We start from the raw sequence: 57176 nt of genomic DNA on the forward strand, positions 1-57176 counted from the left end.
GCCTCCGCCTTAAACGCCTCGTCGTACTTGCGCCGTTTATCGGGCGACGCCCCGCTGGTTTTTGCTGCCATGACAGAAGAAATATACGTCCTTCTTCTGTCCGTCATGCCTAGACCACCTCAAACTGCTCCCGGGTGGTTGGGTATCAGACCTATAAAAAAGCCGCCGTAGAGGTAATGAAACGTGAAATAAAAAACCCGCTACCGTATGGTTTTTGAGCGGATGTTTACCACCCGGGAAGGGAATTACCGGGTCAACCATATTGTATACGTGGGCCCTTCGTACCGGGCCCAGATTATTGAGAAGACGGACAAAACAGACAAAAGCTGGCGCGGCAGTTCTTACAAGGTCTATGTGGGCCACCAACGCTGAGCCGAACGCCTAAAAACACGAAACCCCGACCAGCCAGTTGGTCGGGGCTTCGTGTAAGTGTAGGTGAGCGGTTACGCCAACGCTTTCTTCAGGTCTTGCAGCAGCTGAGCCACGCCGGCTTCTTCGCCTACTGTGCCGAGGTGTACGCGCAGAGTGCGGCGGTTGTAATTGTGCAGGGCCTCTAGGTCGCCGGCAGCTTGGGCGTTCTGGAAGGTGCCAAAGGTGTAGGGTCGGCCGGGCAGGGCCAGGTCCTGGGCATGGTCGGTGGTGAGCTGCAGGAACAGGCCAGTGTTAGGGCCGCCCTTGTGGTACTGGCCGGTAGAGTGCAGGAAGCGGGGGCCGTAGCCGGAGGCCGTGGCAATGTGCAGACGCTGCTGCACCAGCTGGCGCAGCTCATCCAGGTCCGTGTTCAGGGCCGGGGTTTCCATCAGGTAGGCCTGAATGCAGAGGAAATTGTCGGGGCCGGCCTGCTCGAAAAAGGCTTTCAGAACTTCCACGCCGCTGTGGCCAGTTACGCTGGTGTAGTAGCTGAGGCCATTTTCTTCCAGCACCGGGGCGCTGGTCTGGGGCAAGGAGCCCCGCTCTACCACCACCTTCATCAGCTGGTCGGTGGCGGTTTTGGCGGCCTGCACGTTGGGCTGATCGAAGGGGTTGATTTCGAGCACCGCACTGGCTACGGCCGTAGCTACTTCCCAGCGGAAAAACTCGGCGCCCAGGTCCAGCGCATCACGCATCAGGATGGATACCACGGGGTGGCCGGCGGCCTGCAGGGCAGCTACTTTACGGCGGTTTTCCTCATCCGGCTGGTTTTCGTAGCCCACGTACACAAACACGCGGTCCTGGCCGTACACCTCGGGGGTGCCCAGCGGGTCGCCGGCTACGGGCAGAATGCCCTTGTCTTCTTTGCCCGTGCTTTCGGCAATAAGCTGCTCCAGCCACAGGCCCAGGTCGGTGAGGTTTGCGGGGACTACCAGCGTGAGCTTGTCGCGGCCCTGCTGGGCCAGCACGCCCAGGGCCACGCCCAGCTCCAGGCCGGGGTTCTGGGCCACGTCGCCCTCCGAGCCGGTGGCGCGCATCATCTCAATAGCGCGCTCCAGCAGGGTTTTGATGTTGATGCCGTACAGCGCGGCCGGTACCAGCCCGAAGTAGGAGAGGGCCGAAAAACGGCCGCCCACCTCGGCAAAATTCAGGAAAATGCGGCGGTAACCCTCGTTGGTAGCCTGGGTCACGAACTTGGAGCCCGGGTCGGTAATGGCCACGAAGTTCTCACCGGCTTTATCGCCTTTCAACTCTTTCAGGCGGGCGTAAAAGTAGTCGCCGAAAGCCAGGGGCTCAGCCGTAGTGCCCGATTTGCTGGCCACCACAAACAGGGTTTCGGGCAAGGACACGGCTTCTTCAATCTCGCGCACCGAGCCGGGGTTGGTAGTATCCAGCACGAGCAGGGGCAGGCCGTTGGCGCTTTTTTCAAAAGCCTGCTTAAACACAATGGGCGTCATGGTGCTGCCGCCCATGCCCATTACAACTACGTGCTTGAAGCTGGCGGCCCGCACTTCCTGGGCAAATTCCTCAATTTCACCAACTCGGGGCAGCATCGTTTCGGCCACCCGCAGCCAGCCCATAAAGCTGCGCAGACTCTGCTGAGCTTCGGCGTCCTGCACCCACAGGTCGGCCTGTTTCTGCCAGAAGCCGGCGGTGAAGTTACGAGCGTTGAAATCGGCAAGTTTGGCCGAAACGGCTGCCTGGTACTGGCCCAGCTGCACGGTCATGGCGGGGATGGAGAAGGAAGAAGTATCCATACTATTGAGGTTCACGAAATGGCGGTTGAAAAGGCGGCTTGCAGCGGAACGTCCCACAGGATGATGCCACTAGAAGCCGCGCTGCGCCGGAGCCGGCAACGGCCAGGCAGCCGGGCAAAGGTAGAGAAGTCGGTACATTTGGGCCCTATGCCGTGAGTAGTTCAGTATGTAGGGCGGGGGCGGGTGGTGGGGGCCAGGTAAAACAAGCTTATTCCGGCACGGCTATGGGCCCCAGTTGCCACTCCTGCTCCAGGGCCACCTGGGCGGCCGGGTTCTGCTCCCCCACCAGCCAGTCGAGGGCTTCGGCCGCGTTGCTGAAAAACTGGATTTCGTAGCGCATGAAGTGGCGGCCGGCCCGGATAAGGCTTTCTACTACCATCTGGTTATACACCGTATCGGGCGGAATAACCAGGGCTACTTGCTCAATAGCCCGCACCGAAACCCGGCTCAGCCAGTTGGCGGCCAGCCACAGCTGCTCATCCAGCCCCAGGCTGGGCAGGCCGTGCAGATCCAGAAGTACAACCGAAATATCCCCTTGCTCCAGCAGTTGGGCCACGCTGCTCATGCTGCGCTGGAAGCGGCGGCGGCCTGCCGAAGCAGCCCACTGAAAACGAAGCAAGCCAGCTTCCGGGTCAAACTGAGCCCGGATATCGGAAAGGGTAAGCAGCATAAGACACTGCCGGCCTGATTGGGCGGCGGGCCCGAACCTACGTAAGCTTGGCTCCGCCGGATTGTCCAGCTGCCAGAAACGGGCTATTTCGGGTGGGTTGCCAGTTTCTGGGGCCAGACGCGGATATTTGCGGCATGCCTACTATTTCCCCTCCCCCGGTTACCACTTTGCCCCCGGGTGTCAAGCTGCTGCAACTCAAGTTCCGGCTGCTGGCGGCCGTTTCCACGGAATTAGCATTTGGAGCAGCCTGGAAGCTATTTACCACACCCCGGCGGCTCCCCGAAAAGCACTGGGAAGCGGCGGCGCTGGCCACGGCCCGCTCATTCACGGTAGCTACCAAAACGGGCTCGGTAACCGCCTACGAGTGGAACCCGGTGGGCCGGCGCACGGTGCTGCTGGTACACGGCTGGGAGCACCGGGCCAGCTTTTGGGGCGTACTGGCCCGGGAACTGGTAACGGCCGGTTTCCGGGTAGTAGCTCTGGATGGGCCCGCGCATGGGGCCTCTGAGGGCCGGCGCACCACGTTGCCCAACTTTGCCCGTGCCGTGCAGGCCGTGGCCGATGTGGTGGGCGAGGTGTACGCGGTGGTGGCGCATTCGCTGGGTGGGGCAGCTACGGTGGGCGTGCCGGTGCAGTTCAACCAGGCGCACACCGGCCGGCTGCCGCGCCTGGTGCTGCTGGCGGTGCCGGGTAGCACAGCGGCGGTGGCCCGGCGTTTCGCCGAGCTGCTGCGGCTGCCGCCGGCCGTGGTAGCGCGCCTGAACCGGTACGTGCAGGAGCAGCACGGCCGCGACGCCGAGAGCTTCAGCCTGATTCAGGTGGGCTACCGGTTTCCAGCCGATTGCGCCCTGTTGCTGCATGACCACGACGATGCCAGTATTCCCTTCGCGGAAGCAGCGGAAATTGCCGCCAACTGGCCCGGCCTCGATTTTCGGGCCACTGCTGGTTTGGGCCACAACCAGATCATGCGCGACCCGGCCGTGCTGCGGCAGGTGGTGGATTTTTTGGGGTAACCGGTGCTGGGTGCGGAAGAGTAACGGGCTGGGGATAGGAACAAGTTCGGAGGGAATCGTACATTCACCGGCTCACTCCACTTCCAGCCTTTCCTGCTTATGTCCGCTTCTACCCGCAACATCATTGCCTGGATTCTGCAAGGCCTGCTGGCTTTGGCTTTCCTGGCATCCGGCGGTAAAAAACTCCTGGATTTACCCGGCACCGTGAATATGTTCGGGCAACTGGGCTTACCCGGAGTGCTTGCCTACGTAGTGGCCATTGGCGAAGTGCTGGGGGGCATTGGACTGCTGGTGCCGCGCCTGGTGCGGCCGGCCGCGTTGGGTCTCATCATTATCATGATTGGAGCCGTAGTGATGCACGCCACCAAAATACCGGGTGGTATAGCGGGCGGAATGCCGGCCCTGGTGTTACTGCTGCTGCTGGGCGTGGTACTGTGGCTGCGCCGCCCGGCCCCGGCTTCCCAGCAGCTGTAAGCGCCGGCCAGTTAGTAGGCTATCCAAGTTGCGGCCTGTTTGGGAGCGTGCGTGCCCGTAAGCGGGCCGCAGCTGCTGTAATAGGGGAACGGCTATAGGGTAGTGTGCCCCTCGGCGGCCAACTGGCGCAATATCTCCCGCAAACCAGCTGGCTCCTGCATCAGGGTGAAAACGTGCTGGAGGTACTCGGCTTCGGCCCGAAGGTGGCGCTTAAGCTGGCGGATTTCCTGCTCCCGCTTTTTGCCAGTGCTGCCGCTGAAGCCATTTTCGCCGTACTTGAGCTCATTCAGCTGCTGCTTAAGCTCCGTTTGCTGCTGATGCAAAGCTTGGGTGTACCGGGCGAGTACGTTTTCGTCGGTGGCAGAAGTTGGGGTGGTATCCGACAGGAGCTGGAGCAGGGTGTATAGGTCGTTGGTTTCGTAGGCCTCCGTGATGCGCTGCATCAGCTGGGTGCGGTGCTGCTGGGTGGCTTCGTCGCGGGCCAGGTCGGGGTGGTGGGCGCGGGCCAGTTGGCGGTACAGGTCTTTGGTGTTGCTGAGTAGCTGCTGCTCGGCGGCGCGGGTAGCCTGGGCAACGGCTTCCTCCGCTTTCTGCTGCTTGGTTTTGCGGCGGGCCCGGGCCGCAGCGGCGGCTTGCTCGTGGGGCGGCAGGGAAGAGTCCACGGGTTCGGCCGGCGCGGCCGAAGAAGGGGTTTCATCTACTTCATCCACGCGGCGGCGCGGGGCATACTTGCGCAGCACCGCCGAGGCATCTTCCCCGAACCGATCCTGCAGGGCCCGGGCGTTACCCACAATAAAGCCGGTAATCTGCTGCTCTTCCAGGCGGCTGAAATACCCCAGCAGCAAGGCTTCTTCCAGCGGAGCAAACAGTGCTTCCCGGGCTTGTACCACCACTTGGGCGGCCGGCCCTACCTGCTGCCAGTAGCGGCGGCGCGCCTCTGCCTGCTCCTGCCGTAGCTCCTGCAGCCGCTGGCGCAGCCCTTCCACCTGGGCTACGGCCTCCCGGAACGCCCGCTGAGCCGGTGTGCCCGGTGCCTCGGCGGGGGCTGGGGTGGGAAGCTGGTTGGCAGCGGGCAGGTCGGTGAGGGGGTTGTGCAGGTTCATACCGGCAAAGGTAGGGTTGCTGGATGGGTGGATGGGTAGATACGTCTGTCATCTTGAGCGGAGCGAAGAACCTTATCAGGTCTGAGTTTCTACCGAACGACTTGTTCTAACGTGGTAAGGTCCTTCGCTCCGCTCAAGATGACCGTTTCTCCATCCACCTATTCGCCCATCCATTCACCCAAATAGCTCATATGCCACCCGAAACGTGTTGCAGTGCGCGTCCACAATGTCGCGGAGCTGCTCGGAGTAGCCCCCACCCATGCTTACTGCCACGGGCAGTTGGTGCTGGCGGCAGAGGTCCAGCACGTACTCGTCGCGCTGGCGGCAGCCGGCTTGGCTAAGGGCCAGCTTGCCCAGCTTATCGGTAGCCAGCACATCTACCCCGGCCTGGTAAAAGATGAAATCGGGCTGCACTTCGGCCAGCAGCTGCGGTAGTGTATCCTGTAAAATACGCAGATACGTTGCATCATCGGTACCCAGGTCCAGGGCCACATCCAGATCCGACTGCTCTTTGCGCAAGGGGTAGTTGGCCCCGGCGTGCATACTGAAAGTGAACACGCGGGGCTCATCGTGGAAAATGCTGGCCGTACCGTCGCCCTGGTGCACATCCAGATCCACCACCAGCACTTGCCGGGCTAGGCCGTGGTGCAGCAAATGGGCAGCGGCCACGGCAATGTCATTGAGCACGCAAAACCCCTCGCCCCGGTCCCGGAAAGCGTGGTGAGTGCCGCCAGCTAAGCTCAGCCCAATACCATCCCGCAAAGCCCGCTTCGCCGATTCTACGGTGCCGGCCACGCTGCTCAGGGAGCGGCGCACCAGCTCGGGGCTCTGCGGCAAGCCTAGACGGCGCACTTCGGCGGCCGAAAGCTGCAGGTCGCGCACCCGGTGCCAGTAGTCGGGGGAGTGTACGCGCAGCACATCCTCTTCGGCGGCAAAGCCAGGGTCGTAGAAGTCGGCGGGGGCAGCAATGCCCTGCCAGAGGAGCTGCTCCTGAATGAGGGCGTACTTGGCAATGGGGAAGCGGTGGCCGTTGGGCAGGCTGATGCTATAGCGGGCGGAGGAGGCGAGGCAGGGCATAGGGTTTCGGCTCAACGCAGCGGCTCCCCGGCAGGTTGGGAAACCCGCGGCGCACTGCAGCTTCCATTCGTGTGCTGGCCGCGCCCCGCGCCCTAGTGCATATTCCGCTCCTCAATCAGCTTGAAGAAGGCATCGGCGTAGGATTCGCCGATGGGAATGATGGCCTCGCCCATGTAGATGCGGTTTTTGCGGATGGAGTCGATGTGGGCCAGGGATACAATGTAGGAGCGGTGTACGCGCACAAAATCGGGGCTGGGCAGGCGGTCCTCGAAGGCCTTGAGGGAGTTGAGGGTGAGGATGGGGCGGGCGCCGGCGTAAATCTTGATGTAGTCCTTGAGGCCCTCCAGGTAGCGGATGTCGCGCAGGTTCAGGCGCTGGGTGTGGTAATCGGCCTTCACGAAGATGTAGTCGTCGGCCGTGGAGTGGGCGGGGGCCGGCGCGGGGGCAGCAGCCGGCTCGGGCTGACGCGGGGCCAGGCGGTCCTGGGCTTTCTGGGCCGCCTGCAGAAACCGCTCAAAGGCAATGGGCTTTACCAAGTAATCCAGGGCGTTGAGGTTGAAGCCCTCCAGGGCGTAGTTCTCGTAAGCCGTAGTGAAGATAACCAGGGCCTGGGGCTGCATGCTGCGCACGAATTCCACGCCCGTGAGGTCGGGCATCTGAATATCCAGAAACAGCACGTCCACCGCTTCGCGTTGCAGTACCGTGAGGGCATCTAGGGCACTGCGGCAGGTGCCCACCAGCTCCAGAAAGGGCACGCGCTCCACGTAGGAGCTGAGCAGGCGCAGGGCCAGGGGTTCATCATCCACGAGCAGGCACCGGAGCATAGGCAAGAGTCAGGGTTAGGTCAATGATAAATTCGTCGGCGTTTTCTTCCACCTGCAACTGGTGGCGGCCATCGGGGTAAAGCAGGTGCAGGCGCTGGCGCACGTTGGGCAGGCCAATGCCCGAGTTGGGGTCGTGGGCGCCGGTAGGGGCAAAGCGGGAGTTCTGCACCCGAAACAGCAACTGGCCTTCCCGCACCAGAATATCAACGGCAATGCGCGAGAAATGGCGGCCACTTACCCCGTGTTTGAAGGCATTTTCCACGAAGGGAATCAGGAGCATGGGCTCAATCAGGGCCCCATCCAGCTGCCCATCTACCTCAAACTGAATGTGTACCTGCTCAGTATCCAGGCGCAGGCGCTGCAGGTCTATGTAGTTGCGCAGGTACTCCACCTCCCGCAGCAACGGTACCCGCGCCGCCTCCGACTCATACAGCATGTAGCGCATCAGTTGGGAGAGTTTGAGGATGGCCTCCGGCGTGTCGTCGGACTTGAGGTGGGCCAGGGAATAGATGTTGTTGAGCGTGTTGAACAGGAAGTGCGGGCTCACTTGCGACTTGAGAAACGCCAGCTCGGCCGTGAGCTGCTTGTTGGCCAGGTCCTGGCGGGCCCGTTCCGTATCAAACCACTCCTCCGTAATGCGCAAGCCCGTGCTGATAATCCAGGCCAGCACTCCAATCAGCCACAGGCCCTGCGGGGGCCGGGAGTAATGCATGCCGCCCGGCGGCGGAAAAGGCGGGTGGTGCATGGGCGCGTGGTGGCCCAGCAAACCCGCCATGCGCAGCAGCATGGGCAGGTATACCAGGGCCAGCAGCCCGGCGGCCGCCAGAAAGTACCATCCAAACCTGCGGCGGGCGAAAAGCCGGGGCACCAGCACGTAGTAGTTCAGGTAAAAATACCCAGCTACGGTAAGCGGCAGCATCACGTCGCGCAGGCGTAGCGGGGGCGGGTTTTCGGAGAGCAGGCGCGGCACGGCCCCCACGGCCACCCACGCGGCCACGTGCACAATCACGCGCAACACCTGCTGGCGGCTTACTCGGGAAACGGAAAAGGCCATGCGAAAGAAAATGGAGGATGCAAGTACGGAAATGGCCGGTTACGGCCCCAGGCCCGCGCCGCCATGCGCCGGGTGGCAAGAGGGCGGTGCGTACTCGAAGGGGGGCGACGGTTGGGTTTAGCGGTTGCCGCCGGCGGGCGGGCCCGTGCGCTGGGGCCGCTGCTGCTGCCGGGTCTGGTATTGCTGGTACTGCTCGGCGGTAAGCACCTCCTTCAGCTTGGCATCGGTGGCGGCGCGCTGGGCCTGCAGTTGCTGCTGCCTGGCGGCCCGGTCCTCGCCCTGGTTGCTGGCGCGTTGGGCCTGCAGTTGCTGCTGCTGCGCCTGCTGAAGGGCGGCTACTTTGGTTTGCTGCTCGGGCGTGAGGTTCAGCTCTTTCGTCATTTCGGCCAGGTGGTTGCCGGGGCCCCGGCCGCCGCGGCTTGTGCCATGGGGTTTGCCGGCTTCGGCGGTTTTTGCCGGGGCTTTATCCTTCTTAGCTTTTACCTTTTGTACGGGTTCGGTTTGGGCCCGCGCCTGGGGCGCGGCGGCCAGAGCGCCCAGCAGGAAGGAGGCAATCAGCAGCTTTTTCATAAGAGCGAGGAGAAAATGAGTGCCGCATACTTAGGCGGCGTGGTGAGGCAACACGACAAACGTATTACTCCGTTTTCGGGCCGGCGAAAAATATCTGCCAACCCCGTTGTTTCCTCGACGCGCCAACCCGCCTGAATCAACGGAGCACCTCAACCACGTCGTGCCCGCCGCCAGCAGGGACGGAGCGCGCGCCGCTTTTGGCAATCCTTCACGTCTGAGGCTGCGTACCTTGTACCCTATTTCATGTAGTGCCATGCCTGATTCCGCTTGCTCCTCACTTCCTGCCGCCGCTGTTACCGCCGACTGGCTTCTGGATACGCTGCCCAGTGGCCTGGTGGTGCTGGATGAGGAGGGCCGCATCCGGCGCCTGAACCAGCAGGCGGCTACGTGGTGGGGGCTGCCGGCCGGGCAATTGGTGGGTCAGCGTATTGTTGATGCTCCCGCTGCCACCCTGCCGCCGGAGCTGCACGCGGCCCTTCGGCAACTACCCCAGCAGGCTCCAACGGCTTCAGCTACCTACTTTCTGCCCCGGCACCACCAATGGGTCACGTTGGTCAGCCAGCGCCAGCCAGCACACTGCGTAATACACTGGCAGCCCGTGGCACCTCCTGCCCGGGAGCTGGCCGCCCAGCCAGCAGAGGCCACGTTCAGCGCGAATTTGGCGGCTCACCAAGCTTTTTTTCATGCCATTGACGAGGGGTTCTGCGTGATTGAGATGCTGTTCGACCACCAAAACCGCCCCTTCGACTATCGTTTTCTGAGCACCAACCCGGTTTTTGAGCGTCAGACAGGGCTGCAGAATGTGGTGGGCCGCTGCGTGAGTGAGCTGGCTCCCGCCCTGGAGCAGCACTGGTTTGATACGTACGGCCATGTGGCCCTCACCGGAGAGCCTCTGCGGTTTGAGCAGCGGGCCGCTGAGCTGCACCGCTGGTTTAATGTGCTGGCCTTCCGGGTTGGAGAGCCTGCCCAGCGCTACGTGGCCGTTCTGTTCCGCGACGATACGGCCCGCAAACGGGCAGAGGATGCCTTGCGCCAGTCGGAGGAGCATTTCCGGGTGGTAGCCAACCTCGTGCCCGACCTGCTCTGGACCAATGCCCCCCAGGGGGCCACCGATTGGTGCAACCAGCGCTGGCTGGAGTACACGGGCCAAACCCTGGAAGAGGTACTGGGCTACGGCTGGACCAACGTCATTCACCCCGACGACCGGGAACAGTCGCACCGGCAATTTCAGGCGGCCGTTGATGCTGGCCGGCCCCTGCACCTGGAGCACCGCATCCGGAGCGCCTCCGGCGAGTATCGGTGGTTTCAGGTGCGGGTAATGCCCTTCACGCAGCAACAGGGCCAGATTTTGCAGTGGGTAGGGGCTGCCACCGATGTTCATGAGCGCCGGCTGGTGGCCGAGGCCATAGCCGAACACAAGCTGCAGCTGGAGCGGCAGGTGGCCGAGCGCACCCAGGATCTGAAAGAAAGCCAGGAGCTGCTGCGCTCAGTGTTCGAGGCCAGCGTCAACTCCGTAACGGTGCTGAAAGCCGTGCGTGACGCTCAGCATGAGATTATTGACTTTGAGTACGTGCTGTCCAACCAGATTTCCCGGCTCTATAACAACGGCGCCAACGACCCGGGCACCAGCTACACCAGCGTGCATCCGGGTATTCGGCAGACAGTCCTGTTTCAGCGTTTTCAGGAGGTGGTAGAGTCCGGTCAGCGGGTTGATGTAGAGCTGTTCTACGGCCATGAGGATATCAACCAGTGGTTCCGGATAATAGCCGTTAAGCTGCAGGATGGCCTGGTGGTAATGGCCGAAAATATTACGGACCGCAGAACCTATGAGCAGGAGCAGGCCTACAGCCTGCAGCTGCTACAGCAGGCCGAGGAAGTATCCCTGATGGGTAGCTGGGAATACCATTTGGCCGATCAGCGCATGCAATGGTCGGCGGGCATGCACCGGCTCTACCATCGGGCTCCGGGTAACGACCCCGTCACGCCCCTCATCTACCTCAAGTACGCCGTGCCCGAATCATACGCCGCCGCCGAGAAGCTGGTGGAGCAACTGCTGGCTGGTAGCACCGGGCTGGATGAAACCCTGCGGCTCCGGCTGCATGGGGGAGAGAAAACCGTTCGGGTAAAAGCCATACTGGTAGCGGATGCCGAGGGCCGGCCGGCCCGCCTCGTGGGCATGGACGTGGATATCAGTGAGCGGCAACAGCTGGAGCAGGAAAACCTGCGCTTGCGCCTAACGCAGCAGCAAGGGTTGTTTGCGGCCGTGCAGCAGGCCCGGGAGGTGGAGCGCCGCCGTGTGGCCGAAGGGCTGCACAACGGGGTAGGGCAGATATTATATGCCACAAAACTCCGCCTGGAGCAGCTTTCCCCCCACATCAGCCACCTCACCCCAGACGCCGCAGTGGCGTACCGGGAGTCAAGCCAGCTGTTGGGAGAAGCCATCCGTCAAATCCGGGACCTGTCGCACGAGTTGGTGCCGCACATTTTGGAATCGTTTGGGCTCAGCACTGCTTTCCTGGATATCTGCCATAAGCTCAGCAGCCCCCGGCTGCGGCTGGATTGCCGGAGCATGCTGGCCGATGCGCAGCACAAACTCTCAGGAGCGTTGCAACTGGCCTTGTACCGCATGGCCCAGGAGCTGGCCCAGAACATCGTAAAACATGCGCAGGGTGCTACCCAGGCCCTGGTATGGCTGGAAGCTACTGCCGAGGAGGTTCTGCTGCGGGCTGAGGACAACGGCGGCGGCTTTATTACTGACCCAACCCAGAGTACTGGCCTGGGCTTGCGCAGCATCCGAAACCAGGTGGCCTTGCTAGGCGGCACCATGACAGTTGGTGTAAGTGAGCAGGGCGGTGCCCGGGTGCAGTTGCACATTCCGCTTACCGGCTTGCCCATTCTTTAGCGTTAGCCGGCACCTCCTTCAGGTTATACGCCGCTTGGGCTCGTGGCGCGCTACTCGTGCCCGGCTGGGTTGGCCGTGTTAATTGCGCGGCAGTGGCATTGTGCTGGATACGTATAGATAGAGCAATTTCCGGAACGGTGTAGAGACGCATACTTGCGTCTCGTCCGGGCCGCGTGCCCGATTATCGTCCAAAGGGGAGATGCAAGTATGCGCCTCTACACCGTCGTTGCATCGTTCGTGAAGCTACTATAATATGTATTTGTAGCCCGCATATGCTGTACTACCTGTTGGTTGTGTTAGTGATTACCCACGAAATACAACGGTGCATAATAAAATGTTAGGGGGTGCGAGTAGGCGTGTACATAAAGATGTAGTACAAGCAAATGACTGGGTGTTTTGATTTGTAAAAAATATTTAAAAAATATTTACGTGAGTATTGACTTTAATAAAATAACCTTTCTACCTTTGTCACGTTCACAAGCACCAAAGCAACCTTCGAACGCCCAACCTCTCTCTGTCATGCGCCTCCATTTCAATCAATATCAGCCAATGCTCAGTGGCCTGGATCGGAAGATTCAGCCGGGGTTCGGCGCGCATGCTCACAGATGAGGGTAACTACCTGATATCATCTTACGCAAACGCCCGAATCCCTCCAGATTCGGGCGTTTTGTTTTATTTTTCTCCGCTTTTATCCTTTTACTGCCATGTTCCTCTTCCTTACCCCTTCGTCCAACCTCCGGCGGCTGCTTGCTGCCCAGGGTCGCACGGTTCCTTTCGCCACAAGCCGATACGCTTATTCATGCAAGTAATTCTGCCGGTGCAGGAGCGTTGAAAGCGTAATTGCTACCTATTATTTCTGCGTGTCTGCAGCGTAAATTATTTGCGCTGGCAGAAAAATATTGCTCAATTATTTCGGTTTAATTAGCGCTGATTATTGCAAAATAATCAGGCCGGATACGTGCGCCTTTACACCCAAGAAATATGACCTGGAAATTAATTAGCTGCCCCCGCGGCACATCCTTTTCATCGGCTGCTTTCACGCAAGGCGGCACCTCCCGATGTCCAACCGAAACAAGCCTCTCTCAGTCGAGGTGCAAACCACCCGGCGCGTGGCTGCCGTGCTGGCCAATCGTCCTGCCGGCCACAAATGGCCCCTAGCTCGCCAGATAGAATTCATCTGTACCCGCGCCAGCGTGGCCGAAGTGCATGCTGGCCTGGAGCCCGATGCCGTAGCGGCCTTACTGTACTGCCACTGCCTACATGGCCGCAGCAGTGCCGAGCAGGAGCAGGCCCGCTGTGCCCTGCGGGCCTTGGTAAAATGCCGAACCAACATCCTTACCCGCGTTGAGCTGGTGCCGGCCGTGGCGGCCCTCACCCGCCTGTATCAGCACCGCCGCCGCAACCTAGCCGACTGGCGCCCCCACCGGCGCAACGCGTTCCGCCAACTCTACAGCCTGGTGGGGCATCTGTTCGATGGGTTCGGGGATGTGCCGGGGTGGGTACTGGAAGCCTGGGCCACCGGGCAGCTCACCCAGCACGGGGTGGATATGGCCCTGCTCACGGTGCATGTGGGCAGCGGTAAGTCGTTGCGCAGCTTTCCTGGGCTGCCGGTGCCGTTGAGCCGCCGCCTGGAGCACGAAATGCGCCAAGCCCCCTACGCGTACACGCTGGTACCGGCCCTGCGCTATGCCCAACTGGCCGCCACCAATGCCCTGGCCTTGCTGCCACCACTGTTAGTTACGCCGTTGGGCCGTGAAATTACCCCGCAGGATGCGTTTTGGCTGAATGTAGTGGAGTTTTTCCGTGAGGCGTCCATGGTCGATTATTGGCAGCTGGGGCCGGTGTGCGAGTGGATTGAAGTGGTGCGCACTGTGGGTACCAATGGACAACCTCCGCACCCCGGCTTCTCGCTGAAAGGCCGCTGTATGCAGGCAGTGCTGGCCCAGGCCGGGCAGTGGCACCGCCGCACCCACCGGGCCCGGAAATATTGGGGCTACAATGTAGCTCTCACCTCCACCTGGGCCGGTTTGCCGGTGGCCAACTATGCTTCCTTGGAAGCAGGCCGCGTGCAGATTACCCAGCTGCTCAGCTATGCGGCTTTAGTAGAGGAAGGCAGCTCCCAGAAGCACTGCGTGTCCTCTTACGTGTACTCTTGCCTGCGAGGCCGCTGCGGTATTTTCTCGCTGCGGGTCAATGGCGCCCGGGCTCTTACCCTGGAAGTGCGGGCCAACCGCCAACTGGTGCAGATCAGGGGCCGGGAAAACCGCCGGGCTACCGAGCAGGAGTTGCACTGGCTTCGGCAATGGGCCGAGGCGGCCGGCCTCAGCATCGGCGCTACGGCCTGCTAACAGAACCTGTATGCCTGCCAACTCCAACACTACCCGCCCTGCGGCTACGACCACCGACATCCGCTCCTTCGTCAATTACTTACTGTTTCTGTCCTCCCTGGCCCCGCCGCGCCCGCCCCGGTAACTCCGTTCTGCCTGCTGCTTGGCGCCTTACTTCCCCATCCTATGCGTTTCAATCAATTACTTCCTACTACGCCGGTACTCAACCACGCCGGTGCTCCGGCCTACGCCCTCACGCCGGCCCTGGAGCTGTACGCGGCCGTAGCCACGGCCGGCCTCAGCAACCAGTTCTACGAAAAAGCCGACACTCGCCTGGCCCGTTTGCGTGTTTTGGTTGCGCAGAATGAACCCTTGTTTGTGGCCCAGTTGGCCGTGTATGCCCGCGAAAAACTGTATCTGCGTTCCGTGCCGCTGGTGCTGGCTGTGGAGCTGGCCCGCCGACACCAGGGTACTGCCTTGGTGAGCCGCCTGGTAGCCCGGGTGGTGCAGCGCCCCGACGAAATTACGGAGCTGTTGGCCTACTACGCTGCTGCCAACGGCCGCTCAGGGCCCAAAACCTTGGGCCGCCTTTCCAAGCAGGTGCAGAAAGGGCTGGCCTTGGCCTTTAACAAGTTTGATGGCTACCAACTGGCCAAGTACGACCGGGCCGGCGCAGTGCGGCTGCGTGACGCCTTATTTCTGGTGCACCCCCGTGCCCAGGACGACGCCCGCCAAGCCCTATTCGACCAGCTGGTAGCGGGTAGCTTGCCCACACCCTACACCTGGGAAACCGAGCTGTCGGCGCTGGGGCAGGCGGCCTTTGCCACGGCCGATGAGCGGGCCGCTGCATTTCGCCGCAAATGGACGGAGCTGATTGGCAGCGGCAAGCTAGGCTACATGGCCCTGTTGCGTAACCTGCGCAACATCCTGGAAGCCGGCGTGCCTCCCGAAGCCCTGGCCCAGGTGTGCGCCACGCTGGCCGATGCCCGGCAGGTAGCCCGCAGCAAGCAGTTGCCCTTTCGGTTCCTGGCTGCGTACCGCGAGGTCAAGGTCCTGGAAGCTGGATTGGTAAACGCCACGCTGGCCGCCCTGGGGCTGCGGCAGAACCCTACTGCGCCGGTACTGGAAGCCTTGGAAGCAGCCATCGGCCACAGTACCGCCAACCTGCCCGGCTTCGGCCCCGAATCCCGGGTAGTGGTAGCCTGCGACGTGTCGGGCTCCATGCAACAGCCGGTATCGGCCCGCAGCAGAGTGCTGCTCTACGACGTGGGTCTGGTGCTGGGTATGTTGCTGCAAAGCCGCTGCCAAAACGTGGTAACCGGCATTTTCGGCGACACCTGGAAGCGCATTGGCCTGCCCCGCGGGCAAGTGCTGCGCAACGTGCAGGAGTTGTACAAGCACGAGGGTGAAGTGGGCTACAGCACCAATGGCTATCTGGTAATCGAAGACTTGCGCCGCCGCCGTGAGGTGGTGGAGAAGGTAATGATTTTCACTGACTGCCAACTCTGGAACAGCCATTTCAACGGCAGCAGCCTAGCCAAGGAGTGGGCCGAGTACCGCCGCACGGTGGCACCGCAGGCCCGCCTCTACTTCTTCGACCTGGCCGGGCACGGTACCACCCCGGTGCAGACCCACCCCGAACACGGTGCTTACCTCATTGCCGGGTGGTCGGACAAGATTTTTGACGTGCTGACGGCGCTGGAAAACGGTGGCTCGGCCCTTACGGAAATCGAGCAGATAGAACTATAAATGCTGTATTGCTACTCATCAATTGCTAGGTAAGCCCTATCCGATACACAAATTAGCGCGGCCCCGGGAGTGGCCTTGACACTCAATTAAAGCGGTGCCACTCCTGGGTTGCGTCCCACCTTCTTAACCTTGCCATCCCCATGTTCCACTTCAACTAATATCCGTTTTGGGAAGGCGGCTGCTACACAACAGCATCCGCCGGCCGGAATGGCTCCGGTGCCGCACCCGGTGGCCCGCCCATTCCAACCCGACTGACGCTTTCCGGCCTTTGGAGGCAGGTGTCGTAGGCAGGCGTTCCTTCGTCTGGTAGAAGCCCACGCTGTGGGTTGGGGTTCGAGTCCCCGCCGCGGCCCTGCCGTGGTGCACACGCCCGCCGTTTGTTGCCCTGCTTCCTGTCGGAGGCGCAGTCGTTGTTTGTTTTTCTGGTATTGCGGGTGCCGTAGCTGTGGCTTACTTCGCATTCTTAACGCCCAGGTCGCGGGTTCGATTCCCGCCGGTTACTGCCTTCTGGCAGTGCCGTAGCTCAGATAGGTAGAGCAGGACTGGCCCGGCGCTAGTTGCCCCGTAGCACCAGAAATTCGGAGAGAAGTATCGTTGAGTTGGCCTCCTTCGCCGGTTGGCCTCCATTACGCAAGCCCCTGCCCGCACACCCGGCCAGCGGCTACCTTCTCTCATGCTGCCAAAAACTAGCAGTACTATAGCCGGATGCCGTAGGGTGGTCATACTTCGCACTATGGTTGCCCGGGTCGCAGGTTCAAGTCCTGCCACAGTAGCCAAGTGGTTACTGTGTAGCTCAGCTGGTTAGAGCAGGATAGAGGCCGCCCGCCTGTTGCTCCGGCTTGGTACTGCTGGTTTTGGTTGGGAGTGTCTGCAAGGTGCCGTAGAGCTGGCTTACTTCGGTGATGCAAAGTGCCGGTTCACATAGTTGCCCTTGCAGTGCTTCCTGATTTTGGTGGGTTCCGGCTGCCGTAAAGCCGCATTCCTTCGACCTGTCTCGTCGCCAGGGTGCTCCGGCACCGGCCTTGCGCGGTTTGTCGGTTGCGCCGGTACCTGCCAATATCTATTTTTCTTCTTCTGAATCTACCGTTATGGCCTCACAATTACGCGGCAACGACCTTCGCCAACTGGGTTTCCCGGAGGGTCGAGCCATTGGGCTGGCGCTGGCCCAACTACAGCGCAAACACCTCAAAAAACTTTCTCAAACCGACCAGCTGACCTTGCTCAAGGAGCTGCTGGCTAACCCGCAAACCTACCTAACTCACCTCGACTGGAGCCACACGGCCGCCGCGCTACTACCCCCGCCCAGCCGCCACATTGCCCTAGCCGAGCGTAAAGACTACACCGTATTTGGGGCTGAGCATATCGAGCAGGGTGCTATTCATCAGATGGAAACTGCCATGAAACTGCCCGTTACCGTGGCCGGCGCGCTCATGCCCGATGCTCACCACGGCTATGGCCTGCCCATTGGCGGGGTATTGGCCACCGATAACGCCGTAATTCCCTACGCGGTAGGCGTGGACATTGGCTGCCGCATGGCCCTATCGGTGTTTCCGCTGCCACCCAAACACCTGGAGCAACGGGTGCAAGAGCTGCGGAAGCTGCTGCTGGAATACACCAAATTCGGGGGGCGGGACGTATTTCGCCACGGCCAGCGACTGGACCACGCGGTGCTAAGCCGCCCGGAGTTTCAGGATATTCCGTTTCTGCGCAACAAGCTGGATACGGCAGCTACCCAGATTGGCTCCTCCGGCGGCGGCAACCACTTCGTGGAGTGGGGCGTGGTAGACATTACTGACCCCACCAACGAGCTGGGCGTGCCAGTGGGGCAATACCTGGGCTTACTCTCGCACTCCGGCTCCCGGGGCTTGGGGGCCAGCATTGCCAACCACTACACCAAGCTCGCCCAGGACACCTGCCAGCTCCCCGCCGAAGCCCGCCACCTGGCCTGGCTGAACCTCGACACGGAAGCCGGTCAGGAATACTGGGCCGCCATGAACCTGGCCGGTGACTACGCCTCCGCCTGCCACCACCAAATCCATCAGCGCCTGGCTAAAGCCCTGGGTGAGAAGCCGCTGGGTAAAGTAGAGAATCACCACAATTTTGCCTGGAAAGAAACGCTGGCCTCGGGACAGGAAGTGGTGGTGCACCGCAAGGGCGCTACCCCGGCCGGAGCGGGGGTACTCGGTATCATTCCCGGCTCCATGACGGCCCCCGGCTTTATTGTACGGGGTAGGGGTGAGGCAAGCTCCCTGAGCTCTGCCTCCCACGGAGCCGGCCGGCTTATGTCGCGCACCCGGGCCAAGCAGGAATTAGGCGAGGCCGAAGTGCGCCGCTACCTGCAACTGCACGGCGTAGAGCTCATGGGTGGGGGCCTCGACGAAGCTCCGCAGGCCTACAAAGACATCCGCCAGGTAATGCAAAGCCAGACCGAGCTGGTGGATGTGTTAGGCTCCTTCACGCCCCGTATTGTGCGCATGGAGGGCGGAGTGTAGCACGCAGTAGTTTTGACTTTCGTTCTTAAAGCCAGCACACGCAAAGAGCCAGCTCCTGTTAAAGGAGCTGGCTCTTACAGTTGAAGACCAAACTAGGAACGCCGCCGTCGGTGTCGGTAAACATCAGTTGCGCTGGCTGCCTGTGGGGTACCCGAGGCAGCAGCGGGCAGCAAATCAGTGAGGAGCAACAGCGCCAGCGCAGTAGTTGCCAGGTTGGGAGCAGAAACGGGCGTTTCCATACGAGGAGAAGTGTAGCATAGAAGATTTTTGACAACCTGCAGCCGATGTGAGGGCCTAGGGCAATAGGGATAAAAGAGGGCAGTACGCTGCGGCAGCTCTGTGGAGTTATGCAGCGTGTGAGGTACTTACGGGGGTAAAGCTACAATTGGATTCAAAAGCCCCCGACTTTTTTTCGGAGAACTAGCCCTTTTTGCTCGATAAACACCGACTCGTACACGATGAAACACTCATTGGACTAACCTTCTTGATTAAGCGAATGGGTTGTGGCTTCTTGGATAAATTCAAAACTATGGTTGTGGTTCTTCCACCCATACTGCATCACCAATGCGGAGGCGGCCGCCCTGTACAATGCGGGCCGTAAGCCCTCCGTGGCCTCGCATGGCATTGTAACCCCCAGGACCAAGCTCCTCTTCCATGCGGGAGCAGGGGTGACATTCGCCGGTAATTTCCAGCACTACTTCCATACCCACACGTACCCGCCGGTTTTTCAGGGCCAGCAGGTTTAGGCCGCTTACTACCAGATTACGCCGCAGCCGCGCGGGGTCTACGGGCTCGGTCAAGCCCAGAAAGCTGCTCACCGCCGCCAAATGCTCATGCTGGATCAAGGTTATCTGGCGCTTACCGCCCGGTTTGGGGCGGGCGTGGTCACCGGCCAGGTGCCGGTCGGTTTCCGCTTCCGTTTCCAGCACTGCCTGCAGCGGTTCCCGTCGGGCAGGGCGAAGGCCAATCCACTCCAGGCGGCCTTGTTGGGGTAGGGTACTCAGGAGGCGGGCAATAGTCGACTTATCGTCGCCGACGAATGGGAAAGGCATACAATGCGTAATTAGGTAAGTGGAAAGGTAAAGACAACGGAAGTCAGAACTAGCGGCTTTCAGACTGCCGGGCCGCTAGAAAAGCTGCGTCGGCTGTCTTAGCACTGGTGCCCCGTGGCGGCTAGCTCGCATGCGCCCCGCTTAACCCAGCTGCCAGAGCAAACGGTACCGTCAGCCTATCCAATAAATCAATGACGATATCCTGCAGCGTACCAAATGGCTTAGGTGAATTTCGGGGGCAGATGTTGGTATTGCATGGAAGGCAAAATGGAGGCGTATTATCAACCTGACGGGTTTTTACGCGTATGTAGGCCAGATGGTAGCCGTTGCGGTTGCTTTCCTCCTAACCGATATCTTTTTCTTCCCTCGTATCATGGCCAAAACCACCGCCAAACCAGCTGCTGCTTCCAAAGCGGCTTCAAAAGCTTCGGCTGTTAAATCTGCATCCAATGGCCAGGCCGCGCCCAGCGTGCAGCCCATCCTCAATCAGCAGTTCAATGCCCCCACGCCCTTGCAGAAGTACGGGACTGTATCCCAGCGCCTGCCCATTGGCCTCGACGAGAAAACCCGTCAGCAGAGCGTAACCAACCTCAACCAGTTGCTGGCAGATACCATCACGCTCCGCGACCTGTACAAAAAACACCATTGGCAGGTAGTGGGCCCCACTTTCTACCAATTACACCTGCTCTACGATAAGCACTACGAAGAGCAGAGCGCGCTAGTAGACACGATTGCCGAGCGTATTCAGATTTTGGGAGGCGTAGCCGTAGCCATGGCCCATGATGTAGCGGAACTGACCAGCATTCCGCGCCCGCCCAAAGACCGGGAAGAGGCCCCCGTGCAGGTAGGTCGCCTGCTGGAAGCCCACCAAATCATCCTGAAAAATTGCCACGATTTCGCCAAGCAGGCCGATGAGTCCGGCGACGACGGTACTAACGACCTGGCCGTAAGCGACGTGATGCGCCTTAATGAGCTGCAGGTGTGGTTTGTATCGGAGCATGTGGTTGACACCCCGTTGGCCCGGGCCGAGTAAGCCGTTCTGCTTCTCACAACTACTGACGGCTTCTTTCCAGGATTGGAAGGAAGCCGTTTTGGTAGCTGGCACCCACCCATGACTGGCAATTAACCACCGGACAGCGGCCGTAGCCTGCCTTTGGCTACACCAGAAGTCGGCTGCTTACGAAAACTTTCAAGCTGACAGTGAGGCTGAAACCGTGATACTGGGCAAAATATACCTTAAAAAACAGGCTTCGTCTTGCACCCTTGCTGGTAACCCTCTACTTTTGTCCTCGATTCACCGCCTCAGTGAATCCGGAAGCAACGGCTTCTGCCTAAATAAACGGAGTGCCAACCAACCTCTGCGCACGTGGTGAAACTGGTAGACACGCCATCTTGAGGGGGTGGTGCCTTCGGGTGTGGGAGTTCGAATCTCCCCGCGCGCACTCTGATAATACGCCGCTTTGGTTCTTCCGAAGCGGCGTTTTTGTTTTTTCGGGCCGCGCCGAAGTATGTAGCCCGGAGCTACTCAGATAGGTTAGGCAGGTCGGGTACTTTTCGTTTCTTGGCGGCCTATTCCTGTGCTTTCATGAAACTACCCTCCCTGCAGCAGCTAGCTGCCGAAGCGGCCCGCGTGGTGCGGCGCTTTCCGCTCACATTGTTGTGCGCCGTCGTGTTGTGCAGCGTGGGTATCTATACGAATCACCTCAATTACCAGGAAAAGCAGCACCTGGATTGGTTGTTTCCAGTGCTGTCGGCGGCAGGGCTGGGCTTGTCGGGTACCTTGGCCGTGGCCCTCACCGCCGAACGGTACCACTGGCGGCTGGCGTTGCGGTGGGGCGCGTTGGCGGTGGTGCTGGGGCTGCTGGCGGTCTGGTACGCCCTAGCGCCGGCTCAACCGAACACGGAGTGGGGCGCCCGGCTAGCCTTGTTACTACTGGGCACGCACCTGGCCGTGGCAGCTGGCCCCTACCTCCCGGAGCTGCGCCGCCAGGCTGATACGCCGGGTTTCTGGCGCTACAACGAGACGCTGTTTCTGCGCATCCTCACGGCCGGGCTGTACTCCGGGGTGTTGTTTGCGGGCTGTGCGCTGGCCCTAGTAGCCGTTGAAAATCTGTTTTTCGTGGATATCAAGCCGCGGGTGTACGCCGATTTGTTTGTGGTGCTGGGCTCCATCTTCAACACCTGGTTTTTCCTGGCTGGGGTACCGCGTGATTTTGCGGCGCTGGAGCAGGAAGTCAGCTACCCCAAGGGCCTGAAGGTGTTTACCCAGTTTGTGCTGCTGCCTCTGGTGGTGCTGTACCTGGGTATTCTGTACGCCTACCTGGGCCGGATTCTGCTGGTTCAGGCGCTGCCGCAGGGGTGGGTATCTATGCTGGTGCTGGCCCTGGCCGTGGCGGGCATCTTCGCGCTGCTGCTGATTCATCCCATCCGCCACGCCGCCGAAAATACCTGGATTCGTACGTTCGGGCGGTGGTTTTATTTGGCTTTGTTTCCGCTGCTGGGGTTGCTGGCCGTAGCTATTGGCACCCGCATCCGGACCTATGGCATCACCGAGGAGCGGTACTTTGTGCTGGTGCTGGCCGCCTGGCTGTTCGGTATTGCCATCTACTTTCTGAGGCGGCGCGGGCAGGGCATTATCTGGATTCCCGCTTCCCTGGCAGTAGTGGCGTTTCTGGCGGCTGGCGGGCCCTGGGGTGCCTTTGCCGTGGCCCGGCGCAGTCAGCTCAATCAGCTCCGCGAAATCAGCACGCAATACGGGCTGCTAAAGGATGGGAAGCTGGATGGAGCGGGGAAGCGGGTATCCGAGCTGCCGAAAGAGGCTCGTAAGCGCATCAGCTCCATCTTCGATTTCTTTGCAGATCGGGAAGCGGTTGAAAAACTACAGCCGTTTTTTGCCACAAAGCTTGTCCTGCCGGATTCGCTCCAGAACAGGTTCAGATGGGCCCGTACGTATCAGCAAACGAGGCAACTCTACACTATCAGCGGGTTACCTGAATGGAACGAGTATGACCAGTATTCAGATGAAGGGGGTGTGCATTCAGGAAGAAGGATAAGCTTCAAGCCTGATAACGGCTCGTTGTGGCGGCTCGGGGATGGCCGCTATTTGTGGACAGAAGTAGATACCAGGCATTATCAACAGCCTGAAAGAGAAGTTGTTGCTGAGCAATTTTTACCGGAAGGTCGTTTTCGTTTTGTGTCAACAGGTTTTGGCCGTCAGTTGCACTTGGAAGAATGTATGCCCAGCGGTGATTGGCACACACAACTTGTGTGGCACCCTGGAAAACTCGCTGATTCTTTGTCTGAAAAGCATAGCATCTCAAACTCGGATGATATTGCGCTTTCAAATACGGCCCTCAACCTGCAAAGTCAGAGAGGTGCGCTATCGGCACAGCTGCTTTTCAGTATGCTTGACCGTGAGCAACATCAGGATACAGTAACATATCAGTATCGGGCACAAGTCATCATGCAGTTGAAACGAAAGCTAATCCGATAAGCGAAAAGAGCCGCTGGCACCAGGCCAACGGCTCTTTTTGTAAATAACAGGCTGCTTTATTCCCACTCAATGGTTGCGGGTGGCTTGGAGCTGATATCATACACCACGCGGTTGATGCCGCGCACCTGATTGATGATTTTGTTGCTTACGTCGGCTAGAAACTCGTAGGGCAGGTGGGCCCAGTCGGCTGTCATGCCGTCCACGCTGGTTACGGCGCGCAGGGCTACCACCCGTTCGTAGGTCCGCTCGTCGCCCATTACGCCCACGCTCTGCACCGGCAGCAGCATTACGCCGGCCTGCCACACTTTCTCGTAGAGGCCGTGCTCTTTCAGGCCGTTAATGAAGATGGCGTCGGCGCGCTGGAGCAGGTCCACTTTCTCGGGCGTGATGTCGCCGAGGATGCGGATGCCCAGGCCGGGGCCGGGGAAGGGGTGGCGGTGCAGGATGTGCGCGGGCAGTTCCAGGGCGTGGCCCACTTCGCGCACCTCGTCCTTGAACAAGGCCCGCAGCGGCTCCACAATCCGTAGGTTCATCTTCTCGGGCAGGCCGCCCACGTTGTGGTGGCTCTTGATGGTCACGGAAGAGCCGTGCACCGACACCGACTCAATCACATCGGGGTAGATGGTGCCCTGGGCCAGCCAGCGCGCACCTTCCACTTTCTGCGCTTCCCGGTCGAACACCTCAATAAAGGTGCGCCCGATGGCTTTGCGCTTCTGCTCGGGGTCCGTCAGGCCGGCCAGCGCATCATAGAATTCCTGGGAGGCGTCCACGCCCTGCACGTTCAGGCCCAGGCCCTGGTAGGAGTGGAGCACCTGCTCGTACTCATCCTTGCGCAGCAGCCCGTTGTTCACGAAAATACCGTGCAGACGCGTGCCTATGGCCTTGTGCAGCAAAAGGGCCGCCACCGAGGAATCCACCCCGCCCGAAAGGCCCAGAATCACCTGGTCCTGCTCCCCGATAGTGCGTTGCAGGGTGTCCACCATGCTGTCCACGAAGTGCTCCGGCGTCCAGCTTTGGTCCAGCCCGCAGATGTTCACCACGAAGTTCTGGAGCAGGGTTTTGCCATCCGTGGAGTGCGTTACCTCGGGGTGAAACTGGATGCCATAGGTTTCCTGGCCCTGAATTTTAAACGCAGCCACGGCCACTTCCGGCGTGCTGGCCACAATATCAAAGCCGGCCGGCAGCTCTTTAATCGTGTCGCCGTGCGACATCCACACCTGCGACTCGGTGGGTACGCCGTGCAGCAAAGGTGAGTCGTGGTGGACGCGGCTGAGGCGGGCGCGGCCGTATTCGCGGATGGTGGCGGGCAATACCTCGCCGCCCTGCTGGTGGGCCAGCAGCTGCGCCCCGTAGCACACGCCCAGCACCGGCACCTGGCCCAGGTAGGCGCTCAAATCAGGGTTGGGCGAATCGGCGTCGCGCACGGAGCAGGGGGAGCCCGAAAGCACAACGCCCCGGGTATCCTCAGTGAGGGCCGGGGCGCGGTTATACGGGTGAATTTCGCAGTAAACGTTCAGTTCCCGGATGCGCCGGGCAATGAGCTGGGTGTACTGCGACCCAAAGTCGAGAATCAAAATTTGTTGCGGCATGGGCAAAAGTAGTGCACAGATTTCAGACCAGTCATACCCCAACAGGTTTTGGCGGAGAAATTTTTCGGCAGAATTGAAGTAACAGCCCTCCGCGCAACCTGTAAGTTATCAGCCAAGCATAGTCACAAAACGGAGGCAGTAAGCTCAACCTTAAAGACGATATGCACAGCGCATGACGGTTTCTGGGAGCTATAATGCCACGGTTATCTGGTATTAGTGCAAGTCACAAAGCTGCGGAGCCTTGCCTTTACTTCTGCTCCGGTAGGAAGCATTTTTGTTTCTCTACTAGCCTGCTTACCCGCCGTACCTATGCATTCTGCCCTGCCGCTACTTGCCCTGTCCCTGTTGGGCGTGCTGGTGCTGCCGCCACCCGCTGCGGCCCAGCAAGCCCCGGAGCCAGCCCCCGCTCCCAAACCCGATATGCTGGCCGAAGCCCGGCCCGCTGCGCCGCCCGCCAGCCCCGCCCGGCCCGAGAAAAAGATACTGGCCGGCAACGTGGTGGATGAGTGGGGCAACGCCCTGAAAGGGGCCACGGTGATGGTGGTGGGCGACCAGCTGCATTCCGTGAGCACCAACTCGGCCGGGGATTACCTGCTGCCGGTTACGGCCGTGGCACCCCTGCTGCGGGTCAGCTTTGCGGGCTACCAGGATGCCGAGCGAGTGGCCCGGGGACCAGCCGATCTGCTGTTTAAAATGGAGCCGGTGCCCGGCTACCGGAAGGCGCTTAAAAAGCGCACGAAGGCCGCCACGAAAGCCTGGAAGCACTAAGAAACTACTACATAAAAGGCGCAGCAGTAAAAAAACGCGTTGAGTATCTTGGTGATAGCGCCGATGCAGGAAAAAGATGCGGCCCCATAGCGCGGAACCGCCGGAAAGCTGCCTATCTTTGCATCGGCGAGTCAGAACGACCAGCTCCTGCTGAACTCCCCCAGGACCGGAAGGTAGCAAGGGTAGGTGGTTGTAGCGGTGCGATTTTGGCTCGCTTTTTATCACGGATTGCGCCGGCTTACCCCGGACTTCACAAGCATGTGACCAATTCGCAAGTAAACAAAGAGCGGCTCTGAAAAGGGCCGCTCTTTGTGTTTTACGCCGTTTCGGAGCGGAAAGCCGCCGGCAGCAGGGGTACAAAATCCGCGCAATCCGAAAAATCCGCTGAATCCGTGCTTAGCTTTGGGCCATTGTTGTTTTTCACCCTACCCGCATGAAATTTTTCGTTGATACTGCCAACCTGAAGGAAATTCAGGAAGCCGTGGAACTCGGTGTGCTCGATGGCGTAACCACCAACCCTTCGCTGATGGCCAAAGAGGGCATCAAAGGCACGGATGCCGTACTGGCCCACTACCGCCGGATTTGCGAAATGGTGGACGGAGACGTATCGGCGGAGGTTATTGCCACCGACTTCGACGGGATGGTGCGCGAAGGCGAGGCCCTGGCCGACCTGCACCCCAACATCGTGGTGAAAGTGCCCATGATCCGGGAAGGCGTGAAAGCCATCCGCTACTTCTCCGACAAAGGCATTAAAACCAACTGCACGCTGATTTTTACGGCCGGGCAGGCGCTGCTGGCCGCCAAAGCCGGGGCTACCTACGTGTCGCCGTTTGTGGGCCGCCTCGATGATATCGGGCACGACGGGTTGCAGCTGATTCAGCAGATTGTGGATATTTTCAGCAACTACGGCTACCCCACGCAGGTGCTGGCCGCCTCGGTGCGCCACGTTCCCCACCTGATTCAGTGCGCCGAGTTGGGTGCCGATGTGGTGACCTGCCCGCTCAGCGTCATCACGGGCCTGCTCAATCACCCCCTCACCGACAAAGGGCTGGCCACTTTCCTTGCCGACCACAAGCGCGTGAACGGGTAATGTTTCATAATGTGTGAAATGTGAAAAATGTGTTGAATGTGCCTTTGGTAGCATTTGCACATTTTTCACATTTTCACATTTCCCACATTATAGTCATGTACATCATCAAAGTAAAAGGCAAGGCCAAGATTCCGGACTACATTCAGCTGCGGGATGAAGCCTTTGTGCTGATTGCCTATTTCCGGGCCGACCGGCCACTGAAGGATTTGCACCGCTACGGGCTGGAAGGCAAGGAGGAAAGCCTGGCCGCTGTTATTGCCAATCTGGAGTTTGGTAAGCTGCAAAAGCTGGAGGTATGAAGTGAGTGAGGCGCTGAGCCGGCAGGTGTATTCATCCGAAAAGCGGCTGGCTGCCGTACATGTGCCACGCACCCGTTTTTAAGCTTTTATGACTGTTTTAGAGCTACACGACGCGTTCATTATGCAGGACGTGAATACGATTCTGCAGAAGGTGAGCTTTTCGCTGGATAAAGGAGAGTTTGCCTATTTGGTGGGCCGCACGGGCTCGGGCAAAAGCTCCCTGCTCAAAACCCTGTACGCCGATTTGCCCCTACCGGCCGGTACGGGTACCGTAGCCGGTTTCCCGCTGCCGCGCACTGGCTCCACCGAGAAAGTGCCGTTTCTGCGGCGCAAGCTGGGTATCATTTTCCAGGATTTTCAACTGCTGTTCGACCGCACGGTGGCCGAAAACCTGCTGTTTGTGCTGAATGCCACCGGCTGGAAAGGCAAGGCCCGCAAGCAGCAGCGCATTTCGCAGGTGCTTATGCGGGTAGGGCTGGCCAACGTGGCTGCCAAAATGCCCCACCAGCTTTCCGGCGGGGAGCAGCAGCGCGTGGTAATTGCCCGGGCCCTATTGAACGAGCCGCTGCTGCTGCTGGCCGACGAGCCCACCGGTAACCTTGACCCGGATGTGGCCGACAGCATCATGCGGCTGTTTACCGAAATCAACAACGCTGGTACGGCCGTGCTCATGGCCACCCACAATTACCAGCTCATTCAGCAATATCCGCACCGGGTGCTAAAGTGTGAGCAGGGCCAACTGATTGATTCCGCCAGAACGCCTTTCGAGCTGAGTTAGGAGAGTAGTGCAAGTGGGTCGCTGAAAACCAAGGGCCTACAAAATGCGCTAAGAAAATACCACGGCAGCTGACAACTAAACTGCTGCGGCCCGGCTCCTGAAACAGGGCAAATAAGCGCCCTCATTTTTTGATTCTGCTTTCTTTGCTGGGCATGAAAGGGCTTTCGGTACTGATTCCGGTGTTCAACTACGATGTGCGGCCCCTGGTGCGCGCCTTGTTGGCGCAGGTGCAGCAGTGGCCCGGCCCCGTTGAGATTCGCTGTCTGGATGATGGCTCGTGCGAGGAGATACGGCAACTGCACCAGGAACTGGCCCTGTGGCCGGGCGTGGTGTACCAGGAGCTGGGCCGCAACGTAGGCCGGGCCGCCATCCGTAACCACCTGGCCGCTGCTGCCCGCTATAGCTGGCTGTTGCTACTGGATAACGACAGCCGCCTGCCCGACGACCAGTTTCTGACGCGCTACGCGGCTGACCGACACCTGGCTCCGGTGCTGTCGGGTGGTACGGCCTACGAGGCGGCCCCGCCCCCCGAAACGGCTTTGCAGCTCCGGTGGCTGTATGGCCGGCAACGGGAGGCCCGTTCCGCTGCGGTGCGACAGCGCGCCCCGCATGGGCAGCTCACGCTCAATAACCTGTTGATTGAGAAGGAAATATTTTGCCAGCTGGGGCTGGATGAGCGCCTGACCCGCTACGGCCACGAGGATACAAAATTCGGGTGGCTGCTCCGGCACCGTAACGTAGCCGTGCACCACCTCGACAACCCCGTCCTGCACGACGGCCTGGAACCAGCCCCCGTTTTCCTGCAAAAAACCCACGATGCCGTGCGCAACCTGGTGCAGCTCTATCAGGCTGAGGGGCTAGGAGCCGATACCAAGCTGCTGCAGGCGGCACTTCGCCTCAAACGCTGGGGCCTGAGCGAAGCCGTGCGCACTGCCTTTGGCCTGCGCCGCGAGCAGGTGCACCGCAACCTGCTTTCCGACCGGCCCAGCCTGCGCCAACTGGATGCTCTGAAGCTGTATTGGCTACTAAATGAGTTGCGGTAGAAGCATTGTATAACGCAAAAAAGCGGGTGCCCATAGGCACCCGCTTTTTTACAGAGTGGCAGCAGGATTAGTCGTTGTCGGTGTTTTTTACTTCCGACTTTACTTCCTTGAACGCGCCTTTTACGGCTCCACCTACTTTCTTGCCCGCGTCCTTCACGTCGGAGGCAGTGTTGCTGGCGGCGCGGCCCACGGCGGAGCGCTCATCCTGCGTTTCGGCAGCTACGTTATCAGCCCCACGCTCCGTTGCATCGGCCCCCTGGGCGGCGCGGGCTTCGGCTTTATCAAAGGACTTAAAAGCAGCGTACTTCAGTTTCTCCTTCTGAATTTCGGCCAGGTCGCCGGCCGGAATGTCCTTCTTCACTTTGTCATAGGCCTCATCCAACGCGCGCCACTCGGCGTTGATGTTGCGCCAGTCGTTGATGTCATACTTATCTTCATTCACCTTGATGTCCTTCACAAAGGCCTCGTAGGTCTGGCGGGCGTTGGCAGCCGTAATGCGGCTGGCCGGCGAGCTAAGCTTATAGTACTTGCCCATAGTGGCAGCACCGGTGCCAGCGTTACCACTCATGGCGGCAGTAGCGCCGGGGCGGTTTTGCCAAGCCATTTCGCGCTTGTCGTAGGCGGTAGTGTAGCGGGTGCGCAGCTGCTCAATTTCCTGGCGGCGGGCGTCATCGTATTGATCCGCATAACGGTCAACGGCGGCTACTTTGGCATCGAAGTCCGATTTGAGCTGGGTAGTTTCCTGCTCGTAGTCGGTTTCTGCCTCCGTGGCCACGGCGTCGGCCTTGCTTTCGGTGTTGGCTACGAAGGTTTTGAAGTCGTTGTATGCTTGGTCGCTTTCGGCGGATACTTCCTGCTTCTGGGCTTGGTTGCAGCTGGTGAAGGCCGTGCCACTCAGCACGAACATAGCTACCAAGGCGTTGCGGGTGAGGTTTTTTCTGAGCATGATGCGGGTGAGTTAGGGGGAGAGAGTAAGATTGGCTATTGCAAGGTGCCTGTCAGGGAGCGTAACGGATGCGCTAGGCCTGTGGTTGCGGGCTGGCTTGGCGAGTGGGCGGCCCGGCAGGCCCTATCTTTGGCTGGCCCGCTTCTTTACTTTTTGCTATGTCACTTTCCCTGCCCGCCCCGGTTCCCATCCAGCTGCTCGACCTAGCCGCCCAGCACGCGCCCTTGCAGCCGGAGCTACAGGCGGCGTTGGAGGCCACGCTCCTGGAAGGGCAATTTATTCAGGGGCCGGCCGTAGCCGCGTTTGCCCAGGAACTCGGACAGTATTTGGGTGGCCCCCACGTGGTGCCCTGCGCCAATGGCACCGACGCCTTGCAGCTGGCCCTGATGAGCTTGCGGCTGCCGGCCGGTGCGGAGGTACTGGTGCCCGCCTTCACCTACGTAGCCACTCTGGAAGCCGCCGCAGTTCTGGGCCTGATACCGGTGCCCGTGGACGTGCTGCCCGATACGTTCAACCTTGACCCCGCGGCGGTGGCGGCGGCCATTACGCCCCGCACCGGAGCCATTGTGGCGGTGCATCTGTTTGGGCAGTGCGCCGACTTGGAGGCGCTGCGCCACTTGGCTGACCGGGAAGGAGTAGCCCTTATTGAAGACAATGCCCAGGCAATTGGCGCCACGTTTACCGGTACCTCCGGGGAAACCTGGATGGCCGGCACGGTAGGAGAGGTGGGTACAACGTCGTTTTTTCCCAGCAAAAACCTGGGTGGTTTCGGGGATGGGGGCGCCTTATTTACGCGTGATGCAGAACGGGCCGCTTACCTGCGGCAGTTGGCCAGCCACGGCCAGAGCCGCAAGTACCACCACCAGCACATCGGCCTCAACTCCCGCCTCGACACGCTGCAGGCGGCCTTGCTCCGCGTAAAGCTGCCGCATTTGGCGGCTTGGACGGCCGCCCGCCAGCGTGTGGCCGCCCGCTACGATGCGCTGCTGCAGGATGTAGCCGGCGTGCAAATACCCGCGCGCGACCAACGCAGCACCCACGTCTTCCACCAGTACACGCTCACGGTTGAAGATGTGCCCGGTCGCCGCGACGCCCTGCAGCAGCACCTGACAGCCGGCGGCGTACCCAGCCAGGTGTATTATCCCTTGCCCAACCACCTGCAGCCCGCCTACCAGTATCTGGGTTACCGGGCCGGGCAGTTTCCGGTGGCAGAGCGGCTGTGTCGCACGGTGCTGTCGTTGCCCATTCATCCCACTATGCCCGCCGGGCAGGTAGAGTATGTGGCAGAAACTATTCGGAAATGGGAGATTAAGGAGCAATAAGGTGGTAATGGATGGGGGTAGCGCTGGCGAGCTGGGGCGTTTTGGCACCGTTTTTTCTTTTTACCGTATCAGTATTTCATTTTCCTGACCTAAGTCCACTCTCATGCGCCGTTCTTCTCTCGCGCTGCTGCTGCCGCTGGCCGGCGTAGCGGCACTTACCACTGCTGCTATTACCAAGCCAGCTCAGGGCTTCAGCCTGTTTTCCATTGATCAGGATATTGCCTTAGGCAACCAGGTAGCGCGCCAAACCGACTCCTTATACCAGGCGAAGGGGCAGTTGATGACCCGCGCTGGCAATGCCCGCGCTTACCAGTTGCTGGATGGTGTGGTGAAGCGCGTGCTGGACAACGGCAACGTGAAATACCGCACCCAATTTCCCTGGGACGTGAAGCTCATCAAGGATGATGCTACGCAAAATGCCTTTGCTACGCCCGGCGGCCACATTTACGTGTTTACGGGCCTAGTGAAATTCCTGGACAATGAAAACCAGCTGGCCGGGGTGCTGGGCCACGAAATTGCCCACGCCGACCGGCGGCACAGCACCCAAATGCTGCAGAAGCAATACGGTACCAGCCTGCTGCTGGGGCTGTTGCTGGGCAACCGCTCCTCGGGCCAACTGGTGCAGATTGCGGCCGGCCTGGGTCAGCTCAAATTCAGCCGCGCCTACGAGGTGGAGGCCGACAAGTACTCCACCATCTACCTCAACGGCACCCGCTACTACGCCTGCGACGGCGCGGCGGGCTTTTTCATCAAAGCCGAAAAGCAGGGCAGCGGCGGTACCCCCGAGTTTATGAGCACTCACCCCAACCCCGGCTCTCGCATTACCAGCATCCAGAAAAGCGCGCAGCAGCTGGGATGCACCAACCGCAACGTCAGCAACGCCAACTTCAACGAGTTGAAGCGGATACTGTAGCTGTTGAGTCAATTGTTGTTCCGAGCGAAGCAGCAATCTGAGTGGACCCCAATCGGGTAGCTCACTCAGATTGCTGCTTCGCTCGGAATACCTGTTTTAGTCCGCGTCGGTTGGGGTGCCAGGGGCTAGGTGGACGCGGTTTAGCTCGGCTTTGTGCGTGCGCCAGTCGGGCATAAACTGGTCCATCAGGCCCCAGAAGCGGGCGTTGTGCAGCCGCTCGTGCAGGTGAGTCAGCTCATGCACCACCACGTATTCGAGGCAGGGCAGCGGGCGTTTGGCTAGCTCCAGGTTCAGCCAGATGCGCCGGGCCCCAATGTTGCAGGTGCCCCAGCGGGTGCGCATCTGCTTCACGCCCCAACTGGCCGCTTCCTTACCAACCACTGGCTCCCACTGCCGTAGCAGCGTTGGTATCAGCTGTTTTAACTGCTGCCGGTACCAGGCCGCCAGCACGGCGGCGCGTTCAGTAGCAGTGCTGGCAGCTGGCACGTGCAAGTGTAGCTGAGCGGTAAATTCATCGAGCAGTACGCGGGGGCGGCCGGGGCCGCTGGTCACGCGCAACTCGTAGGCCTTTCCCAGGTACGGATGCAGCTCGCCGGAAATATATTGCAGGCTGGGCCGTGGCTCCCGGGTGGCAAATTGCTGCTGGTGCTTCTGAATCCAGGCGTGGCGGGCGGCCACAAACTGCTCAACGGCCGCTGTTGGGGTTTGCAACGGCACGGCTACCCGAATTCGGCCACCCGCGTACACCGTCAGGCGCAGGCTGCGCATGCGCTTGCGCACAAGGTCTATTTCGAGGCCGGCAATGGTGGTAAGAGGCATAGGAACTCGAAAGATACAACCCCAACCCTGGAGGACGATACACGAGTTGCCCGACCAAGGCCACTTCCAGGGTTTACTCATCGGCTACTGCAACTGGCTACGCTACGCACAATCGGCCGTTTTTTCGCAGTTTGCGGGCCCTATCCTTCAATTCGTATTCAGTGCCTGTTTCCGCTGCTCTTTCCCCGGTTCGTTTTGTTATTTGTGGCGTAGGCCACATTGGCCGCCGCCATGCCGCGCTGGTAGCCCGGCACCCGGAGGCGCAACTAGTTGCTCTGGTAGATGCCCAGCCGGAGTTGGCCACCGAACTGGGACGCGAGTTTCCAGGGGTACCGTTCTACGCTTCTCTGGAGGAGTACCTGGCCCAGGGGCCTGCCGCAGAAGTGCTTACCGTAGCCACTCCCAACGGCCTGCACGCGGCCCAGGCGCAGCACGCCTTGCGTGCGGGCCTGCACGTGGTCATCGAGAAGCCTATGGCGTTGCGCACTACTGATGCGCAGGCAGTAGTTGATACCGCGCAGCAGAGCGGGCGGCTGGTATTCGGGGTGATGCAAAACCGCTACTCGCCCCCAGCGGCCTGGCTGAAGCAGGTGGTGAGCGAAGGCCGCCTCGGGCAAGTACATCTGGTGCAGCTCAACTGTTTCTGGAACCGCGACGAGCGGTATTACACACCCGGCAGCTGGCACGGCACCCAGGCCCTGGACGGCGGCACCCTGTTCACGCAGTTCAGTCATTTCGTGGATTTGCTGTACTGGGTTTTTGGTGACATCACCAATATCTCGGCCCGCTTCCGCAATTTCAACCACCAGCACCTGACCGAATTTGAGGACAGTGGCCTACTTATGTTTGACCTAGTAGGCGGGGGCAGCGGTACGCTACAGTACAGCACCGCCGTCTGGGACCGAAACCTGGAAAGCTCCCTCACTGTGGTAGCCGAGCACGGCAGCCTGCGCCTCGGCGGGCAGTATATGGATAAAGTGGAGTACTGTCACCTGCGAGACTACCACCTGCCCGAGTTGCCGCCCACCAATCCTGCCAACCAGTACGGCACCTACCAAGGCTCCGCCGCCAATCACGTTCACGTCATCGACAACGTGGTGGACACTCTCCGCCAGCGCGGTCAGGCCACCACCAATGCGCTGGAAGGCCTGAAAGTGGTGGAAATGATAGAGCGCATGTACGCGCTGAAATAAATAATATGATAATGCTAAAGCTTTAAAGGGGTGCCTTTGTCCAGATATTTGGTGAGATACGAAATACGTTTACCTGCACTTTATAAGCCAAATTATGCTCCCCGACTCACAGGCCCTAACCGAACTGCGCACCTGGCAGCGCCGCATGCAGCAAAAGCCCACGTTGTTGAACCGCGTAACGCGGCGGGTGCAGGCGCGGCTGAATGCGCTGCTGCCGGAAAAAGTGCACGTGGCCATTACCGTGGCTATCCAGAAAATGGTGCAGGGCGTACTGTTTGGCTCCAAGCATACCACCCAGCGGCCGGTGCAGGAGGGTACACTGGAGGAGCGGGAAGAGCGGGTACGGGCGCGCATCCGGGCTTACCGCAACACGGCGGCCCTGGAAGGCGGCGTAACCGGGGCAGGCGGCTTTCTGCTGGGCCTCGCCGATTTTCCGCTGCTGCTAAGTATTAAGCTCAAACTGCTGTTTGACATTGCCGCCCTGTACGGCCACGATGTACGCAGCTTCCCCGAGCGGCTGTATCTGCTGCATATCTTCCAACTAGCCTTCAGCAGCCAGCACACCCGCCGCGAAACCTACCGGCAACTCGCCGGCTGGCCCACCACGGCAGCCACTGTGACAGCCGAATTATTCGACTGGCGCACCTTTCAGCAGGAGTACCGCGACTATATTGACTTGGCGAAACTAGCCCAACTGGTGCCGGTGATAGGGGCTGCCGTGGGCGCGGTGGCCAACTACCGCCTGCTTGTGCAGCTCGGCGAAACGGCCATTATGTGTTACCGCCTGCGCTGGTTTGCCGAGCAGGGCCGTTTGCCGGATCAGGCGTAAAAACGTGGCCCTTTGTGGTTGCCGCTGGATCAATGGCCCCAGGCAGCCTCGCTGTGCTCCAACGCAACATGGCTACGCCTCCTCACCAACAAACAGCCCCGACGGAAACCATCGGGGCTGCTGGGAGAGAGAAAGTAGGGGAGGCTAGCTCTTACCTTGTTTCAGGCCCGGCTTCATACCCTGGCGGTGCGCTTTGTGCTTGGCCATTTTATCGGCCTGGAGTTGGGTGTATTTGGCGTACTGGTCGGCACTCAGGATTTGCTTGAGCTGGGCTTCATACTGGGCTTTCTCCGCCTTCATGGCCTCGTGATGCTGCTTTTTGTCAGCTGGGGTGGCCGTGCCTGCTTGGGCTTTGTGGGCCTGCATCTGCTGGGCCCGGGAGAGGTGCAGCTGGCGCACCTGCTGGGTTTGGGTGGCCGAAAGTCCGAGCTTTTTGGTCAGGCTTTGGGCGGCGTGGTCGGCGCGCTGCTCAGGGGTTTTGGCAGTTTTGTCGCCGCGCATTTTACCTCCTTTTAGGTGCTGGCCGTGGGCGGCTTTCACCGGAGTGGTTTGGGCCGAGGCCGCAGCGGCCGATAAGGAGAAGGCAGTCAGAAGAACGAGGAGCTTTTTCATGAGACTATGGTGAAGGAGTTGTAGTTGAAAGCGGGAATCAGCCACCGTCCGGACTGGCAAGCGGGTGGCTGATGGAACATTTGCAAGTCCGGTGCCAGTTTTGGTGCCAACAGGGTAAAACAGCCTCCCGGAAAAATTTAAATTTTTCGATTAAACCTCAGTCTTAGTCCTGCGTCGCAGGTTTTTAGACGGCTTTAGGTGGCATAAGATGACCGTCAGCAGGCAGGGTTTCCAGCCGGGCCTGGCGTAGTAGCTACTAGAAAAGCGGCTGCGCATGAAGGCCGTTTTTTGCTCTGTTTGCGGGGGCAGCAATCCGGCTTTACCTTTGCAGCATCAATTCTTTCTAGCCGAAGGATTGTTTTTATACAGAGGCGCTGAGAGACAGGCTCAATGACGCGTCGGCAACCACTCGCAAGCTGCGGAACGGTGCCAATTCCTGACCATATAAAAACAAGTTGCCGTGCGCTTTTTGCCCTGCTTACCAGCCCGTGTTGCCGTTTCTGCTGCCATTTTGTGCCCCTTGGGTACGGCCGCAGCCTGTTGTAGCCCGCGTTGTTGTAGCTAGCCCGTAGCCCAGAGCGTGTGCGCCGCCAGGTGCCCGCCCGCTATTCTCTGCTAGTACTATGCCGGAGCCGGGTCTGGGGCTGGTTGCCTGACGCCCGCAGCCGCGCCGGTTTCAGCGTAGTGCGGCCCGCTTCAACTGCTTACTTCCCTCTTTTTTACGACCTGCCGGGCCGAAGTCCGGCGTACCTTTTTATGCTTAGAAAATCACTGGAACTGCTGCGGCAGGAGGCGGCCGAAACCGGCGCCGGAACGCTCAAACGAAGCCTGAACGGCTTCAACCTCATTACCATTGGCATTGGGGTAATTATTGGGGCGGGCTTGTTCTCACTCACTGGCATTGCGGCGGCCAACAACGCCGGCCCGGCCGTTACGCTTTCGTTTGTGGTGGCGGCGGTGGGCTGCGCCTTCTCGGCGCTGTGCTACGCCGAGTTTGCCTCCATGGTGCCAGTAGCCGGCTCCGCCTATACCTACGCCTACGCTACCATGGGCGAGCTGTTTGCCTGGATTATCGGCTGGGATTTGGTGCTGGAGTACTCGGTAGGTGCCGCTACGGTGGCCATCAGCTGGTCGCAGTACCTGCTTAAGTTTCTCAGTAAGTATGGCATTAACCTGCCCCCGCAGCTGGTCATGTCGCCGTTTGAAACGGCCACGCTGGCCAATGGCAGCGAGGTGCACGGCTTCGTGAACGTGCCGGCCATGCTCATCGTGCTGGCCATCACCATGATTATCATTCGGGGTACCTCGGGCTCAGCCTGGTTTAATGCGCTGGTCGTCACGCTGAAGGTGGCCGTGGTGCTGGTGTTTATCGGCTTGGGCTGGCAGTACATCGACCCTACCAACTATCAGCCCTACATTCCGCAGAATACCGGCACCTTCGGGGAGTTTGGCTGGAGCGGAATTTTGCGCGGGGCCGGGGTGGTATTTTTCGTGTTTATTGGCTTCGATATTGTGGCCACCATGGCGCAGGAAACCAAGAACCCGCAACGCAACATGCCCATCGGTATCATTGGCTCCCTGCTAATTTGCACCGTGCTGTTCGTACTGTTCGGACACGTAATGACTGGTTTGGCCAACTACACCGAATTTAAAGACAGCGCCGCCCCGGTGGCCATTGCCATCGAGAAAACGCCTTATGCCTGGTTGTCCTCGGCCGTGATTCTGGCTATCATCATCGGCTATACCTCCGTGATTCTGGTGGATTTGCTGGGCCAGAGCCGGGTGTTTTTCAGCATGGCTAAGGATGGCCTGCTGCCCCCGGTGTTCTCCCGCATTCATGAGCGTTTCCGCACGCCCCTACAGTCGAATTTGCTGCTGGGCCTGTTCATTGCCCTGTTTGCGGGCTTTGTACCCATTTCCGTGGTGGGTGAAATGACGAGCATTGGCACGCTGCTGGCCTTTGTGATGGTGTGCGTGGGTATTCTGATTATGCGTAAGCGGGAGCCCGATGCCCCGCGCGGCTTCCGTACGCCCTGGGTGCCGGTGGTACCTATTCTGGGCATTCTCACCTGCGTGGTGATGATGGTGTCGTTGCCCTGGGAAACCTGGCTGCGGCTGGCGGTGTGGCTGGCCATCGGTCTGGCCATTTACTTCGGCTACGGTCGCAAGCACAGCAAGCTAGGTAATCCGGCAAAAGCTGAATAGGAAGAAAAGAAGCTGGCAGGTAAGCCTGTTGCCGCAGCCGGGACCGTAAGGTTTCGGCTGTTTGCGTTGCGGAGCTTCTTGCGCGTAGCTTTGGCTCTCATTCTATTCAGTTTTTCTGTGGAATCTATTGTTATCGAAGCGCCCGTGGCGGCGCCCAGCCCGCCGGCTACAGTGTATCCAACTATCAAGGAAAGCTGGGCTTTTTTGGGGTGGTATCTGCTACTGTCGTTGCTGGTTGGGGTGCCCATTTTACTGGTCGGAGAGAAGCTGCTGGGTATGACCCGGCCCGTTACGCTGCTGCTCATGGGTGTTGGTACCAACGCTGGCTTGCTGGGGGTTCTCTGGTGGAAACAGAAGGTGCGCTGGCCCGGTATCAACCTGCACGGCCACGTGCCCGGCTGGCTGCTGCTCGCCTTGCCGGTGCTGGTGGTATCAGCTGACATGGTGCTGACGCTGGTTCATTTTCTGCACCTGCCCAAGTTCTCCTCCGGCGAAGCTTACCGGGAACTGATGAAAGTGCCGGTCGTTGGGTTTCTTATGCTGTGCGTGGCGGCGCCAGTGTTGGAAGAACTGCTGCTGCGCGGAGTGGTATTGCAGGGGCTGTTGCGCAACTTCCCCACCCGTCCCTGGATTGCCATCGGCCAGTCGGCCCTTGTTTTCGGGGTTATGCATATGAATCCGCCGCAAAGCCTAGCTACATTCTTTCTGGGGTTGCTGATGGGCTGGCTGTATTACCGCACCCGCTCCCTGTGGCTGTGCATGGGTGTGCACTTCCTTAACAATTTCTTCGCGTTTAATGCGCTGTTGTATCAGAAAGCAGGTAAAGGCACCGACGAGGTAGCCGCCTTTGGTCACCCCTGGGCCTACACCGTGGTAGTGGTGCTGAGCGCACTGGTGTTGTGGAGCTTGCTATGGATGGTGCAGCGTGCCACCTCCCCGCCACCGGTCCACTTGCCGGTCGACGAGCTCCCGCAACCGGCCGAGTTGCAACCGGACAGCATATAAATAGCCAGTGAAACTCTGCGCGAAAATGAGAACCGCCCCATTGGAACATTCCGGTGGGGCGGTTTGGCATTGAAGCACAAACGAATACAAGGGCTACATGAACACCTTGCGCAGCGCCCACAGGCTCCACACAATCACCATCAGGCCCACGCCCACGAACATCCAGCGCACGGGCAGGCGGCCGGCCAAGCGGGCGGCCAGGGGTGCGGCAGCCACACCCCCGATGATCAGGCCCAGGATAATCTGCCAGTGCGAAATGCCCAGGGTGGCGAAGAACGTAACGGCGCTGGCAAACGTGACGAAAAACTCCGTGACACTGACCGAGCCGATGACGTACTGCGGGGTGCGGCCCCCGGCAATGAGCGTGCTGGTAACCAGAGGGCCCCAACCGCCCCCGCCAAACGAGTCGAGAAAGCCCCCGGCCGCCGCCAGCAGCCCCAACTTCTGGTGCTTTTTACGCGGACCGGGCTTCACGAAGGCCTTGCTGATGATGCGCACTCCCAGCAGCAGCAGGTACGCCGCCAACAAGGGCTTTACGTAGCTGCCGTACTTTTCCCCAAACGTGGCCAGCAAATACGCCCCCGTAATAGCGCCCAGCACGCCCGGAATCAGGAGCACTTTAAATAACCGCTTGTTTACATTGCCGAAGCGGTAGTGGTGGTAGCCCGAGGCTCCACTGGCAAACATTTCGGCGGTGTGGATGCTGGCACTCATGGCCGCCGGGGCAATGTTCAGGCTCATCAAACTGATGGCCGTAATTACGCCGTAGCCCATGCCCAGCAGTCCATCAACCAGTTGGGCCCCAAAGCCAATGGCCACAAACAGCCAGAACGTTTTGGCATTGCTGGCCGCCGTCCACACCTGGCTCCAGGTGAAGTAATAGCTCAGGATGTTGAATACCAGCATGGCCGCAAATGCTAGCAAGGAGGCCGTGGCAATACGCCGCCACCGCAGCGCCGCCGGCGACTCATAGGCCGGCCCGCCAGTCAGCTCGGCCGTCACGGCATTCAGCGACTTCACTTTATGGGCGAAGTCACCGCCCACCTTCTCCCGGATAATGGCCATACGCTGGAGTACATCGTGCAACTCATCGGGCAAGGAATGGGTGAGCATTTCGCGCAGGCGCCTGGCAATGGTAGGCGACTTGCCGTTAGTGCTGATAGCAATTTTCAGGTCGCCTTTCTGCACAATGGAGCCCAGGTAAAAGTCGCAGGCCGCGGGCGTATCGGCTATGTTGCAGAGCAGGCGCTGGCGCGTGGCATCGGCCCTGATGCGCAGATTCAGCTCCTTGTCATGCGTGGCCACAATTACCAGGTCGTGGCCTACCAGCGTGGTGGGGTCGTAAGGCTGCTCACGCAGCTGCACAGCCGGGTGGCGGTCGGCCAGTACCTGCAGCTCCGGCCCGAACCGTATGGCCACCACCGTAACGGCCGCATCGGGGCTATTGGCTAGTATGGCCGAGAGCTTTTCGTAGCCTGCAGCCCCGCCGCCTACCAGCAGTACGCGCAACTGTTCCAGCTTCAAAAACACCGGAAACAACCGGTTACCATTGGGCAACTCGGGCTGGGGCAGGGCGCTATCGGAGGAAAACGACATGACGAAAGGTAGGTACAAGCGGCCGGGTCGGGGCTGAGCCTAACGCAGGTGCTGCCAGGGCAAGGTGCGCAGGCCAACGGTCAGGCAGCGTGCCCGGCGTTGCGGCCCAATCCTCAGCGTAGCTGGGCAGTGGTTGTGGGGGTGCTTTTTTGAAACCGAGAAGGCCGCTGGCAATTGGGTTGCGGTCGTAAAATAGGCGGAATTACTGGCCCGGCCGCAGCAACGGGTGCAATTTAGTGGCCCAGCCGCTGGCGCAGACCCTTAAGCAGGGCCGCTACCTCGGGGGCTACGCCCGTGAGCAGAATCAGGCCGGCGTACACTCCGGCAAGGGTGGCGGAGCGGAGCAGCATAGTGAGCAGGGCCGAAGGCAGAGTAGGTACCAGCCAGCCAGCCAGCCCGGCGGCCGCAGCAATCAGCAAAATCAGCGGAATGCGCCAGGTGAAAGGTTGCATACCGAAGCTGCGCCACACAAACCAGGTACGAGCCAGGTTGATGCTTATTTGGGCCGCCACGGCCGCCACGGCTGCGCCCACAATGCCCAGCCGTGGAATCAGCAGCACATTGAGAAGAATGGTAAGCAGGGCCAGCGAAACGTTAAAAATCAGGTCGAAACGGTAGCGCGGTGAGGTAACAAGAATGAGCCCGTTTACTCCCGTAATGCCATCGAACAAGCGGCTGCCCAGCAGCAGGAGCACCACCACCGTGCCTTGGGCATAATCGGCGCGCATCAGGGAGTAAATAAAATCCAGGTTGAGCCCGATGCCGAGGGCCAGAAAGCAGCCGATGAGCGTGTTGAGGCGGGTGGTGCGGCGGTAAAAATCGGCCATGCCGGTCAGGTTCTGCTCTTTCCAGTAATCGGCCAGCAAAGGGAAAGCAATCTTGTTGAGGGAGCGGGCCGGAATAGCCAGGGCGGTGCTGATGTTGAAGGCAATACCGTAGATACCGGCTGCCGCCAGGTTCACCTGCGCCCCCACCATTAGGGTGTCGATATACATGATGATACTGCCGGCCAGGGAACTCAGCAGCGTGAAGGCGCCCACGCCCAGCAGCTCGCGCACCGGCCGCACCGCTAGCACCGCCCGCCGGGGCCGCCAGTGTAGCTCCCCGATGCGCACCAGGTAGCCCGTGAGCAGCAGTACCAGCGCCCCGTTCACGCCCACGTACCACAGCACGTACCCATGAAACGTAAGCCAACCCTGAGCAAACAGCAGGGCCCCACCCAGAATTAGCAGCCGCAGCAGAATATCCTGCAGAAACGAGGAAAATGCCGTGTGGTAGAGAGCTTTGAGGTAGGCATCGAGTAGGGAGTAGAGCAACGTAAACAGCGCAAACACGGCCCCCCAGAGGTAATAAGTATTGAGCAAAGCCGCGTCCTGCTCATATAGCCCTATAAGAAACGGCCGACTCAACAGATAAAGCCCCAGAACCACCACAAAGCCCAGCAGCGGCACGCCCACCAAAAATGGCAGAAACCCGTGGTGCCCGTTTTCCCGGTTGCGGAAATAAGGAAAAAAGCGGATGCCCACGCTGGCAAATCCCAGCGCCGCCACTTGGGCAAAGAGCGTGGCAATGGAGGCCAGCGTGCCGGTAAGCCCCAACTGTTGCGGCTCCAGAAACCGGGGTAGCACCAGCGTGGTGCTCACAAACCCCAGCGCCAGCCCTAGATAGGAAATAATGGTGTTACGCAGCCCCTGCCGCTGAACAATGCCCAAGAGGTGAAATGGTGATGTAGTGAAATGGTGAGGTTGCCGCGTCCTGTCCTCCGGAGCTTGCGAAGGACCTTATTACGTCAGAACGATTTTGTTTCTGGTTGAGAAGGTCCTTTGCAAGCTCCGGATGACAAATGATGAAACGACCGGCAAATATCTGAGCCGTTAACGAAGGCCACGTTGTGGCTGCGAAGGTACTCCATGATAGCCCGGAACTCCCGGGGACCGTTGCGAGTGTTGGCCGGGTCGAAGTTTTCGTTGTGCCAGAGCACCGTGCACACGCCCCCAAACCGCTCAATTTCTTGAAGCATAGGCGTGAGGGCCGGAAGAATTTCCTCGGGCGCCAACTGCAGGTAGCGTGGATGGTGCAAGGTAGCGTCCATCACGTTGAGCGGAATTTCGAGGAAGTCAGCCACTTCACCCCGCTGGAAGATGAACGGCTGGAAAGGCAGGCAGTAGCTGTTGCGGAAGCCGAAGTGCTCGGCAAAACCCAAGGTAGAATCGTAGGCGAATGTCAGTTCATCCACCAGCAGTGGGGTGATACGGGGTTCCCAGTTCAGATAATGGAAGCGCAGCCCTTGGGCGTTATGCGCCAGACGAGGAATTTGCCCAATAGCTCTTTGCAGCTGCGCTTCATGGGCTGAAGTACCAATGCTTCCATGTAATCCTACTTCCGCCCCGGCGGTTACCAAAGCAGCAACCGACTTACTGATGCGGTGATATTGATAATCCGCATTGGGCGTGCCGTTGGCAGCTTTGCGGTGCTCGGGTAGGAAGAAGAAGGTGCTTTTGGCGCCGTATTCGGCCACGGTTTGCTGCACTTCGGTTAGGTTGTCCCAGGCGTCTTTTTGGGTGAGGTGCTGCCAGTAGCGGCGGGCAAAATCCAGCCAGTCGCGGCGCTGGAGGGCGGCTTTGGCGGGGGCTTTCCAGGCGCTGTAGAGGTTGTCGATGTCGTGGGTAATAAATGCGGCCCAGGCGCGACCATCGGCCCAGCGGCGGGGCCGCAAGGGCTGGCCGCTGACGTGCTCGATGGCCGTTTTCAATACATCGAAGTAATAGTTGACCACGGGCACCGCTACAAACCCATACTGGTGCTGCACGCTAGCCGCGTACGGAAAGCGGCCATGCTGGTCCCGCTCATCGGAGTAAAACTCCTGCCAGCCGCTGAGCAGATAAAAAACGGCCGAAATCAGATCAGCATGAATGATAGCCTGCTTTTCAGGTAAAAGCTCCAATACCGGCTGATCAACTGACGGACCAAAAAAGAATGGAATCTGGCGGCCCTGCCAGTCACACCAAACCGGTGGAAATGGATAAGGTGCATCCGCATCGAAGAAACCTTGGGAATTATCATCTATTTGGACAGGCGCCTGGAGGTAACGACCACCTACACTAATCGTGACGTACTGTTCCGTACGAGCTTCATAGGCTTCCCAGAAGTGACGCATAACGTAACCAACGCGAACATCCCGCGCAATGAAGCTGTGGAATTCACTTGAGAAAGCACGAGCGTTATTATTCCCAATTTCCATGCGCGCTAAATACGACGTATAAATCAACTTATAAATCCAGCCACTCAGCCAGCAACCGCGCGGCCCGCTGCTGGCTGCGTCCCTCGTCAGGCGTGCCCAGGGTGGCGTTGTAGTAGGAGGCGCGCTGATATAAGGTCAGGGGTTTGTGCTGCTGATAGCGCCGCAGCCAGGCTCCCAGCACCGGCAGCGAGTCGGCCCGCTCCACCAAGCCGTGGGCCACGTAGCCGTAGTAGTCGTCGGTGATGCCTTGCTTACCGAAGCGCACGTACACGCTGGCCAGGTTGAGCAGAGTGGCTTCGAGGTGGGTGCTGGTATCGGCGGCAATCAGGGCATCATGCTCCGCTAGGAAGTTGAACACGTTTTGCTGGCGGGCATCGGAAAACTGCAGCTGCGGGTGGCGTTGGGTTAGAAACGTGAAGTCGCGTGGGTCGCCGGGATGAGGGCGCAGGGTGAACTGTAGCTCCGGAAACTCGGTGAGCAGGAAGTTTACGGTAGCAGCCAGAGCCGGTAGGTCGTCGAGGGCATTGCAGGCCAGGGCCACCCGCTGCACGGCCGGTGCGGTGTTTCGGCGGGCCAGGAAGGCATCGGCTTTGGGCATACCCACCAGTTCCGTGCGGCCGCGCACTGGGCCACACTGGCGGTATTTATCCAGCGCATCCTGGCCTTCCAGAAGGCTCAAATCGAACCCCAAAGGCGGAAAATTGATACTCACGCTGGCGTGCTGCACATACGCGGTGGGTACACCTTCGGCCTGGCAGGCCAGGAGCAGAGCGCGGGCGTCATCGTTGTGGTCGTTGGCGAACACCACGGCCCGGGGGCGGTAGTGGCGCAGGGCCCGGCGGTACTCCTCGTAGTAGCCAATGGCGTTGAATAGCAGATCAAAAAACCGCCAGGCTCGCTCACCTTCCGTGCGCCGCAGCGCCCGGTACACACCCGGCAACTGCACATAGTAGAGCAGCTTGCGCCGCAACGACAGCCGATTGACCTGCCGGTTGTAGCGGCCAATCTGCTTGCTCTGGCCAGCTACCAGCACGGCGTCGGGGCGGGCCTCCCGCAGGAAGTGCAAGGACTCGTAATTGTTCTGGCTCACCACGTACAGCCACACTTTGCCGCGCAACTCTTCGGGGTTGCGCACCGGCCGGAATACGTTGCCCACCAGCCGGACCACCGCGTAGCCCCCCACCTTCAGCAGCCGTTTCCAAGCGCTACGGGGCGAAATCGGCCCCAGGGTGTGGGCCGGCAGGGAGGCAAACAGGTCAGTGAACCGCAGCTGCAGAATATCGCGCAGGCGGGCGGCCGGAGTAGGCGGAACAACGGTATCAGGCATGGCAGCGGCTACAGCGCGTCCCAGGTAAGGGGGGTGCCCGCCGATAAGTCCTGGCGGGCCGGTTTGCCCAGCAGCTGATCGTAGTAGCGGGGCGGCAGGCCGTCGCCGGGGCGCACCACGCGCAGATTGTCCTTGGTGAAGACTTCGCCGGCGGCTATATCATGGGCCACGTAGAGGCTGCGCTTGTAGAGGCGGCTTTTTTCCTCGGCCCGCTGCACGCCGTACTGCACTTGGCCCAGGGCCTGCCAGGCCCGCTCGGTTTCCGTCACCAGCTGGGCCACTTCCTCGGGTTCCAAGGAAAAAGCCGAGTCCACGCCCCCGTCGGCGCGGCGCAGGGTTACGTGCTTTTCCACCACGCAGGCTCCTAGGGCCACGGCGGCCACGGCCGCGCCCACGCCCATGGTATGGTCGGAGAGGCCCACCAAGGCCTCGGGGAAGAGCTGCTGGAAGTGGGGCAGGGTGCGCAAGTTGGTATTCTGGGGCGTGGCGGGGTAGGTGCTGGTGCATTTGAGCAGTACCAGCTCGCGGCAGCCGGCTTCGCGCAGCACTTGCACCGCTTCGGCTACTTCCGCCAACTGGCTGGCCCCGGTACTCATAATTACGGGCTTGCCGGTGGCAGCCACCCGGCGCAGCAGCGGCCAGTCGGTGTTTTCGAAGGAGGCAATCTTGTAGGCCGGCACATCCAGGGTTTCCAGGAAATCCACGGCGGTTTCATCGAAGGGTGAGCTGAAGGCCAGCATACCGTGCTGCCGGGCGCGGTCGAACAAGGGCTTATGCCACTCCCAGGGCGTGTGGGCTTCCTGGTACAGCTCGTGCAGCTCCCGTCCAAACCACAGGGAGTTGGGGTCGTCGATGCGGTAAGCCCCGGGCAGGGTCATAGTATCGGCGGTATAGGTCTGGAGCTTGATGGCATGGGCCCCGGCGGCGGCCATGGCATCCACAATGGCCAGGCCCCGGTTAAGGTCCTGGTTGTGGTTGCCGCTGAGCTCGGCAATGATAAGTGGGGGCTGGTCGGGGCCGACGAGGCGGGAGCCGAAGGAAATGGTCATGCGGCAAAAATACGAAGCCCGGAGCTAGGCGTATTGTTCTTCTTCGGTGGGGTGCACATCATCCGGGGCGGGAGCGTCGCCGCCTAATTGCCGCACCTGCCCAAATAGCGCAACGGCCTGTTCCGATTCGTGCACGTACCGGATAACCATAAGAGTCAGGGCGGCCGATACTACGTCTGCAAAGTTGGAAAACACATTCAGGGAAGCAGCGTTCTGGAGCTCAGTCAGCGTTTCCGCCTTGGTACTGACCTTGTCAGCGGCCCGGTTGAGGCCGCCATGCACCAAATAAGCAATCCACCACCACTGCAGTAGTCCGTGCTGGCGGCCCCGGCCCGCCGCGCTATTGGTGCCGTACCAAATTTCCTTCATGATGGAATACGGCCTGAACAGATTCAGAAATGGTACAAACCATGCCCCCACTGCCCAGCCATCGGAGTGGTCGGGCCGGCCGCTGAGGTAGCGCAGGTTGTAGTACGCCCGCCGAAACCACTGTAGAAAAAACACAATGCTGAGTATTCGGATCGGAATCTGGGCTATTGCCACCGCAACCCGCGAATACTCCAGAAACTGCCCCCAACCAGCGGATAAATCAGCTGTGGAGGAAACAGACACTGCGTACAGCATTTCTACCAAAAAAGAAATGCTGCTGAGCCCAATAATACCCCAGAAGATGGCTATGGCCTGTTGCGCCCGGCCAGAATTATCACGTAACTGATGCAACACAGCTTTAAACTAAGTAACGGGTGCGGATGCGGGCGAAGCTACGCCAACCAAGTGAATGTAACAGATTCAGGTGCGGGAGGGGGCGTTGCGGCTAGCCGGTAGCCTGCTCGTTCAAAGGCCCGCACCGAGGCGGCGTTAGCCTGCTGCACGTGGCCCACCACCCGGTGCACCGCCGGAAAGTGCTCCACCACCCGGCGCGTGCCGGCCAGCAGCAGCAGCGGAGCCAGCCCCCGCCCCCGAAATTCCGCATCAAGCAGGTAGCTCAGCGTAGCTTCCGCCCCGTTCACGGCGTACCGGATAAGGCCGGCGGGACGGCCGGTAGCGGCATCCTGGGCCAGCAGCAGCAGGGCATTGGGGTCTTGGAGGCGGGCCGCCAGCCACTGCTCGTGAACGGGGCGGGCCACGGGGTTGGGATTGAAGGAAAACTGCCGCACAGCTGGGTCATTAGTCCAGGTCAGTAGCTGGTTGGAGTCGGTGGGCTGCACGGGGCGCAGGTAGAAGGGCGGCGGGGGCAGCAGTAGCGCCCTGACCTCCTGGCGCAGCCGCGCGGGTGCCAGCCCATCAAACACCTGGCGCTGGGCTAGCTGCATACTTGAGGCTAGGCGGCCGGCTTCAGGAGAAGTGAGAATATTGGCGGCGGCAGTAAACGGCCGGGCCAATCCGGCCCCGCGCAAATAGTGGTCAATATCATGCTGATTATCGGCCGTGGGCAGCAGCAGCAGCAGCCCGCCCCCCGCGGCGCAATACTCGTAGCTCACGGTGCTGGCTGAGCACACGGCCGCGCCGCACTGGCGCATCAGGGCCGCCAGCTCCGGGGCCGGTAGGTTGCGGTGCAGCGTCAGGCGCGGGTGCTCCGGCGCCCAGGTCTGCAGACTTTCCCAGCCCACGTAGGCGCTGCCCACCACCGCGTGCACCCGGTGCACGGCCGGCAACGCCAGCAGCTCGGCGGCCACACGCTGGGTTTGGTGGGTAGGGTCGGCCCCACCCAGGCAAACCAGCACCGTGGCCGGGTTGGGCGCAGTGATAGGAGCGGCAGAAGTGCGGAAGGCGCCGCGCAGAGGAGCGTAGGCGGGGCCGCTGAGCAGGCGCGCACCCGGCTGCCGCATCTGGTACTGCCGCAACGTGAGGCCGCCCGCCGGGTTCAATACCAAATCGGCCGCCAGCGGGTAGGCGTGCAGGTCGTCCAGGTAAATCAGGCGGGCCAGGCAGCCGCGCACGGTGTTCTGATACTCGTAGCGAAAATCGTAGCCGTCCAGCACCAGCACATCGGTGGGGCGTAGCAGGTGGCGCAGGAGGTAGGCCGCTTCTTCCGGCAGGGGCTGGTTGGGCAGGGCCTGCACTACTACGCCGGCCGCCGTTAGCTGCTGCACCAGCGCCTCATCCGGCTCCCGAATCAGAAACAGCTGCTCCGGAAAATCGGGCCGCAGGATTTCGGCCAGCGCCAGCAGCCGCATCACGTGGCCCAGCCCGATGCGGGCGTTACCATCGGCCCGGAAAAGCAGACGAGGCATGAGGAAGAGAATAGGGGGTGAGGAAACAGGCAGGAGCGTAAAGTACGCTGTTCGTGGCCCATTGCCATTTGGCTTAGGGCGGCTTGGGGCTACGGCCAACGTACTCTGCCCGCTACGCGCAAAACGGCATTAAAGCTTTTTCTGCTCGATGTGGGCGTTTATGGCCACTAGTTCGGGGTGCGTATCCAGCAGGTCAATCAGGGCCTCAGTGGGCAGCTGATCGGCCTGGTACTCCTCTAGCAGTCTTCGCATCAACTCCAAGTCCTCGGCAGTATCCACCGTCAGGCGGTAGGCGTGGCGGTCTGGGAAGCGGCGGATGTGAGCAAACTCCACCCGGCCCGAGCGGTTCTGATGGATGTAGGGCGTTACGTGCTCCCGGTCGGATGCCGAGGTGGCGTGTTGGTAGGCTTCCTCCAGCAGCTCCCGCGAAAACACCTCGAAATCGAAGCCCCGTGGGAATGTACGCTCCAGCACGTTGGATAGGTACAGGCGCGGGTTGCCAGCAGCTACGTACTGCTGCACGGCTTGCGCAATCAGTTGCCCATCCAGCAACGGGCAGTCGGAGGTAACTCGTACAAGCACATCAAGGCTGTGCGCGGCTGCACACTGCTGGTAACGGGCCAGCACGTCGTCCTCCGGGCCCCGGGTACAGGCCAGCCCAATACTGGCCGCGTATTCTGCCAGTGGGTCGTCGGTGGGCCGGTCGGTGATGGCTAGATAGAGCGGCAAGCCCGTGGCCTGCAGCCGCGCTACGTGGTAGCTCAATAGCGGGCGGCCCGCCACCGGGCGCAGCACTTTGCCGGGCAGCCGGGTGCTGGTCATGCGGGCCTGGGAAATAATACCGACGCGTTGCAAGGAGAGCTGGGGTTAGGAGGGTATAAGGGTAAGAAGGGAGGTGGGAAAAGACCGTCATGCAGAGCGTAGCGAAGCAACTCGCGTGCTGACTGTTGAATAGCCCTATAACATCACCATGCGAGATGCTTCGCTGCGCTCTGCATGACGGTCTGAAACAAGCCTGCTGCTAACTTCAGCCTACTATTTCCCGGATGCAGTCAATAACGTACTGCTGCTCCTCATCGGTGAGGCTGGGGAAGAGCGGAATGCTCAGGCAGTGGGCATAATAGGCTTCAGCCCGCGGAAAATCACCGGGCTTCCAGCCCAACCCCTGGTAATAAGGCATGGTATGCACCGGAATGTAGTGCACCTGGGCGAAAATCTGCCGCTCGCGCAAGGCATCATAAAGTTGCTTCCGCTCCGGTACCTGAATTACGTAGAGGTGGTAGGCATGGCCCGGGGCCCCGGCCAGCGGCGTTACCTGGGACATGGTGGCAAAGGCCGCATCGTAGCGGGCGGCCAGCTCGCGGCGGCGCAGCAGGCCTTCATCGGCCCGGCGCAGTTGGCTGATGCCTAGGGCGCAGAGCATATCGGGCATGCGATAGTTGTAGCCGAGCTCCTGCATTTCCATGTACCAGCCGCCGTCGTTGCGGGTCATCTGAGTGGGGTCTTTCGTAATGCCATGGGTGCGCAGGCGCAGCAGGTGCTCGTACAGATCGGGGCGGTTGGTGGTAATCATGCCGCCCTCGCCGGTAGCAATGTGCTTCACAGGATGAAAGCTGAAAATGGCCAGATCGGCAAACTGCCCGTTGCCGCAGCGCTGCTCCTGACCCCGGGAGTCGGTGAAAAAGCCGCCGGGGGCGTGGCAGCTGTCCTCAATCATCCACAGGTCAAACTCGTCGCAAAGCTGACGGGCCTGTTCCAGCTGAACGGGCAAACCGGCAAAGTCCACCGGAATCAGGCCGTGGAAATGACCTTGGGGGTGGCTTTCCAGCAAGTGACGCACCGCACGCAAATCAATCAGGGCCGTAGCGGGGTCAATGTCCACGAAGTACACCTCGCCGCCGCAGTACCGCACGCAGTTGGCCGAGGCCGAGAAGGTAATGGGCGTGGTAACGACGCGTTGGCCCGGCTGTACGCCCAGGGCCAGCGCACACAGGTGTAGGGCGGCCGTACCGTTGGCCACCGCCACGGCATATTGCGCGCCCACGTAAGCCGCAAACTTCTCCTCGAACTCGGCCACCTTCGGCCCCTGCGTGAGGTAGTCCGAATATAAAGTTTCCGTCACGGCCTGCACATCTTCGGGGGTGATGTGCTGGCGGCCATAGGCAATAGGGCGGGTGGGCTGGAAGGAAGATGCGCTCATAGTAGGTCAAAAGTAAATACCCGGCCGCTACTTTGGCTCAACAACACAACGGCCACCCCTTGGGGTAGCCGTTGTAAATGTGACAGATGAGTCGGTTAAGCCTCAAACGCGGGGTCAACGTGCAGGCGGATTTCTTCCTGAATCTGCTCGGCATTCAGCCATTCGGTGTTGTTGCTGGAATCATAATGGAAGCCGGCTTCGACGCGGCGGCCGCCAAAGTGACGAATGAATTCGTCCACGTCCCAACGCGGGGTGAAGGGCAGAATCACGTAGTACTTGTCCAGCTCCACCGTGCTCAGGGCGTCAGTTTCGGTAATCATTTCCTCGTGCAGCTTCTCGCCCGGCCGAATGCCCACAATTTCCTGGCGGCAGTTGGGCCCGATGGCTTTGGCCACCTCCGTAATCACGTAACTCGGAATCTTGGGTACAAAGATTTCTCCGCCCCAGCTGTGCTCCAGCGCGTACAGCACCAGGTCCACGCCCTGCTCCAGCGAAATGTGGAAGCGCGTCATGTCGGGGTGGGTGATGGGCAGTACGCCGGACTCGCGGCGTTGCAGGAAAAACGGCACCACCGAGCCGCGGGAGCCGATTACGTTGCCGTAGCGCACCACCGAAAAGCGCAAATCCCGGCTGCCTTTCATGTTGTTGGCGGCCACGAATAGCTTATCGGAGCAGAGCTTGGTGGCCCCGTACAGGTTGATGGGGGCGGCGGCCTTATCAGTGCTCAGGGCCACCACGTCCTTCACCCCGCAGTCGAGGGCGGCGTTAATGACGTTTTCGGCCCCGAAGATGTTGGTCTTGATGCACTCCATCGGGTTGTACTCGGCGGCGGGGACCTGCTTGAGGGCGGCGGCGTGCACAATGATGTCGATACCCTCGCAGGCCCGCTTCAGCCGCTCCCCGTCGCGCACGTCGCCGATAAAGTAGCGGATGGCCGGGTACTTGGCGTGCGGAAACTGCTGCGACATTTCGTACTGCTTCAGCTCGTCGCGGGAGTACACCACCAGCCGCTTTACGTCGGGAAACAGCTCAAATACCGTTTGCACGAACTTTTTACCGAACGAACCGGTGCCGCCGGTTACCAGGATGGATTTATGGTTGAGGTCGAGGGCCATGCTATGGGAACAGGGCCGGCCACCAGGCCGGCCGGGGTAAGGAGGGCAAAAGTAGACATTCCGGCCGGAGCTTGCGTAGTTTTGTAATACGGACAGAAAGCAGGCTTCCTGTCCCGCTGAGCGAAGTCGAAGCATCTCTACCGCTTCGTTGCAGCCGTACCCCACCGAAGCGGTAGAGATGCTTCGACTTCGCTCCGCATGACGCCCACTTCCGCCCCATCCGCCCCCGCCTTTCCCCAGCCCGTCAAACTCCTCATCTGGGACCTGGACGACACGTTCTGGCGGGGCACGCTCTCGGAGGGCGCGGTGGAGGCGCTGGCAGAAAACCTGCAGCTGGTGCGCGACACGGCCGCCCGGGGCATCGTGCACACCATCGTGAGCAAGAACGATTTCGCGCTGGCTGAGGCCAAATTGCAGGAGCTGGGCATCCGCGACCTGTTCGTGTTTCCGCAGATCAGCTGGCAGCCCAAGGGGCCAATTATCAAACAGCTGCTGGAACAGATGCAGCTGCGCGCCCCCAACGCTTTGTTTCTCGACGACAACCCCATCAACCTGGCCGAGGCCCAGTACTACAACCCCGGCCTGCAAACCGCCGACCCCCAAGAGCTGCCCCGCCTCGCCCCGCTGCTGCGCGCCAGCGGCAAGCCCGACCCCACGTTTTCGCGCCTGGAGCAGTACCGGCTGCTGGAGCGCCAGCAGCAGGCCCGCACCCAGTACAACGACAATCTGGCCTTTCTGCGCGACGCCCAGGTGCGCGTGGAGCTGCGCGAGGGCAAAGACGCCGTGTGGCCCGACTTCAACCGCATCGAGGAGCTGATTAACCGCTCCAACCAGCTCAACTACACCAAGAAGCGCGTGGTGCTGCAGGAGCTGGAAGCCCGGTTGGAGGCCACGCGCCTGCGCTGGGGCACTGTGCGCGTGCGGGACCGGTTCGGCGACTATGGCCTGGTGGGCGTGTACGCCCTGAATACCTTCACCAACGAGCTGGAGCAGTTTACTTTCAGCTGCCGCATCCTGCACCTGGGCGTGGAGCAGTGGACCTATGCCCACCTTGGCTTTCCGAAGCTGCAGGTACAGGGCGACGTGGCTACCGAGCTTAACCAGACCGAAATTCCCGACTGGATTCAGCTGGAAACTTCCGCCGAGGCCGCAACGCAAGCTGCCGCGGCACCCGCAGACCCAACCAGGCGCCTGCGCATCCTGCTCAAGGGCGGCTGCGACTTGGGCCAGCTCACGCCCTACCTGCAAACGTACCGGGTGGAGGTAATGGAGGATTTCAACTACGTGAACGACAACCAGGTGCCCGTGCACACCGAGCACACCGAGCTGCTGCGCCTGAGCCGCACGTTGCCGCCCGAGGAGCAGCAGCGCCTGGCCGATAGCCTGCCGTTTCTGGATGCCGAAGCTTTCCGGCCCCGCCTCTGGCAGCCCGGCTACGATGCCGTGGTGTACAGCCCGCTGATGGACTACACCCAGGACCTGTACCGGGAAAACGCCACTGGCCTGCTCATTCCCTTCGGGGCGTACCAGGACCTGACCCAGCTGGACCCCGCCGAGCAGGCCCAGCGCTACGCCTACCGCAAATTCCGGGGTATGGATGAAGCCTTCCTGCGCCGCTTTCGGCAGGAATACGCCTACGCCGGCCCGCTCACGCCCGCCCGGTTCCAGGAAAACCTGGCGTGGCTGCGTCAGCAACTGCCCGCCGCCGTGCCGCTCCTGCTGCTCACCGGGGCCGAAGTGGAAGTGCCCGGCTCGGCGGAAGTAGGCGCGGTGCAGCGCCATCAGCAGATGAACGCCGCCCTGCTCGACTTCGCCGCCCGCACCCCCAACGTGCAGGTGGTGGACGTGCGCGACATTGTGCGCACCCGCGCCGACGTGACCAACAACCTGCGCCACTATCAGCGCCCCCTCTACAAAGCCTTGGCCGACCAACTGGCTACTGAATTGGCACAGTACCAGGGCGGAGAGTTGAAACGCTCAGTTATCGGGCAGATGCGGGCCACCCTGCTGGACGCTCTGCCGAAGCCCGTGCGCAAAGTGTGGGACCGTCTCACGCAGTAAATAGCGTAGTTCCGCTTTGCATTTGTCAGGGCCGATTGGGTATGCCGGGGCCTTTACGGTAGTTGTTGAGGTTGGCAGGTCGGGCAAATTTGAAGAGCAGTAAAATCGGCTCGTTCTGATCCTCCTCCGCCAGTCTGTTCCGATTCTGCGACACCAGTTTGTTGGGAACACCTAGGTACTGGTCAGTCGGACTTTCTATTATAGGATAGGTACTCTTGCCTATATGAAGCACGAAAATGCTACTGCCCATATTCACCGACTTTACTTGTGCACTACCTCCGGGTAAGTAGTGCATAGCGCCAAACCGCTTTTTAAAATCCTGCAACTCTGCCGTCGTCAGCCAATGGTGGCCGGAGTAGTTGTGGGCTCCCACCGATTTGATTGCTTGCACGTCTACAAATTCCCGCAGCCTATGCTCCTGCAACTTTTGCTCCTTGGAGCGACAGGCTACCGCAAGAATAACCAAAATAAGCGGGTAGTAATTGAGACAAAAGCGCATCAGCAACGATAGAGAATAGCTCTGACTTGTGCATTTTACCGCTTCAGCAGTCCGGCCAACTGCTCCGTCAGGCGGCGGCGGGAGTACCGTTCGGGGTGGCCGCCGGGCAGGTCGAGGTTGGGGTTGATGCGCCACTGGGCGGCCAGGGCTTCCAGCTCTTTCAGCATCTGGGCGTAGGCGTCGTAGGGAAGGGCGCGGCCGGCCCCGCAGGCCTGCAGCAGCTCGTCGGCATCGGAGCCGGCGGGGCCCACGCACAGAATGGGCTTGCCGGTGGCCAGGTACTCGAACACCTTGCCGGGCAGAATCCCGCGGTTGTTGGCCACATCGGGAATGGCCATCAGCAGCACCGTACTGCGCAGCAGATACTCCACCGACTCATCGTGGGGCACGAACGGAATGAACTCCACCGCGTTCTGCAAACCGGCCTCGCGGGCCTGGCGCTGGATGCCCTCGGAGGCCTTGCCCACGAAGCGCAGGTGCAGCGGCACCGCCGGGTGGCGGCGGCGGCATTCGGCGCAGGCCTGCAGCAGTAGCTCGATGTGGTAGGTTTCGGAAATGGTGCCGGTGTGGGTGATGAGCAGCTGGTTTTGGGGTGGCTGGCTGGGGCGGCGGAAGTCGTCCTCGTCGTAGCCGTTGGGCAGCACGTGAATGTTGGCCGCCGCAATCTGCCCCGATTTGCCCAGAAACAGCCGCTTGGTGTGCGGGCTAGTTACCAGCACGGCATCGGCCTGCTCCAGCACCTGCCGCTCGTAGCGCGCATCCAGCCAGCGGGCGGGCGGCAGGTGGTTCAGCTCGTTGTAATAGTAAATATCGGTCCACGGGTCGCGCATATCGGCCAGCCAGCGCAGCCCGTAGCGCCGCCGCAGCTCCAGCCCGATGAGTTGGGTGGAGTGGGGCGGGGAGGAGGTCAGCACGGCGTCAAACTGCTCCCCGGCCGCTAGCAGCTGGGCCACGGCGTCCAGCACGTAGCGGTTCCAGCCCCGGCGGGCATCGGGAATGAACAGGTTGCCGCGCACGAATTTGAACAGCTGCTGGGCCCGGCTCGTCTTGCTCTCACCCACGAAACCACCGTAGGGCACCTGCTTGCCCGTGAGCTTCTTATAGCTGTCGAAGGGCTCGAAGGTGCTGGTCCGAATCACGCGCACGCCGGCCGGTACGTCGGCCGCCAGGGAGTCGTCGAGGACCGGATAAGCGGCCTGGGCCGGATCGACGGTGATGACGGTGGGCTCGACGCCGAACTGCGGCAAATGCTTCACGAATTTGAGGCTGCGCTGCACCCCGGCTCCGCCCGAAGGCGGCCAGTAGTAGGTAATCACCAGCAAACGCAACGGGCGGGTAGCAGACTCAGGCACGGGCAGAAAAGGCATCAGTGAAGCCGCGAAGGTACGCACCCGTGGCCTTTCGGGGTTTTCTGGTTACTTTTGGAGGCTGAACCCGGTTTTTGCTTTCTGCTGCTGCCATGAGCCCTGCTGTAACGTCTGCGTTGTCGTTGTCTGGAGAACCAGAGGGCACGGTCAAAGCGTCAACAGTAGCTCAACAGGTCGTAACTGCCGCCTTCTCGTCCGATACGGACCGCCGCCTGCAGGCGCTAGAGTGGGTAGTTCTACCAAAGCAAGCTAAACCAGTACGGTAACCAGCAAAATCAAGTAAATCAGCGCAAATCTGCGACTCCATGTTCGATAACCTCAGTACCAAGCTCGACCGCGCCTTCAAAACCCTCAAGGGCCAGGGCTCCATCACCGAAATCAACGTAGCGGCTACCGTGAAGGAAATCCGCCGGGCCCTGGTGGATGCCGACGTGAACTACAAGGTAGCCAAGGAAGTAACCGACAAAATCAAGGAGGAGGCCATGGGCCGCGACGTGCTCATCAGCGTGTCGCCGGGGCAGCTGATGACCAAAATCGTGTATGATGAGCTGACCCAGCTTATGGGTGGCGAAAAGCAGGATATCGTCATCAAAGGTGAGCCGGCCGTAATTCTGTTGTCGGGTTTGCAGGGCTCGGGTAAAACCACCTTCGCCGGTAAGCTGGCCGCCTACCTCAAAAAGCAGAACCGTACGGTGCTGCTGGTGGCTTGCGACGTGTACCGCCCCGCCGCTATTGACCAGCTAAAGGTGCTGGGCGAGCAGGTTGGCGTGGAAGTGTACGCCGAGGTGGAAAACAAAAACCCGGTGGATATTTCGCGCAATGCCATCGAGTACGCCCGCAAAAACAACAAGAAAGTCGTCATCATCGACACCGCCGGCCGCCTGGCTGTAGATGAGCAGATGATGGCCGAAATCGAACAGGTGAAGCGGGCCATCAACCCCGCAGAAACGCTGTTCGTGGTGGACTCCATGACGGGCCAGGACGCCGTAAACACGGCCAAAACCTTCAACGACCGGCTGAACTTCGACGGCGTGGTGCTGACCAAGCTCGACGGTGACTCGCGCGGTGGTGCGGCCCTCAGCATTCGGGCCGTGGTGGAGAAACCCATCAAGTTCATCTCCACGGGCGAGAAGATGGAGGCCCTGGACATGTTCTACCCCGACCGGATGGCCCAGCGCATCCTGGGCATGGGCGACGTGATTTCCCTGGTGGAGCGCGCCCAGCAGCAGTTTGATGAGGAAGAGGCCAAGCGCATCAACCAGAAGATCCGCAAAAACCAGTTCAACTTCGACGACTTCCTCTCCCAGCTGGAGCAAATCAAGAAGATGGGCAACCTGAAGGACCTGGTGGGCATGATTCCGGGTATGGGCAAGGCCATGAAGGACGTGGAAATCGACGACAACGCGTTCAAGCCCATTGAGGCCATTATTAAGAGCATGACCCCGCAGGAACGTTCCCAGCCCGAGCTGCTGAACGGCTCCCGCCGCCGTCGCCTCGCCAAAGGCTCCGGCACCGATATCCAACAGGTCAACAACCTAATGAAGCAGTTCGAGGACATGCGCAAGGTGATGCGCACCATGAACAAAATGAGCCAGACTAAAGGCGGCATGCAGCAAATGGCCCGTATGATGGGCATGAAAGGCCCGCTTCGCTAAGCTACGGGACCAGCCGGGTTGCCCGGCTGGCCTCAATTCGGTACGGCCATAAACGACTACGCGCCTGGCGGCTTTAGCTGCCAGGCGCGTAGTCGTTTATGGCCGATGTTCATTACGGTCCACCATACTATGTAGTGCCTTCGCAGAGGTGCAGTGCGTTTGTGCGATACGCAAGTAACTACCAAAAAGGCCACTGTTCCGGGAACAGTGGCCTTTACGCTTTGAAATGGGAAAGTCCTTAGTTCTTCACCATCGGCAGATTGATATTTACCGTCTGCCCGGTAACGTGCACAATGTAGGAGCCCATCGGCAAAGTGGGCAGCAGCGGGTGCTCCTGGCCGCCGCTAAGCTGGGTGTGGTACACGCGCCGGCCGGCCAAGTCCAGTATATCTACCTGGTAAGCGCCCGAGGGCAGGGCCTGCAAGTCCAGCGTGAACCGGCCTTGGTGGGGGT

General features: G+C 60.5%; 47 protein-coding genes, 1 tRNA gene, 1 other RNA gene and 1 riboswitch (1 of these 50 running past the window's edge). Of the genes, 23 read left to right on the forward strand and 26 right to left on the reverse strand.

Annotated elements, in window-relative coordinates:
- Positions 1–443 precede the first annotated feature (443 nt).
- Together ROI90_RS20015 and ROI90_RS20020 are read right to left on the reverse strand one after the other, a co-directional pair.
- The gene (locus tag ROI90_RS20015; protein ID WP_316000059.1) at positions 444–2168 is read right to left on the reverse strand and encodes a hypothetical protein; all 1725 of its coding nucleotides are present in this window, start codon (positions 2166–2168) and stop codon (positions 444–446) included.
- Positions 2169–2376: 208 nt separating this feature from the next.
- Positions 2377–2838, reverse strand: a complete 462-nt coding sequence (locus tag ROI90_RS20020; protein WP_316000060.1) for a hypothetical protein — start codon at positions 2836–2838, stop codon at positions 2377–2379.
- A gap of 134 nt (positions 2839–2972) precedes the next feature.
- Here ROI90_RS20020 and ROI90_RS20025 point away from each other — a divergent pair, with 134 nt between their 5' ends.
- Both ROI90_RS20025 and ROI90_RS20030 read left to right on the forward strand, forming a co-directional pair.
- On the forward strand, positions 2973–3851 hold the full coding sequence (locus ROI90_RS20025; RefSeq protein WP_316000061.1) for an alpha/beta fold hydrolase: 879 nt from the start codon (positions 2973–2975) through the stop codon (positions 3849–3851).
- A 99-nt stretch (positions 3852–3950) separates the two neighbouring features.
- Positions 3951–4325, forward strand: a complete 375-nt coding sequence (locus ROI90_RS20030) for a DoxX family protein (RefSeq protein WP_316000062.1) — start codon at positions 3951–3953, stop codon at positions 4323–4325.
- Positions 4326–4417: 92 nt separating this feature from the next.
- Here ROI90_RS20030 and ROI90_RS20035 read toward each other — a convergent pair whose 3' ends face one another.
- The 5 genes from ROI90_RS20035 to ROI90_RS20055 form a co-directional block, all read right to left on the reverse strand.
- The gene (locus tag ROI90_RS20035; protein WP_316000063.1) at positions 4418–5428 is read right to left on the reverse strand and encodes a J domain-containing protein; all 1011 of its coding nucleotides are present in this window, start codon (positions 5426–5428) and stop codon (positions 4418–4420) included.
- Positions 5429–5602: 174 nt separating this feature from the next.
- Positions 5603–6505 (reverse strand): histone deacetylase family protein, encoded by a 903-nt coding sequence (locus ROI90_RS20040; RefSeq protein ID WP_316000064.1) that lies wholly within the window; start codon positions 6503–6505, stop codon positions 5603–5605.
- A gap of 92 nt (positions 6506–6597) precedes the next feature.
- On the reverse strand, positions 6598–7329 hold the full coding sequence (locus ROI90_RS20045) for a LytR/AlgR family response regulator transcription factor (protein WP_316000065.1): 732 nt from the start codon (positions 7327–7329) through the stop codon (positions 6598–6600).
- Positions 7304–8383: a sensor histidine kinase gene (locus ROI90_RS20050; RefSeq protein ID WP_316000066.1), complete on the reverse strand. Its 1080-nt coding sequence runs from the start codon at positions 8381–8383 to the stop codon at positions 7304–7306. The genes ROI90_RS20045 and ROI90_RS20050 overlap by 26 nt, the downstream gene beginning before the upstream one ends.
- A gap of 117 nt (positions 8384–8500) precedes the next feature.
- A complete protein-coding gene (locus tag ROI90_RS20055) occupies positions 8501–8953 on the reverse strand; it encodes a hypothetical protein (protein ID WP_316000067.1) in 453 nt (150 codons plus the stop codon).
- A gap of 253 nt (positions 8954–9206) precedes the next feature.
- Here ROI90_RS20055 and ROI90_RS20060 point away from each other — a divergent pair, with 253 nt between their 5' ends.
- From ROI90_RS20060 to ROI90_RS20075, 4 genes are all read left to right on the forward strand, one after another.
- On the forward strand, positions 9207–11855 hold the full coding sequence (locus tag ROI90_RS20060) for a sensor histidine kinase (protein ID WP_316000068.1): 2649 nt from the start codon (positions 9207–9209) through the stop codon (positions 11853–11855).
- Between the two features lie 1058 nt (positions 11856–12913).
- Entirely contained in the window at positions 12914–14203 is a 1290-nt protein-coding gene (locus ROI90_RS20065; protein WP_316000069.1) for a PcfJ domain-containing protein, read from the forward strand.
- Between the two features lie 165 nt (positions 14204–14368).
- On the forward strand, positions 14369–15931 hold the full coding sequence (locus tag ROI90_RS20070) for a TROVE domain-containing protein (protein WP_316000070.1): 1563 nt from the start codon (positions 14369–14371) through the stop codon (positions 15929–15931).
- A gap of 1088 nt (positions 15932–17019) precedes the next feature.
- Positions 17020–18423, forward strand: coding sequence for an RtcB family protein (locus ROI90_RS20075; protein WP_316000071.1), 1404 nt, complete (start codon positions 17020–17022; stop codon positions 18421–18423).
- Between the two features lie 92 nt (positions 18424–18515).
- Here ROI90_RS20075 and ROI90_RS20080 read toward each other — a convergent pair whose 3' ends face one another.
- On the reverse strand, positions 18516–18662 hold the full coding sequence (locus tag ROI90_RS20080; protein ID WP_316000072.1) for a hypothetical protein: 147 nt from the start codon (positions 18660–18662) through the stop codon (positions 18516–18518).
- Positions 18663–18950: 288 nt separating this feature from the next.
- Positions 18951–19475: an MOSC domain-containing protein gene (locus ROI90_RS20085; RefSeq protein WP_316000073.1), complete on the reverse strand. Its 525-nt coding sequence runs from the start codon at positions 19473–19475 to the stop codon at positions 18951–18953.
- 373 nt (positions 19476–19848) lie between these two features.
- Here ROI90_RS20085 and ROI90_RS20090 point away from each other — a divergent pair, with 373 nt between their 5' ends.
- The 3 genes from ROI90_RS20090 to ROI90_RS20100 all read left to right on the forward strand — a co-directional run bounded on the left by ROI90_RS20090 (position 19849) and on the right by ROI90_RS20100 (position 22968).
- Complete coding sequence (locus ROI90_RS20090; protein WP_316000074.1) at positions 19849–20508, forward strand: Dps family protein; 660 nt, start codon at positions 19849–19851, stop codon at positions 20506–20508.
- Positions 20509–20835: 327 nt separating this feature from the next.
- Positions 20836–20917, forward strand: a tRNA-Leu gene (locus ROI90_RS20095).
- 143 nt (positions 20918–21060) lie between these two features.
- Positions 21061–22968, forward strand: coding sequence for a DUF4153 domain-containing protein (locus tag ROI90_RS20100; RefSeq protein WP_316000075.1), 1908 nt, complete (start codon positions 21061–21063; stop codon positions 22966–22968).
- Between the two features lie 56 nt (positions 22969–23024).
- Here ROI90_RS20100 and guaA read toward each other — a convergent pair whose 3' ends face one another.
- Positions 23025–24557 (reverse strand): glutamine-hydrolyzing GMP synthase, encoded by a 1533-nt coding sequence (gene guaA / locus ROI90_RS20105; RefSeq protein WP_316000076.1) that lies wholly within the window; start codon positions 24555–24557, stop codon positions 23025–23027.
- 309 nt (positions 24558–24866) lie between these two features.
- Between guaA and ROI90_RS20110 the strand changes: the two genes are divergently transcribed.
- From ROI90_RS20110 to ROI90_RS20135, 6 genes are all read left to right on the forward strand, one after another.
- Positions 24867–25325, forward strand: a complete 459-nt coding sequence (locus ROI90_RS20110) for a carboxypeptidase-like regulatory domain-containing protein (protein ID WP_316000077.1) — start codon at positions 24867–24869, stop codon at positions 25323–25325.
- A gap of 124 nt (positions 25326–25449) precedes the next feature.
- An RNA gene (gene ffs / locus ROI90_RS20115) (signal recognition particle sRNA small type) lies at positions 25450–25545 on the forward strand.
- A 213-nt stretch (positions 25546–25758) separates the two neighbouring features.
- On the forward strand, positions 25759–26415 hold the full coding sequence (gene fsa, locus ROI90_RS20120) for a fructose-6-phosphate aldolase (protein ID WP_316000078.1): 657 nt from the start codon (positions 25759–25761) through the stop codon (positions 26413–26415).
- 95 nt (positions 26416–26510) lie between these two features.
- Positions 26511–26714, forward strand: coding sequence for a fructose-6-phosphate aldolase (locus ROI90_RS20125; protein WP_316000079.1), 204 nt, complete (start codon positions 26511–26513; stop codon positions 26712–26714).
- An 88-nt stretch (positions 26715–26802) separates the two neighbouring features.
- Positions 26803–27492 (forward strand): cell division ATP-binding protein FtsE, encoded by a 690-nt coding sequence (locus ROI90_RS20130; RefSeq protein WP_316000080.1) that lies wholly within the window; start codon positions 26803–26805, stop codon positions 27490–27492.
- A 152-nt stretch (positions 27493–27644) separates the two neighbouring features.
- Positions 27645–28535: a glycosyltransferase family 2 protein gene (locus ROI90_RS20135; RefSeq protein WP_316000081.1), complete on the forward strand. Its 891-nt coding sequence runs from the start codon at positions 27645–27647 to the stop codon at positions 28533–28535.
- 67 nt (positions 28536–28602) lie between these two features.
- Here ROI90_RS20135 and ROI90_RS20140 read toward each other — a convergent pair whose 3' ends face one another.
- On the reverse strand, positions 28603–29481 hold the full coding sequence (locus ROI90_RS20140) for a hypothetical protein (protein ID WP_316000082.1): 879 nt from the start codon (positions 29479–29481) through the stop codon (positions 28603–28605).
- A gap of 158 nt (positions 29482–29639) precedes the next feature.
- Between ROI90_RS20140 and ROI90_RS20145 the strand changes: the two genes are divergently transcribed.
- Together ROI90_RS20145 and ROI90_RS20150 are read left to right on the forward strand one after the other, a co-directional pair.
- Positions 29640–30803, forward strand: a complete 1164-nt coding sequence (locus tag ROI90_RS20145) for a DegT/DnrJ/EryC1/StrS family aminotransferase (protein WP_316000083.1) — start codon at positions 29640–29642, stop codon at positions 30801–30803.
- A gap of 103 nt (positions 30804–30906) precedes the next feature.
- Positions 30907–31716 carry a M48 family metalloprotease gene (locus ROI90_RS20150; RefSeq protein ID WP_316000084.1) on the forward strand — a complete coding sequence of 270 codons (810 nt, stop codon included), beginning with the start codon at positions 30907–30909 and terminating at the stop codon, positions 31714–31716.
- A 96-nt stretch (positions 31717–31812) separates the two neighbouring features.
- On the opposite strand, the gene ROI90_RS20155 is transcribed toward ROI90_RS20150, so the two are convergent.
- Positions 31813–32535, reverse strand: a complete 723-nt coding sequence (locus ROI90_RS20155) for a M48 family metallopeptidase (RefSeq protein WP_316000085.1) — start codon at positions 32533–32535, stop codon at positions 31813–31815.
- Positions 32536–32696: 161 nt separating this feature from the next.
- On the opposite strand from ROI90_RS20155, the gene ROI90_RS20160 reads away from it, so the two are divergent.
- Together ROI90_RS20160 and ROI90_RS20165 are read left to right on the forward strand one after the other, a co-directional pair.
- Positions 32697–33728, forward strand: coding sequence for a Gfo/Idh/MocA family protein (locus ROI90_RS20160; protein ID WP_316000086.1), 1032 nt, complete (start codon positions 32697–32699; stop codon positions 33726–33728).
- A gap of 94 nt (positions 33729–33822) precedes the next feature.
- On the forward strand, positions 33823–34557 hold the full coding sequence (locus ROI90_RS20165) for an EcsC family protein (RefSeq protein WP_316000087.1): 735 nt from the start codon (positions 33823–33825) through the stop codon (positions 34555–34557).
- Between the two features lie 144 nt (positions 34558–34701).
- Here ROI90_RS20165 and ROI90_RS20170 read toward each other — a convergent pair whose 3' ends face one another.
- Positions 34702–35169 (reverse strand): hypothetical protein, encoded by a 468-nt coding sequence (locus ROI90_RS20170; RefSeq protein ID WP_316000088.1) that lies wholly within the window; start codon positions 35167–35169, stop codon positions 34702–34704.
- A 358-nt stretch (positions 35170–35527) separates the two neighbouring features.
- Positions 35528–35620: riboswitch (SAM riboswitch) on the forward strand.
- A gap of 305 nt (positions 35621–35925) precedes the next feature.
- Between ROI90_RS20170 and ROI90_RS20175 the strand changes: the two genes are divergently transcribed.
- The gene (locus ROI90_RS20175) at positions 35926–37374 is read left to right on the forward strand and encodes an amino acid permease (RefSeq protein ID WP_316000089.1); all 1449 of its coding nucleotides are present in this window, start codon (positions 35926–35928) and stop codon (positions 37372–37374) included.
- 117 nt (positions 37375–37491) lie between these two features.
- Entirely contained in the window at positions 37492–38379 is an 888-nt protein-coding gene (locus ROI90_RS20180; RefSeq protein WP_316000090.1) for a CPBP family intramembrane glutamic endopeptidase, read from the forward strand.
- Between the two features lie 93 nt (positions 38380–38472).
- Here the strand turns inward: ROI90_RS20180 and ROI90_RS20185 are convergent, their stop codons facing one another.
- The 10 genes from ROI90_RS20185 to pseB all read right to left on the reverse strand — a co-directional run bounded on the left by ROI90_RS20185 (position 38473) and on the right by pseB (position 51141).
- Positions 38473–39975 carry a TSUP family transporter gene (locus ROI90_RS20185; protein WP_316000091.1) on the reverse strand — a complete coding sequence of 501 codons (1503 nt, stop codon included), beginning with the start codon at positions 39973–39975 and terminating at the stop codon, positions 38473–38475.
- A 233-nt stretch (positions 39976–40208) separates the two neighbouring features.
- Positions 40209–41687: a lipopolysaccharide biosynthesis protein gene (locus tag ROI90_RS20190; protein ID WP_316000092.1), complete on the reverse strand. Its 1479-nt coding sequence runs from the start codon at positions 41685–41687 to the stop codon at positions 40209–40211.
- 77 nt (positions 41688–41764) lie between these two features.
- A complete protein-coding gene (locus ROI90_RS20195) occupies positions 41765–42919 on the reverse strand; it encodes a DUF7033 domain-containing protein (RefSeq protein ID WP_316000093.1) in 1155 nt (384 codons plus the stop codon).
- A gap of 325 nt (positions 42920–43244) precedes the next feature.
- On the reverse strand, positions 43245–44543 hold the full coding sequence (locus ROI90_RS20200) for a hypothetical protein (RefSeq protein WP_316000094.1): 1299 nt from the start codon (positions 44541–44543) through the stop codon (positions 43245–43247).
- Between the two features lie 8 nt (positions 44544–44551).
- Positions 44552–45592: a pseudaminic acid synthase gene (pseI, locus tag ROI90_RS20205; protein ID WP_316000095.1), complete on the reverse strand. Its 1041-nt coding sequence runs from the start codon at positions 45590–45592 to the stop codon at positions 44552–44554.
- Positions 45593–45616: 24 nt separating this feature from the next.
- Positions 45617–46315 carry a DUF4328 domain-containing protein gene (locus ROI90_RS20210; RefSeq protein ID WP_316000096.1) on the reverse strand — a complete coding sequence of 233 codons (699 nt, stop codon included), beginning with the start codon at positions 46313–46315 and terminating at the stop codon, positions 45617–45619.
- 38 nt (positions 46316–46353) lie between these two features.
- Entirely contained in the window at positions 46354–47826 is a 1473-nt protein-coding gene (gene pseG, locus ROI90_RS20215; protein ID WP_316000097.1) for a UDP-2,4-diacetamido-2,4,6-trideoxy-beta-L-altropyranose hydrolase, read from the reverse strand.
- A gap of 129 nt (positions 47827–47955) precedes the next feature.
- Entirely contained in the window at positions 47956–48681 is a 726-nt protein-coding gene (locus ROI90_RS20220; protein WP_316000098.1) for a glycosyltransferase family protein, read from the reverse strand.
- Between the two features lie 172 nt (positions 48682–48853).
- Positions 48854–50026: a UDP-4-amino-4,6-dideoxy-N-acetyl-beta-L-altrosamine transaminase gene (pseC, locus tag ROI90_RS20225; RefSeq protein ID WP_316000099.1), complete on the reverse strand. Its 1173-nt coding sequence runs from the start codon at positions 50024–50026 to the stop codon at positions 48854–48856.
- 95 nt (positions 50027–50121) lie between these two features.
- The gene (gene pseB, locus ROI90_RS20230; RefSeq protein ID WP_316000100.1) at positions 50122–51141 is read right to left on the reverse strand and encodes a UDP-N-acetylglucosamine 4,6-dehydratase (inverting); all 1020 of its coding nucleotides are present in this window, start codon (positions 51139–51141) and stop codon (positions 50122–50124) included.
- A 198-nt stretch (positions 51142–51339) separates the two neighbouring features.
- Here pseB and ROI90_RS20235 point away from each other — a divergent pair, with 198 nt between their 5' ends.
- Positions 51340–53202, forward strand: a complete 1863-nt coding sequence (locus tag ROI90_RS20235; RefSeq protein ID WP_316000101.1) for a hypothetical protein — start codon at positions 51340–51342, stop codon at positions 53200–53202.
- Between the two features lie 25 nt (positions 53203–53227).
- On the opposite strand, the gene ROI90_RS20240 is transcribed toward ROI90_RS20235, so the two are convergent.
- Positions 53228–53701: a hypothetical protein gene (locus ROI90_RS20240; RefSeq protein ID WP_316000102.1), complete on the reverse strand. Its 474-nt coding sequence runs from the start codon at positions 53699–53701 to the stop codon at positions 53228–53230.
- A gap of 35 nt (positions 53702–53736) precedes the next feature.
- Positions 53737–55068 (reverse strand): glycosyltransferase family 4 protein, encoded by a 1332-nt coding sequence (locus ROI90_RS20245; RefSeq protein WP_316000103.1) that lies wholly within the window; start codon positions 55066–55068, stop codon positions 53737–53739.
- Between the two features lie 305 nt (positions 55069–55373).
- On the opposite strand from ROI90_RS20245, the gene ffh reads away from it, so the two are divergent.
- Complete coding sequence (ffh, locus tag ROI90_RS20250) at positions 55374–56723, forward strand: signal recognition particle protein (RefSeq protein ID WP_316000104.1); 1350 nt, start codon at positions 55374–55376, stop codon at positions 56721–56723.
- Positions 56724–56961: 238 nt separating this feature from the next.
- Here ffh and ROI90_RS20255 read toward each other — a convergent pair whose 3' ends face one another.
- Positions 56962–57176 carry the final stretch of a T9SS type A sorting domain-containing protein gene (locus ROI90_RS20255; protein ID WP_316000105.1) on the reverse strand. 3718 nt of this gene lie beyond the right edge of the window, so the window shows 215 of its 3933 coding nt (coding positions 3719–3933); the start codon falls outside the window, past its right edge — the gene reads right to left on this strand; the stop codon is at positions 56962–56964.

Origin of the sequence: Hymenobacter endophyticus (assembly GCF_032464715.1) — a bacterium.
Lineage (GTDB): Bacteria > Bacteroidota > Bacteroidia > Cytophagales > Hymenobacteraceae > Hymenobacter > Hymenobacter endophyticus.

Bases quoted from the DNA above. Each gene is read 5' to 3' on its own strand.
- ROI90_RS20075 (WP_316000071.1), top strand. From the start codon at position 17,020: ATGGCCTCACAATTACGCGGCAACGACCTTCGCCAACTGGGTTTCCCG.
- ROI90_RS20200 (WP_316000094.1), bottom strand. From the start codon at position 44,543: ATGCCTGATACCGTTGTTCCGCCTACTCCGGCCGCCCGCCTGCGCGAT.
- ROI90_RS20240 (WP_316000102.1), bottom strand. From the start codon at position 53,701: ATGCGCTTTTGTCTCAATTACTACCCGCTTATTTTGGTTATTCTTGCG.
- ROI90_RS20070 (WP_316000070.1), top strand. From the start codon at position 14,369: ATGCGTTTCAATCAATTACTTCCTACTACGCCGGTACTCAACCACGCC.
- ROI90_RS20140 (WP_316000082.1), bottom strand. From the start codon at position 29,481: ATGCTCAGAAAAAACCTCACCCGCAACGCCTTGGTAGCTATGTTCGTG.
- pseG (WP_316000097.1), bottom strand. From the start codon at position 47,826: ATGCCTCGTCTGCTTTTCCGGGCCGATGGTAACGCCCGCATCGGGCTG.
- ROI90_RS20145 (WP_316000083.1), top strand. From the start codon at position 29,640: ATGTCACTTTCCCTGCCCGCCCCGGTTCCCATCCAGCTGCTCGACCTA.
- ROI90_RS20085 (WP_316000073.1), bottom strand. From the start codon at position 19,475: ATGCCTTTCCCATTCGTCGGCGACGATAAGTCGACTATTGCCCGCCTC.
- ROI90_RS20165 (WP_316000087.1), top strand. From the start codon at position 33,823: ATGCTCCCCGACTCACAGGCCCTAACCGAACTGCGCACCTGGCAGCGC.
- ffh (WP_316000104.1), top strand. From the start codon at position 55,374: ATGTTCGATAACCTCAGTACCAAGCTCGACCGCGCCTTCAAAACCCTC.
- fsa (WP_316000078.1), top strand. From the start codon at position 25,759: ATGAAATTTTTCGTTGATACTGCCAACCTGAAGGAAATTCAGGAAGCC.
- ROI90_RS20175 (WP_316000089.1), top strand. From the start codon at position 35,926: ATGCTTAGAAAATCACTGGAACTGCTGCGGCAGGAGGCGGCCGAAACC.
- pseI (WP_316000095.1), bottom strand. From the start codon at position 45,592: ATGACCATTTCCTTCGGCTCCCGCCTCGTCGGCCCCGACCAGCCCCCA.
- ROI90_RS20015 (WP_316000059.1), bottom strand. From the start codon at position 2,168: ATGGATACTTCTTCCTTCTCCATCCCCGCCATGACCGTGCAGCTGGGC.
- ROI90_RS20100 (WP_316000075.1), top strand. From the start codon at position 21,061: ATGAAACTACCCTCCCTGCAGCAGCTAGCTGCCGAAGCGGCCCGCGTG.
- ROI90_RS20020 (WP_316000060.1), bottom strand. From the start codon at position 2,838: ATGCTGCTTACCCTTTCCGATATCCGGGCTCAGTTTGACCCGGAAGCT.
- ROI90_RS20040 (WP_316000064.1), bottom strand. From the start codon at position 6,505: ATGCCCTGCCTCGCCTCCTCCGCCCGCTATAGCATCAGCCTGCCCAAC.
- ROI90_RS20060 (WP_316000068.1), top strand. From the start codon at position 9,207: ATGCCTGATTCCGCTTGCTCCTCACTTCCTGCCGCCGCTGTTACCGCC.
- ROI90_RS20045 (WP_316000065.1), bottom strand. From the start codon at position 7,329: ATGCTCCGGTGCCTGCTCGTGGATGATGAACCCCTGGCCCTGCGCCTG.
- ROI90_RS20245 (WP_316000103.1), bottom strand. From the start codon at position 55,068: ATGCCTTTTCTGCCCGTGCCTGAGTCTGCTACCCGCCCGTTGCGTTTG.
- ROI90_RS20080 (WP_316000072.1), bottom strand. From the start codon at position 18,662: ATGGAAACGCCCGTTTCTGCTCCCAACCTGGCAACTACTGCGCTGGCG.
- guaA (WP_316000076.1), bottom strand. From the start codon at position 24,557: ATGCCGCAACAAATTTTGATTCTCGACTTTGGGTCGCAGTACACCCAG.
- ROI90_RS20150 (WP_316000084.1), top strand. From the start codon at position 30,907: ATGCGCCGTTCTTCTCTCGCGCTGCTGCTGCCGCTGGCCGGCGTAGCG.
- pseB (WP_316000100.1), bottom strand. From the start codon at position 51,141: ATGGCCCTCGACCTCAACCATAAATCCATCCTGGTAACCGGCGGCACC.
- ROI90_RS20055 (WP_316000067.1), bottom strand. From the start codon at position 8,953: ATGAAAAAGCTGCTGATTGCCTCCTTCCTGCTGGGCGCTCTGGCCGCC.
- ROI90_RS20170 (WP_316000088.1), bottom strand. From the start codon at position 35,169: ATGAAAAAGCTCCTCGTTCTTCTGACTGCCTTCTCCTTATCGGCCGCT.
- ROI90_RS20185 (WP_316000091.1), bottom strand. From the start codon at position 39,975: ATGTCGTTTTCCTCCGATAGCGCCCTGCCCCAGCCCGAGTTGCCCAAT.
- ROI90_RS20030 (WP_316000062.1), top strand. From the start codon at position 3,951: ATGTCCGCTTCTACCCGCAACATCATTGCCTGGATTCTGCAAGGCCTG.
- ROI90_RS20090 (WP_316000074.1), top strand. From the start codon at position 19,849: ATGGCCAAAACCACCGCCAAACCAGCTGCTGCTTCCAAAGCGGCTTCA.
- ROI90_RS20155 (WP_316000085.1), bottom strand. From the start codon at position 32,535: ATGCCTCTTACCACCATTGCCGGCCTCGAAATAGACCTTGTGCGCAAG.
- ROI90_RS20065 (WP_316000069.1), top strand. From the start codon at position 12,914: ATGTCCAACCGAAACAAGCCTCTCTCAGTCGAGGTGCAAACCACCCGG.
- ROI90_RS20130 (WP_316000080.1), top strand. From the start codon at position 26,803: ATGACTGTTTTAGAGCTACACGACGCGTTCATTATGCAGGACGTGAAT.
- ROI90_RS20235 (WP_316000101.1), top strand. From the start codon at position 51,340: ATGACGCCCACTTCCGCCCCATCCGCCCCCGCCTTTCCCCAGCCCGTC.
- ROI90_RS20035 (WP_316000063.1), bottom strand. From the start codon at position 5,428: ATGAACCTGCACAACCCCCTCACCGACCTGCCCGCTGCCAACCAGCTT.
- ROI90_RS20125 (WP_316000079.1), top strand. From the start codon at position 26,511: ATGTACATCATCAAAGTAAAAGGCAAGGCCAAGATTCCGGACTACATT.
- ROI90_RS20025 (WP_316000061.1), top strand. From the start codon at position 2,973: ATGCCTACTATTTCCCCTCCCCCGGTTACCACTTTGCCCCCGGGTGTC.
- ROI90_RS20050 (WP_316000066.1), bottom strand. From the start codon at position 8,383: ATGGCCTTTTCCGTTTCCCGAGTAAGCCGCCAGCAGGTGTTGCGCGTG.
- ROI90_RS20110 (WP_316000077.1), top strand. From the start codon at position 24,867: ATGCATTCTGCCCTGCCGCTACTTGCCCTGTCCCTGTTGGGCGTGCTG.
- pseC (WP_316000099.1), bottom strand. From the start codon at position 50,026: ATGAGCGCATCTTCCTTCCAGCCCACCCGCCCTATTGCCTATGGCCGC.
- ROI90_RS20135 (WP_316000081.1), top strand. From the start codon at position 27,645: ATGAAAGGGCTTTCGGTACTGATTCCGGTGTTCAACTACGATGTGCGG.